Below are 55,059 nucleotides of genomic sequence, written 5' to 3'. Positions count from 1 at the left end.
GGTTGACGTCGTAAACCCTGAGACGCGTAGCCGGATGATGGCCGGCATAAAGGGAAGCAACACAAAGCCCGAAATCGTCGTGCGTAAGGCACTACATGCCTTGGGATTCCGTTTTCGTCTTCACGCAAAAGAGGTTCCGGGAAAACCGGATCTCGTTCTGCCCAAATACCGCGCAGCCATTTTCGTGAATGGCTGCTTTTGGCATGGACATGACTGCGACCTTTTCAAGATGCCATCCACCCGTCCGGATTTCTGGCGTGCAAAAATCGCACGGAATGTTGCGCGCGATCTTGAAGTGCGTCGCACCCTGATAGAAAGCGACTGGCGCGCACTAACCATCTGGGAATGTGCCCTGAAGGGCCGGACCAGGCTAGACTTTGACGACATGACCACAAGAGTTGCGCACTGGCTGCGCGGAAATGAAACTACCGGTGAAATTGCGGGGTGCGCATGAGTAGCCAGACAGAATTTTCATTTGAGCAGAACGGAGCCGATGCGGAGCTCCTGACGAAACTCTTTGAGAAATCCGATCGCATCCTAGTCAAGAAACTGTCCAACAATGATCGTCTGTGGGCACATCAGAAGGAGGATGACGAAGGGCGGATCGTGCCCGGGAAAAAGAAGAACAATCAGGCCGGAGTGTACATTCCACAAGAAGAGCGTGATGGCGGCTTCTTTCCACCGCTTGCTGCCAAAGACCGCAGGGATTTAGACGCCGATGAAATCCGGGAGGCATGGATTACAACCCGGTGGCCCCAATCCGATGAAGAGCGGACCTCCCGTCTGGTGCACTACACCAGCAAGGGGCAGGAAACTCACCTGACGCGTCTGCCAAGGACATTGTTTGCCCCTGTTCTTCCTGCTTCGTTCCTTGTCATGGGGCGTGTCAGCAAAGGCGAAGAATATGCCTATGAATGTCTGACGATTGACTCGGGTAGCGATGAAGCCGGTTTGCTAATCGACCTGTTTGCGCTTGATGCCGACTTTCTGATCGGCGTTTTTGAGCCTGCGACGCGTAAAGCGGAAGAACGCGAGAAGGTTCTGGACTTTGCAGAGCAGCTGATTGCGGCGTGGCTGGGCGGCGGCATTGCCAAGTTCGCATCCGACAATGCTGTGATGCCTGTCACTGCTGATCTCGCCCGACTGGCCAGAACCGCCTTCCTCCAGAAGCACTCGCTTGAGAGCATGAATCCGTTTGCCCTGCCAAGGCCCGGCGATGCGTTGCGTGAGATCAGCCGCAGCATCGAATGGGAACTCTTTCGTGAATTTCAACGCCGTGAACGCTCGGTCGAACTCGTGCGTCTTGTTCTCGGTGACTCACCTCGCGCATTTACTGCCTCCGAAGTCATCCGACGGCTGATCGACGAATATCAGTCGATCGATGCCCGGATGCTGTCAGCTAGTCAGCAGCGCAAGTCACGGGCCGGCTACTCATACGAACATCACATCGAGGCGATGCTCCGGGACGGCAGCATTCCGTTCGAAAAACAGGTGATCATCGAAGCGAAGAAACGTCCCGATTTCATTCTGCCTTCGCTTGCCTTCATCGACAGTGGCAGCGCGGAATCATCAACCGGACTCATACTGAGCGCCAAGACGACATTGCGAGAGAGATGGAAGCAGGTCGAGCGCGAAAAGGGTTCGCGTAGGCTGTTCCTGACAAGCGTCGATGAGAACATCGCGGGTAATGCGATCAATGATATGGCATCATTTGGTGTTCATCTGGTGATCCCGGAGAGCCTGATGGAATCGAGGGAAACGGAATATGCCGGACACGCGAATGTCCTGAGCTTTAGAGATTTCTGTGCCGACTTCGTAGAGCCACATCTGGCCAGCTGGGCCTGCTGAATCATTCTACCCCACTAAAAGCCCTTTCCATTCCATTGCTGAATCACCTGTGCGCTTTCCAAGACCGGAAAAGCGTTGGATTTATGCGCTTTTCGACCCCATTCGCACGCCGCCGACCTGATACATTCTTGAAACCTACCGCTGCCCAAGAGGCGCAACATTTCGGAAATATACACGAAATGTATTGACTATAGGGCCTATACGGCTGCATAAAATGGCCAACACGGAGAGAATTTGGTGACATGCGTGATAAAAGAAAGAAATTTGTAGAGCTCACAGAGGCGCGCGTAACTCGTGCGATCAAGGATATCCGACTGATTGGCAACCTCGCCAACCGTAATGCCTACGACTACACGGATGAGGACGTGCGCAAGATATTCAGGGTGCTCGCAAAAGAACTGGATTTGGCCAAGTCGCGCTTTGGCGGCGACAGCGGTGGCAAAGACACGGAATTCAGACTGGAGGAATGATGGCACACTGGGAATTTAACTTATCGGACCCTTCGAGCGTCCGTGTGGGCGTCACGCAGCGTGATCAGTTCAACAACGATGACGTTGGGCTGGCCGAAGCCCTCGTACGCGAAGTCATCCAGAATTCGTCTGATGCGCATCTCGACCCGGACGCGTATTCAGACATCGGTCCAGTCAAGGTCCGGTTTTCTCTCAAGGCAATTCACGGCGGTGAAGCGCAGAAACTTGCTCAGCAGATTTCGGCGCTGACACCCCACTTCACTGCATGCGGTATTGATACGGCTCCGCTGGCCGAGACGAGCTGCCGCATCCTGGTAATTGAGGATTTCAATACAAAGGGCCTGACAGGCAGCTTTGATGACATCGACAAAGGCAATTTTGACAGTTTCTGGCGAGTGGTCGGTGACTCCGAAAAATCAGGTCAGTCGGGTGGCCGGTGGGGGCTTGGAAAGCTCGTGTATTCCTCGTCTTCCCGGCTGCGGGTGTTTTATGGATTGACAGTCCGCAAGGGCGACGCCGGACCCGCCCTTATGGGTCAGGTAGTGGCGGCCAACCACAGGATCGGCGATCATTATTATCCGTCACACGGCTTCTGGTTTGACCAGCGGTCCACCGGCAACCTGAAACTTCAGCTTCCCATTACTGATGCCACCGAGATCGCGGCCTTTGGCAGCATGATGGGTATTTCCCGTTCCGGACAGACTGGTCTTTCTCTGGCCATTCCATACGTTCTGCCTGGCATTGATGAGGCGACAATTATCGAAGGCGTCGTCGCGAACTACTATTTTCCCATTCTTGCAGGCCGCCTGGTCGTCGAGGTTGGCGACACTGTCATCAATGCCTCTACGTTTTTGGAAATCGCTGAAAAATCACAAAGCGTCTCGAACGCTCAGACGCCATTCGAGTTCGTGAAGGAGATCAGTGACAAAGCCGACAAGACTGCCGGGATTTCTGCCATCAAGCCGATCGGCAGCGAGCAACTGGATGAATCGCATTTCACCGCAGACGACATCGCGACGATGAAGAAACTCTATGCCGACGGCCAGCTGGTTCACGTTCGTGTTCCGGTAATCGTCAAGCCAAAAAATGGACCCGACAAGTCGTCAACGATCGATCTGTTCCTGGAGGCACTTCCTAACGGTGAGCGTCCCTATTGCCTTATTGGTCGTGGCCCGATCATCCTACCAGGAGAGCGTCGCTACTTTTCCGGTGCAATGGCGCGTGGGGCACTCGTGGCAAATCACACTGGCATTGCAGCCCTGCTCGGCGATGCTGAAAACCCGGCGCATACCGCGTGGAATCCGCGCGCTGAAAAACTCGGACAAAACTGGCGCAACCCCCAGCAGACACTCACGGCCGTACGTCACTCCCTGCGCAATCTCTACGGCCTGATCGCCGAACATGCAGAGACTGAAGACAACGAAGCCCTGCTCGACTTTTTTTCTCTCGCAGATCAGGCGCAGGGTGCGAAGGGTAAGAGAAAAAAGACGCCCAAACCGATCATCATCGTTACACCACGAGAGAAGGCAATCAGCATCAAGGCGCGAAAAGGCGGATTTGAAATCGTCGCTGGCCCTGCTGCTGCGAAGTGGACATATCCCCGCGCCATTCGCGTCCGCATGGCGTATGACATGATCGGAGCCAATCCGTTCAACCGCCATAGCAAGTTCGATTTCGATCTTAACACGGATGACGAGATCCAGCTCGATGCAAAAAATGCAGATATCGAAATCATCAAACCAAATGTCGTGAAGCTGATCGTCCAGTCTCCAGAATTTCACTTGTCTGCCGGAGGTTTTGATCTGAAGCGGGACGTTGTTGTCGATGCGAGGGCCAACCCATGAGCTCAGCCAAACGCCGCATCAACTCAACCGGCCGCCGGCGTGTCGCCCGCGAGAGCATCGATATCAGGATGCTGGAAGGCGCGCCGGGTGAACCCCTGAAGGCCAAAGCGTCTCTGTCACTCGATGACCTTGGATTTCCGGCACACGCAGCCGTTTCAATTGAAGCATACCATCGCTCATCGGGCATGCGTTTTGAATGCGGAACGGTTGGTGCACTCGCCATTCCCTCCGTCCTTGTTCTGGATCAGGTTGATCGCAGCGGATCGGTGCTTTTCCGCGTCAAGGTCGTCGACAACGACATTGAGTGTGGCAAAATTCTTGGGTCTGCGGAACGTGTGCAGCCGAAGAGTGAAGAAGACACGCAAGGTCGAAAAAATCTTTTTCCCATCCTGTTTCGTGATCTCGTTGACGAGGTGTGGAAGGTCGAAATTAACCCGGGTGACCGGCCCAAGCTTGTCATCAACACGCGGATGCCAGGTTTTTCGCACCGGCTTCAACAGAACGCCCTTTTGCAGGGACTGCTCCTGCCTGCCGCGTTCAGGGTTGTGCTTGAAAAGCTCGTTCTTGATCCTGATGCCGGCGAAGATGACGACAATGGCGGCTGGAAGGAAGAATGGCTGCAGTACTGCGAAGCCGAGCTTGGCATGTCGCGTGACGTGGCACAGTGGGAAGAGGAAGAGCGGATCGACTGGATTGAAGAGAGTGTGAGGAAGTTCTGTAATCAGAAGGGTTTCATCAAACGCATTCGACTGATGGAGGGGAACGTCTGATGGCACAGAAACTCAGGAAGCTGAACGAAGAAGGCATTGCCCTTTTCAGGGAGTACATCACTTTGGGCGCAGGCGGTCCTGCTCCGGTCGAACTGCTCGACGGACCGGACACATCTGAACCCGTCGCCGGAAACACCATACTCGGCACGGGAAACTTCAAGGATCGATACGAATTCGGCATTTATCTACGCACCATGCTTTCATCGCTTGACCCGGCAGTCATCGCGAATGATCAGGGCATCTGGAGTGCACTCGCACTCTACTGGTTTGACGTCCTTTGTCCGGCAACGGCCGCCGGCAAGCGTGAACCAGACAAGGAGTATCGTTACGTATTAAGTGATGATTACCGGCACTATTATCGGCATCTCGTCCGCTCCCCATGGCAGCTTGTCCGGGATCATGGAGTCAACGCGCAGTTCTTGCTGATTTCACCTAAACAGCAGGCGCATCCTCTTACCGTGCATGGTGAAATTCTGGAACAGTTTGGGGGGCGTCAGCAAGTGCTGGCCAGCAAGCCCATCATAGCGGCCGCCAGCAAAATGTACTTCGATACAAAAACAGGAAGGCCACGGACCGGTGTTGCAGGGAGCGGCAGAGAAAGCGCGCGCCGGTTCGGTATGGTACTGCGGCAGCTTGATCTTACTTATGATCCGGAATGCATGGCGGATGTCGCTTTCGTCGGCATCCTCCCTGGAGAGTTTGATCGCTGGAAACGAAAGGCGAAAGCAGCAGCTAACTCTCATGAAACGCATGATGTTCAGCAGGTCGCCGCGCAATAAGTGGAAGCTTCCAAAGCTGCATCATTCTGAAAAAATGGTGGGCGGTACAGGGATTGAACCTGTGACCCCTTGCGTAATAGCGGAGTTAAAACGACAAATCTGTCGTTACCTTTCAAGGCGTTAGGTGCTCTAGATCTAAAGAGTGGACCTCGGAGAAATGGCGCACCCGACAGGATTCGAACCTGTGACCTCTGCCTTCGGAGGGCAGCGCTCTATCCAGCTGAGCTACGGGTGCCTTCAGGATCGGTGATCCCAAAAACGAACCAGCCGGTAAACCGGCCAGCCACGGCTTCTTAGCGGAAGCAGCGCCGGGCTTCAACGGCGAAATGGAATTGCGCCTGCTTCCTCAGTCAAGGGATCACAGGTTCAGCCTAGTGGTACACTAGATCTGCTATATAAGCTTCTTTTCTAAAGCGCGGGAAATTGAACTTGCGATCAGGAATCGATCTGTTGCAGAGCCAAACGCAGAAGCAAGTGTTCGAACCCGCTCCACGTCCCTGAGGCTGTATGCGACACCCGCATCCACAGCCCGCTGGATCGCTCTTAGCCCCCAATATTGGACAAAAGGTTGTTTTGTGTTTTCAACGGTCTCAATCAATGCGCTCACGTCAGCCGCCTCTGGAAATGCAAACGCATACGCAATAGCACCAAGCTGCTCGCCCGCTTCCTTGCTTCGTAGAGCTTCATTGTGGCCCGGCCAGTTCCTCCCAAGTCTGCTAGCTTCCTGCAGCATCTGACCGAACAATCTATCCATGGCAGCAGTTCGAGCCGGCCCACCCGGCATACTCCCTCGAACTGCTGCATAGTTTTTTGCCAATGCCACTAAGCTTTGGACGGATCCATCCCGGCCTGCGGTATCGAGTCCTTGTTCAGCTTCAGCCCCGGAAAAAAGGGCCAAATCTTGCGACCGAAGTGCAATTTTGGACGCTGACGCGGCCTCGTCCTTCGTCTCTTGAACCTCCTGCTTAAGGTCACGCAACTCCGCTTCTATCAAACCGGGAATCGCTATCTTGGAAATGATCGGAGCGAGCCATGGAATGACAGCTACTATGAACAGAGCAACACTAACTGAATCGATGCGCGCGAAAAGTGCTGGGAACAGTATGCGAAGCAGTACAGCAGCAAGCGCCCCGATACTGATCGCTATTCGGAGGCGCTTATGGGAGGCCATTGCGCTGTTCAATGTTGTAGTTGCGTTAGCTCCCATGGCATCCCCCTTAGCTCTGCCAAGGAACCAGCCGGTAAGGCCGGCCAGCCACGGCTTCTTAGCGGAAGCACGCGCCGGCTTCAACGGGCAATCGCGGATGGGCTTAAGTTGCCGTAGCAGCCCTGGGGGAGACAGACACCGTTCCGTCCGGCGGCCGCACCTGCTCATTCCGTCGTGGTAAGCACGGCCTTGCCGCTGATGCTGCGCTGTCGCAGCGCGTCCAGGGCCTGGGCGACGTCCCGCCACGGCACGGTCAGGACCACGCGCGTTTCGAGCCGGCCGGCTGCGATCAGCGCGAGCAACGAGGCGATGTCGGCGCCGACCTCCGGACCGGAAGCGTAGTAGGCGAAGGTCTGCAGCCGCGCGCCTTCGTGACCCGGGACGAACTGGCGGAACCCGATGGGCGTGAGTTCGCCGCTGCTCGATCCGAACATGACGACGGTCCCGCCGGGCGCCACCCGTTCGATGGCGTGGGCGAGGCTGTCGCCGCCGACCGACTCGGTAATCAGCGAGAACAGTCCTTCGGCGAGCTCGATCGTTTCGACGACGCGCTCGGCTCCGAGGCCGCGGAGATCTTCGGCATGCCGGGCAGCGGCGACCGCCGTCACCGACGCGCCCTGCTGGCGGGCGATCTGGATCTGGAAACGGCCGACTGCGCCGCTTGCGCCGGTAATCAGGACCCGCTGGCCGGCCAGGTCGCCGCCGTGGCGCAGGGTCCGCAGCGCGGTCGTGCCTGCAACCGGAACAGTGGCGGCGGAGACGAAGCTGACGCCGTCCGGCAGCAGGGCGAGGTGGTCGGTTGGAACGGCGACGCGCTCGGCCCACCCGGCCTCGTCGACCAGAGCCGCTACCCGGGCGCCGACGGCCGGCCCGGAGCCATCGGCCGCGGCGCGCTCGACAATTCCGGCGACGTCCTGGCCAGGCACCCAGCCGTCAGGGCGGATCTTGAGCAGGCGCAGTTCGCCGCGATTCAGCGAGACTGCCCGGACTGAGACCAGCGCCTGGTGCGGGGCGGGCTCGGGCTCGCCAAGCTCGGCGAGCTTCAGCCCGGTGGCGCTATCGGAAGATGTGACCAAGGCGAGCATTGGTATCGTCCTTTCTTGCTGCATGGGGGACGCCAGTCTGTTTTCGTGCGCCGGGCTTGTTGGTCCGACGTTCAGAACGCAAGCAGGGTATGACAATCTGGAAGCCCGCCCTGTCGTCTTCTGAGTTACTCAAGGCCCTAAACTATCGACTTTGCCGATGGAATAATTTAGCTATCATGTCACCTGATCGCTAAAATCAGTCAAAATGAGACAGCCTCTCCGCTACCCTTGGCCGAATTTCGATCCGGATGACGTCCTTGCGCCGGCAATCGCCGTGCGCGTTGACGTTACCGAAACCAGGGCGGAGGTGCCGGACCACCACCACCGCAAAGGCCAACTCGTCTTCGCGCTCGGCGGCGGCGTCACATGCCGCGTCCCCAGCGGCCTGTGGATGGTGCCGCCCCATTGCGCGGTGTGGATTCCGGGCAACATGGAGCACAGCAATGTCGCGACCGCCAATGCCCGGATTTTCTTCGTTTATATCGAGCCGGGAGCTGCCGAGCTGCCGGACCGGTGCTGCACGCTTTCGATCTCGCCGTTGCTGCGCGAGCTCATCATCGAGCTGGCGGATCGCGGTGAGGACGATGACGCCAGGAGCGAGCTCCTGACCAGGGTACTGCTCGCCGAACTGCCGCGCATGCCTGTCCAGCAGCTGCATTTGCCGATCTCGTCCGAGCCGCGCTTGAGGCGTATCGCCGCGGCGTTGGCGCAAGATGCTGCCGACCGCAGCACCCTGGCGGAATGGGCCAATCGCGTCGCGCTCAGCGAGAGCAGTCTCGCACGTCTCGTGGTAAAGGAGACAGGGCTGACCTTCGGGCGCTGGCGCCAGCAATTGCATTTGATCGTCGCAATGCGCGAGCTCGCCTCCGGCGCGAGCGTGCAGCAGGTTTCGGCCGATCTCGGTTACGAATCGGTCACCGCCTTCATCACCATGTTCAAGAAAGCGCTTGGCAAGCCGCCTGCGAAGTATCTCAGCAGTGTCGCTCAAAACGGCGGTTCTGCGTTTGTCGCCCGATGAGCGCCCTGATCCGCCGCCCGCCGGACGTCAGCCGTCACTGCTCCTCGGCGTACAGCAGCCGCGTCTTTGCCGCCGATGCCGTCGACAGGCTGCGCTGGATCAGCGCCTCGACATGGTCGTTGCGCTGGCGCGCGCTGTCGGCGCCCATCACCACGATGATCAGCCGGTGCCCGTCCGCATCATAGGAAGTAACGATGTTGAAGCCGGAAGCCCTGATGTAGCCGGTCTTGATGCCGTCGACGCCGCGCACCCGGCCGAGCATGTCGTTGTGGCCGCGCACCAGCCTGCCGCGGAACATGAAGTCGCTTTCGGAGAAATAGTGGAAATGCTGCGGGAAGCGGGCGTGCAGCGCCATGCCGAGCACCGCCATGTCGCGCGCGCTCGTGTGCTGGTCGCCGTCCGGCAGCCCCGAGGCATTGCGGAACACGGTGCTGCTCATGCCGATCTGGCGCGCCTTGGCGGTCATCATGCCGGCGAACGCCTCTTCGCTGCCGCCGAGATATTCGGCAACGGCGACCGCCACGTCATTGGCCGATTTGACGACGATGGCGCGGATCGCCGAATCGACGTCGATGGTCTCGCCGCGCCTGAACCGCAGCTTGGTCGGCGGCTGCCGGGCGGCGTTGTCCGACACCGGAATTTGCGTCTCCTTGCTGATGCGGCCCTGGTCCAGCGCCTCGAACAGAAGGTAGAGCGTCATCATCTTGGTCAGTGACGCCGGATAACGCGGCGCCGTCGAATTGACCTCGAACAGCGTCTTGCCGGTACCGGCATCGATGACCATCGCGGCATATTTCTGCGGCGGCGCCGGCACCGCCAGCACGCTGTCAGGGGGCGTCACCGTCGTACAGCCGGCCGCAAACAGCAGCAGCATCAGCACCGCGACGTAATTGTGGATGAGCGAAAAGAAGCGGAAGGCGGACAAGTCGGTTCCGAAGGCAGGCTGTTTCTGAGACGAGGCGAAGCTATCTTAACGCAAAGGCACAGTCCATTTGGTTAATATCGTCGCGCCCTGGAATGGTGCCCTGTCCACAGGCAGACGTGGCGGCTGTGCCAAGCCGTCCGATGCGAATTGCCGGCCGCCGCGCTTGCGCAAGGGGCGGCGAGTGGGCTTTGCTGGCGCCGGCAGAATCGGGCCGCCAGAATCGGGCTGGCAGAATCGGTAGGTGCGCACATGGATACGGTCACGATTACGGCAAAGGGGATTTCGGTATCGGTTGATCTTGCCGTCGGCCATCTCGCCGACATGGCGATCGAGATCGACGGCCGTCGGCTGAAGCCGCTGCATCGCGCACCCTGGGTCGAAGAGCCGCGCGAGACGCTGCCGAAAGATCTGCCTGAAGGGACGGTCCACCTGTCCGGCGATTTCCTCTGCGCGCCGTTCTCGACCAGCGACGTCGAAGCGGCACCTTTGCATGGCTGGCCGGCCAATAGTCGCTGGGACGTCGTCGACAGCGCAGCAACGGCCGATGGCTGGCGCGCCGTCTTCCGTCTGCAGCGTCCGGTCATGGGCGCGACCGTCGACAAGATCCTGACCTTGCGCGACGATCATCCGTTTCTCTATCAGGAGCACGTCTTTTCCGGCGGCGCCGGCGCCATTCCCGTCGCCCACCACCCGATGACGGTGATGACGACCGGCGGCAGGCTGGCCTTCTCGCCGAAGCGCTTTGCCGCGACGCCTAATGAGGCGCCGGAGCCCGATCCCGCCCGCGGCCGCTCTTTGCTCGCCTACCCGGCGCGGACAGCCGACCTGACGCGCTTTCCCGCCGCCGGCGGCGGCACGATCGACCTGACCGGCTATCGCATGGACCAGCAGCGTGAGGACTTCGTGACGCTGGTCGAGGCCGATCATGGCGGGCCGGGCTGGACCGCGCTGGCGCGCCAGGCGGAAGCCGATCTGGTGCTGGTGCTGAAGAACCCAGCCGAACTGCCGGTCACCATGCTGTGGGTCAGCAATGGCGGGCGCGATTACGCGCCATGGAGCGGCCGCCACCGCGGCGTGCTCGGCATCGAGGACGGCCGCACGGCCGTCGGCCATGCCGCATCGCTCGGCGACAACTGGCTGAAGCATGAAGGCGTGGCGACCGCGTTTGCCCTTTCTGAAGGGCGCAGCTTTTCGTTCCGCCATGTCATCGGCGCACTGCCGTGGCCATCCGGCGAGCCGCCGCGCGACGTCGCGAGCTTACCGGGCCGCATGCGCATCCTGGCCGCCGACGGCGCCGTGCGCGACATTGGCTTCGACAGCGATTTCCTGCGGATAGGCAAATCCAGGCCCAATTGAAGGCCTGGCACAATCCGGCGTTTGAAATTTCCGAAAACTGCCGCCAAAATGCGCCAGAACCACCGTAAGGGCCCAATGTCAGAGATCGCCCATATTGCTGCTGCCATCTTCAAGCGCGCCGGCAAGGCGCCGCGCTTCATCGTTGCCATTGCCGGTCCGCCCGGCGCCGGCAAATCGACATTGTCGGCAGGCTTGCACGACCTGCTGCCGGAAGGCACGGCGGAAGTCGTGCCGATGGATGGCTTCCATTACGATGATGTCGTGCTCGAGCGACGCGGCCTTCGCCAGCGAAAAGGTGCCCCGGAAACCTTTGATTTTGCCGGCTTCGAAACGCTGCTCAAGCGCATCCGCGCCCGCGAGCCGGATATCGCGATCCCGGTCTTCGACCGCAGCATGGAGCTGTCGCGCGCCGCCGCTGCGATCATCGCCGCCGACACCAAATTCATCCTGGTCGAAGGCAATTATCTGCTGCTCGACGAAGAGCCATGGACGCGGCTGGCGCCGCTGTTCGACTTCTCGATCTTTGTCGATGTGCCGCGCGCCGACCTCGAGCGCCGACTGCTGGAGCGATGGCACGAGCACGGCCGGTCCGACGAGGACGCGCGCGCCTGGATTGCTTCCAACGACATGCCGAACATCGATCGCGTGCTTGCCCGTCGGCGGCCCGCCGACCTGGTCGTTGGTGAACAGGCCTGATCTGTAAGGACTGTTCGGCCGGAACCTTAACACTTTCAGGCCGTTATCCCGGACACGGCAATCGTGCCGCATGAGGGAACAGTTCGATGGAAACCATGGCAAGAAAGCCTGCGCCCGCCAAGGGCAAGGCAACACGATCAAAAGCAACCCGAGCGAAAACCAGCGCCGGCCCGGCAGTGGCGGCCCGCTCCAAGGACGCTGCAAAGCCCAGCTTTGGCAAGGCGGCGCCGAAGAAGGTGGTGCCTGCTGCGAACAAGGCCGCAGCTCCCAAAGCCGCCAGCCCTAAAAAGCCGGCAAGCAGCAGAGGCTCGATCGCAGGCAGCGCAATGCGCACCGTCAAAACGACGGCTAACGTCGCCGCTGGTGCCGTGCTTGCGACCGCCAAAGGTGCGGCGTCGCTTGCCGCTTCCGTAGTCGGCAAGGGCGGCTCAAAACCCCGGACCAAGGCAAAATAGCCGGGCCAGTCAGGCTTTCGATCAGGCTCTGGCCGGAATGGTGAGGCCCCTCTGCACCGCCGGCCGGGCAAGGCCGCGCTCCAGCCATGCGCCGACGCGCGGGAAATCGTCGAAACCGACGAGTTCCCGCGCCTCGTAAAAGCCGATCAGATTGCGCACCCATCCAAGCATCGAAATGTCGGCGATGGTGTAATCGTCGCCCATGATCCAATTGCGGCCCTTGAGCCTCGTTTCGAGGACGCCGATCAGCCGTCGCGACTCGTCGCGATAACGTTCCAGCGGGCGCTTGTCGGCGATTTCGCGCCCGGCGAATTTGTGGAAGAAACCGACTTGGCCGAACATCGGCCCGATCGAAGCCATCTGGAAGAACACCCACTGGATCGTCTCGTAACGCAGCGTTGCGTCTGCCGGGACCAGCTTGCCGGTCTTGTCGCTGAGGTAGAGCAGGATGGCGCCGGATTCGAACAGGCCGATCGGTTTGCCGCCCGGGCCGTCCGGATCGATCATCGCCGGTATCTTGCCGTTCGGGTTCAAAGACAGGAATTCCGGGGTCCAGCTCTCGTTCTTGCCGATGTCGACGGCATGCGGCTCGTACGGCAGGCCAAGTTCCTCCAGCGCGATCGATATCTTCACCCCGTTGGGCGTCGGAAACGAATAAAGCTGAATGCGGTCGGGGTGGCTCGCCGGCCAGCGCCTGGCGATCGGAAACGCGGACAGATCGGTCATCGAAACTCCTGGTCGGGGGGCGCCCCGAACGGCGCGGTCATGGCGGGTCGCAGAGAGTTAGGCGCGACGCTTGGCGCGATCAATATGCGCATGGAAAGTTTCACCGGCCCCGAAAGGGGCGCGGTCAGACGGCCTTGACCGCCAGCACCGCATTGGTGCCGCCGAAAGCGAAGCTGTTGCTGATCGCGATGCGTACAGCGCGCTCACGCGCCACGTTCGGCGTGATGTCGAGGTCGCAGTCGGCGTCGGCTTCCCGATAGTTGGCGGTCGGCGGCACGATGCCGTCGCGGATCGCCATCACGCAGGCGATCATTTCCAGCGCGCCGGACGCGCCGAGACAGTGGGCGTGCATCGATTTGGTCGAGGAGATAGAAAGCTTGTAGGCATGGCCGCCGAAGACACGCTTGATCGCCGCCGTCTCGATCTGGTCGTTGGCCTTGGTGCCGGTGCCATGCGCGTTGAGATAGTCGACGTCCTCCGGATTGAGCCCCGCATCGACGAGGCAGAAGCGCATCGCCGCCTCCGGCCCTTCGATGGTCGGCGCAACGATGTCGGAGGCGTCGGCGGAAAGGCCGACCCCGGCGATTTCGGCAAGGATGGCGGCGCCGCGCGCCATGGCATGCTCATAGGTTTCCAGCACCACCATTCCCGCACCCTCGCCGAGCACAAGGCCTTGGCGATCGGCCGAAAACGGCCGGCAGGTGTCCGGCGACAAGACCCGCAGGGCCTCCCAGCCCTTGAGGATGCCCCAGACCAGCGGCGCATCGGTGCCGCCGGCGACCATGACGTCGGCGCGGCCGAGCCTGATCTGGTCGACCGCCGAGGCAATGGCGTGGTTGGATGACGAACAGGCAGAGGTGATGCCGAATACCGGCCCGCGCAGACCAAGATTCATGCTGACGTGGCCGGCGGCCGCGCCCGGCATTACTTTCGGCACGGTGAAGATGCCGGCGCGGTTCTTGCCTTCGAGCAGGATGGCGCGATAGCTCTCTTCGATTGCCTCCCAGCCGCAGACGCCGACGCCGACGATGGTGCCCATCCGATAGGTGTTGGCCGCGTGCAGGTTCAATCCCGCCTGCTGTGCCGCCTCCCGCGCGGCGATCGTCGCCAGAAGGCTGAAGCGGTCCATCGACACGACCTGCTTGCGGTCGATGCCGTGCTCGGGAAGCGTTTTGATTTCGCAACCGACCCTGACCTTGAGGTCATACAGCTCGGAATTGACGATCGCACCGATTGCCGAACGGCCGGTGCGCATCTCATTCCATATTGCTGGTGCATTGGTGCCGAGCCCGCATAACCCGCCGATGCCCGTGATGACGATGCGCTTGTGCATTCAGTCAGGCTTTTTTCGCGATCAGCGCGCGAACCGCCTCGACCATGTCGCCGACATTCTTCAGATTGCTCCAGGCATCGACCGTGTTCATCTCGATTTCGATGCCATACTCTTCCTCGAGATCGAAGATGATTTCCGTCAGTTCCAGCGAATGGATGCCAAGGGCGGTCAGTTCGGTACTGGTGGTGATTTCCTCGCCGCCCGGCTCGGCATGAGCCTTGATCTTGGCGATGATATCGTTTGCCAGCTGGTCAGCCATTCGGTTTCTTCCCCAACTCTGTCGTTTCCCGACGCCAACTGATCAGCGCCCCTTTTGTCCTCGATTACGTCGTCATCGTCGCCTTTTACCCCCGCCAGGCGCCGATGACCGTACCAAGGTGGCTCCCTCTATAGAAACCGAAACGCTGTCAAGCAACAAGCTATATATCGACAAAGCCGCCGCAGTGCTTAACGTTGGTGTCGTGGACACGATCGCATATAGCTTGAGCTCAGTGCCGCCGGCCCAGCGCGTTGCCGGCGTCGCGCGGCTTGGCTGCGACTGGAACGGAGGCCGCACGCGTCTTCGGCGCTTGTACCAGGACGGCTCGGCCAAGATCCGCATGCCGGCAGTCTCGGCCGATCCGCTCGAAGCTGTCCTGATCAACACTGCCGGTGGGCTGACCGGTGGCGACCGTCTCGCCTGGCAGGTCGATGTCGGTGCCGGCGCCTCCGCAACCATAACAACGCAGGCCTGCGAGAAAATCTACCGCGCCGCATCCGATCGCGCCGAAGTGCGGGTGCAACTGACCGTCGGCGAAGGCGGCCACATTGCCTGGCTGCCGCAGGAAACCATCGTCTTCGACCGCTCGGTCTTTGCCCGCACGCTTGACGTGGAGCTTGCCGCCGGAGCCGAGGCGCTGATCCTGGAGGCTACTGTCTTCGGCCGCCTGGCCATGGGCGAACGGGCAGCGCAAGGCTATTTCCACGACCGCTGGCGCGTCCGCCAGGACGGAGCGCTGGTCCATGCCGAGGAGTTCCGCATCGGGCCCGACATTGCGGCCACCTTGAACCGTACGGCTGTGGCCGGTGGCGGCATCGCCGTGGCGACGCTGCTGATGGTGTCGCCGCGGGCAGAGGCTTTGCTCGAGCCGGCCCGGGGCATGGTCGGCGGCCAGGGCGGCGTCAGTTTCTGGAGTGTGCGGAAATCTGGCAAGCTTCTTGCGAGGCTGTTCGCCGAGGACGGCTACCAGCTCCGCAAGCGGCTGGTGCCGCTTGTCGAATTGCTCAACGGGCGGGCGGGCCTGCCCAAATTATGGTCACTCTGATTTCGATTATGCCACTGCAGGAAAAAGCATGAATCTGACGCCGAGGGAGAAAGACAAGCTGCTGATCGCCATGGCCGCGATCGTGGCCCGCAAGCGGCTCGAACGCGGCGTCAAGCTCAACCACCCGGAAGCGATCGCGCTGATCACCGATTTCGTCGTCGAGGGTGCCCGCGACGGGCGCGCGGTCGCCGAGCTGATGGAGGCCGGCGCCCATGTCGTGACCCGGGCGCAGGTGATGGAAGGCATTGCCGAAATGATCCACGATGTGCAGGTCGAGGCGACGTTTCCCGACGGCACCAAGCTGGTGACCGTGCACGAACCGATCAGATAATCACCAAAGGCGAGGAGAGGAAAATGCTTGAGCTGCGTCCCAACTGCGAATGCTGCGACAAGGATCTGCCGCCCGATGCGACAGATGCGGTGATCTGCACCTTCGAATGCACCTTCTGCGCGGACTGCGCCCAAAACGTGCTCGGCGGCGCCTGTCCGAATTGTGGCGGCAACTTCTCGGCCCGCCCGATCCGTCCGGCAGCGATGCTGAAGAAATATCCGGCCTCGACCCAGCGCATTCTCAAGGCAGAGGGCTGCGGCCCGGCCCGCAAGGCCGCGTGAGAGGCATGATGATCTCGAAGATGGAAGGTACGCCGATGATCCCCGCTACGATGAAACGCACAACGCTGTCGGCGGTCCTGCTGCTGGCGGCAGCTGGGCCAGCCTATGCCCATGTCGGCGACGGCACGGTTTCGTCCTTCACCGCCGGCTTTACCCACCCGCTCTCCGGCCTCGATCACATGACGGTGATGATTGCCGTCGGCCTGTGGGCAGCGCTCAAGGGCGGCAAAGCGATCTGGGCATGGCCGCTGGCTTTCGTCGGCATCATGCTGGCCGGCGGCGCGCTCGGCATCCTGCATGTGCCGATGGCTTTCGTCGAGCCGGCCATATTGGCGTCCGTCGTGGTGCTCGGGCTGCTGGTTGCGCTCGCCGTCGACCTTCCGGTCTCGGCCGGCGTCGCCGTCATCGGCCTGTTCGCGTTGTTCCACGGCTATGCCCACGGCACCGAGGTGCCCGGAAATGCGGGTGGGCTCGGCTACATGGCGGGCTTTGCCGCCGCCACCGCGCTGCTCCACGCCGTCGGCATCACTGCCGGTTTCAACCTCGGCTGGCGCTTCCGCGGACTTGCCCGCGTCGCCGGGGCCGCCTGTGCCACGATTGGCGCCGGCCTTGCTTTCGGCGTCCTGTGAGGGCCGCAATGTTCCCAGGTGAAATCATCACGGCAAGCGGCGAGATAGAGCTGAACAAGGGTCTGGCGACCGTCACCTTGAAGGTAGCCAACAGCGGCGATCGGCCGATCCAGGTCGGCAGCCATTATCATTTCTTCGAGACCAATGAAGGGTTGAGATTCGATCGCGACCAGGCCCGCGGCATGCGCCTCGACATCGCTGCCGGCACCGCCATGCGCTTCGAGCCGGGGCAGGAGCGTGACGTTACCCTGGTGCCGTTCGGCGGCAAGCGCGAAGTCTACGGATTTCAGCAGAAGATCATGGGCAAGCTGTGAGATCGAAGGCGTCGAGCAGTTTCGGCTCAGCCGGGCGGCTTGGCCGCCGCATAGATGACGACCTTTCCCGGATCGTCGAATTCCACCGCCAGAACGTCCTCGGTTTGCACTCTCCGCGAGTCGATGGCGTTGAACAGCAATGCGTTCGCCTCGATCTCCTTGCGCAGCTCGGCAATGTCGTCCCGATGTTGCCTGACCTTGTTTTCGATCGCCGGCGGCGGGCCGCCTTCGGTGCGCGCGGCGTCGGTAAGAAACACGATATCGACCTTGTCGAGCTTGGACGTCTTGCGCACGACAGCGATGTTTTCACGCGTGCGGTCGATCGCCGAGCTGACCTTGCCGGCTTCCGCATTTGTCTTGGTCTCTTCCTGGCCGACCTCCGAGCCGACGATCCGGTTGACGGTCTCGGCGCTATCGAGGCTCTGCGCGTTCAGCGCGGCGTGCGGAATGCTGGCTGCCAGAAACGCGGTCGCAGCAATCCCATGCAGCCATCTGGTGTCGGAGAAGGTGGTGATCGCCATCGCTCGTTCTCAGGCTCCTTTTCGAGGCTTGTGTCAGGGCGACAGGACCGAAACGTAACTTCCCCTGTGAAGGTTCCCTTTGCGATGCGGCGGGCTGACCGGGCGCCGGCCCGCCGCCTCGCCTCGTCAGCTGGCTTTCTTGGTGATCAGCGTCAGCGCGCCATTGGTGCTCATGCTGGCGGCGATCACCTGCGCCGAGGTGAGTCCTTTCGCTTCGAGCGCGGACTTGACCTCCGGTGTCGCGTCGATCGAGCCGCGCAGCTTCTGCAAATCGGCATCGCTGCGCTTAGCGATCACCTCGTTGACCTTGGCTTGAGTGTCCGCCGGCAGATCCTTGATATCGACGACATTGATCGCCTGAATGGTGGGCGCCTGCGGCTGCGCCCCGGGCGCGGCAGGAGCAGGAGCGGCCGGCGCCGGACTGGGCTGCTGCGCAGGCTGTTGCTGGGCGCTGGCGGCGGTTGCGAGCACCAGCGTGGCGGCGGCTGCCAGAAGGGTCGTTTTGCGCATGGATGTTCCTTTCCATCGATTGGCAAATGGTCGTTTTGGGGTGGCCCGCCCACCTCAACCGCCAAATGGGATCGGAAAGTGTCGCTCAGCGGGTCATTGCGTGACCATAGGATGGCGGCAATGTGGGTCCCGGCTTCGACAAGCGGTATTTTCGGGCTGTATTTCGGGAGCAATTGCTGATGGCTAAAATCACCCGCGCCGCCTATGCGCAGATGTACGGCCCGACCGTTGGCGACAAGGTCCGGCTCGCCGACACCGAACTGTTCATCGAGGTCGAAAAGGATCTCACCCTTTACGGTGAGGAGGTGAAATTCGGCGGCGGCAAGGTCATCCGCGATGGCATGGGCCAGAGCCAGGTTTCGCGCGCGCAAGGCGCGGTCGACACCGTCATCACCAATGCGCTGGTCGTCGATGCCAACGCCGGTATCGTCAAGGCAGATATCGGCCTCAGGGACGGCCGTATCGCCGCGATCGGCAAGGCCGGCAATCCGGATACTCAAGGCGGCGTCACCATCATCATCGGCCCGGGCACCGAGATCATCGCCGGCGAGGGCAAGATCCTGACCGCCGGCGGCTTCGACGCGCATATCCACTTCATCTGCCCGCAGCAGATCGAGGAAGCGCTGATGTCGGGCATCACCACCATGCTCGGCGGCGGCACCGGCCCGGCGCACGGTACGCTGGCCACCACCTGCACGCCTGGGCCGTGGCATCTGGCACGCATGATCCAGTCTTTCGATGCCTTCCCGATGAATATCGGCCTGTCGGGCAAGGGCAACGCGTCGCTGCCTGCCGCGCTCGAGGAGATGGTGCTCGCCGGCGCCTGCTCGCTGAAGCTGCATGAGGACTGGGGCACGACACCGGCTGCAATCGACTGCTGCCTGTCGGTCGCCGACGATTACGACGTGCAGGCGATGATCCACACCGACACGCTGAACGAGTCCGGCTTCGTCGAAAACACGGTGGCGGCGATCAAGGGCCGCACCATCCATGCCTTCCACACCGAAGGCGCCGGCGGCGGCCACGCACCTGATACCATCAAGGTCTGCGGCCTGCCCAACGTCATTCCGTCCTCGACCAATCCGACCCGCCCCTACACGGTCAACACGCTGGCCGAACACCTCGACATGCTGATGGTCTGTCACCATCTGTCGCCGTCGATCCCCGAAGATATCGCCTTTGCCGAAAGCCGCATCCGCAAGGAAACCATCGCCGCCGAAGACATTCTGCACGACATCGGCGCCTTCTCGATCATCTCGTCGGACAGCCAGGCCATGGGCCGCGTCGGCGAAGTCGCGATCCGCACCTGGCAGACCGCCGACAAGATGAAGCGCCAGCGCGGTTCGCTGCCGCAGGAGACCGGCGACAACGACAATTTCCGCGTCCGCCGCTACATCGCCAAATACACCATCAATCCGGCCATCGCGCATGGCCTGTCGAAGGACATTGGCTCGGTGGCGGTGGGAAAACGCGCCGATCTCGTGCTGTGGAATCCGGCGTTCTTCGGCGTCAAGCCGGACATGGTGCTGATCGGCGGCATGATCGCCGCCGCCCCGATGGGCGATCCCAACGCCTCGATCCCGACGCCGCAGCCGATGCACTATCGGCCGATGTTCGGCGCCTATGGCAAGGCGATGACCAATTCGTCGGTGACATTCGTTTCGAAAGCCGCGCTCGACGCCGGCCTGCGCGGCAGGCTCGGCGTCGACAAGCAGATGGTGGCAGTCGAGAATACCCGCGGCGGCATCGGCAAGCATTCGATGGTGCTCAACGACGCCACGCCGCATGTCGAGGTCGACCCCGAAACCTACGAGGTCCGCGCCGACGGCGAGTTGCTCACCTGCGAGCCGGCCACCGTGCTGCCGATGGCGCAACGCTACTTCCTGTTCTGAACCATAGGCGTTAGAACGACCGATGTAGAACATGCCGCGCCAGGCCTATGGACCAGCAACTCCCTTACGCCCACGACATTTTCCCGCATATCCGCATTGTCCTGGGCATGGTGATCGGCCTTGGCGTCACACGGCTGCTGTCGGGGCTCGCCCGCATCGTCCAGCATCCCGGCCAGTACCGGCTCTATCCCGTGCACCTCGCCTGGGTTGCGTCGGTGCTTCTGATGCTGGTGCATTTCTGGTGGTGGGAGTTCGGCCTGTTCCAGATCGAGAATTGGACCTTCGGCAAATACCTGTTCATCATCTTCTACGCCGTCACGCTGTTCCTGCTCTGCGCGCTGCTGTTCCCGGATTCGATGCTGGACTACACCAGCTATGAGGATTTCTTCTATTCGCGCCGGGCCTGGTTCTTCGGCCTGCTGGCGGCGACCTATCTGCTCGACGTGATCGACACGCTGCTGAAAGGGCCGGAGCATTTCGCCCATTTCGGCATCGAATATCTGATCCGCACGCCGGTTTTCGTCGCGCTTTGCGTCATTGCGATCCTGCTGCGCGACCGCCGCTTTCACATCGCCTTTGTCGCCGGCGCGCTCGTCTATCAGATATCGTTCATCCTGCGGCTCTTCGACACGATCGTCTGAGCCCCATTGGGGCGGCGGACCGGATAGTCTAGGCTTTTTGCGAAAGGCAGTCTTACATGAAGCTCGATATTCGCACCGACTTCACCAAATTCCCGCGCGCCGTCTCCGTCCTGGCCGCAGGCGAAGCCGGAACCACTACGCCATATGACAGCGCAGTGCTTGCTCATGACGAGCGGCATCTGCGCCGTCGCGCCATCGAAACGGCCCGTAGCGACAAGGTGCTGGTCGACCTGCCCGAACCGGTGACGTTGAACCATGGTGACCGGCTGGTGCTGGAGGATGGCCGCCAAATCGAGATCATCGCGGCCGCGGAGCCGCTCTACGACATCAGGGCCAGCGATCCTGTCCATCTGGCCGAGCTTGCCTGGCACATCGGCAACCGCCATCTCGCCGCCGCAATCGAAGCTGGGCGCATCCTCATCCTGCGCGACCATGTCATCAAGGCGATGCTGGAGGGATTGGGCGCCATTGTGAGCGACGTCTCCGAGCCGTTCAAGCCGGTGCGCGGCGCTTATTCCGGCCATGGCGGGCACGGCCATGCTCATGCCGAGGCGCATACGCACAGCCACGCCGAAGCGCATTCTCATAGCCATAGCGAATCGCATTCCCACAGCCATTCGCACGACCATGACCATGACTGACCAGCCTTCCAACATTGCATTGTTGCGGCTGATGGCGTGGCTGTCGCCTTCCTTCCCGGTCGGCGGCTTTTCCTACAGCCATGGCTTGGAACAAGCCGTGCATGCCGGGCTGGTTGCCGACAGCAAAGACCTTGCAGCGTGGCTGGAAACGCTGGTCGAGATGGGTTCCGGCTGGAACGATGCGGTGCTGTTTGCCGAAAGCTGGCGCCGGGCGCGCGAAGCCGGCGATCTGGTCGAGGTCGCTGCGCTCGCCGAGGCCCTAGCCGGCTCGCGCGAGCGTCATGCCGAAACCATGCTGCAGGGCGCCGCCTTCCTGAAGGCGGCCTCGGCCTGGCCGTGCCAGGTGCTGGACCGCCTGCCGGCCGAATGTGCCTATTGCGTCGCCGTCGGTGCCGTCGCCGGCGGCCACGGATTTATGCTGCGGGATGCGCTGGCCGGCTTCCTGCAGGCCTTCTTTTCCAACCTCGTCCAGGCCGCGATCCGGCTTGGTGTCGTTGGCCAGACCGGAGCGTCCGCGCTGCTCGCCGGCTTCGAGCCGCTGGCCTTGGCGACCGCGGCCCGCGCTACCGGCTCGACGCTCGACGATCTCGGCGGCTGCGCTTTTATCTCCGACATCACGGCGAGTAGGCACGAGACCCAGTATTCGCGGCTGTTCCGCTCATGATCGTCCTCGCTTTCGCCCTCTCGCTGGTCCTGCTGCTGATCACCGCGCTGCATGTCTATTGGGCTATTGGCGGCATCTGGCCGAGCATGGATGCTGCCTCCTGCGCCCGCGCCGTCATCGGCTTTCATGGCGTCGACGAAATGCCGGGACCCTTCGCCAGCTTCGCCGTTGCCGCCTGCCTCGGCCTGGCGACACTGTGGCCGATGGCGCTCGAGGGCATCTTTGCCACGCCCTTTCCCAAGGCCGGGCTTGCCGCCACGTCGCTGCTCATCGCGCTGGTTTTCCTGGCGCGCGGCATTGCCGGCTTCACGCCGTGGTGGCGCCGGCTGACGCCCGAGCAACCTTTCGCGCGGCTCGATCTGCGTTATTATTCGCCGCTGTGCCTGCTGATCGGCCTCGGCTTCGCCATCCTTGCCTTCACGGAGTTCCCCGCATGATATCCCCGAACGGCCCTCTTCGCATCGGCATCGGCGGTCCGGTCGGCTCCGGCAAGACGACGCTCACCGAAAAGCTCTGCAAGGCGCTGCGCGACGAGTTCTCGATCGCCGTCGTCACCAACGACATCTACACCAAGGAGGACGCCATGATGCTGGCGCGCCTCCAGGCGCTGCCCGAAGATCGCATCATCGGCGTCGAGACCGGCGGCTGCCCGCACACCGCCATCCGCGAGGACGCCTCGATCAATCTGCAGGCGATTGCCGAAATGACCAAAAAATTCCCGGATCTCGACATCATCTTCATCGAATCGGGCGGCGACAACCTCGCCGCCACCTTCTCGCCGGACCTTGCCGACCTGACGCTCTATGTCATCTCGGTTTGCCAGGGCGAGGAGATTCCGCGCAAGGGCGGACCGGCGATCACCCGGTCCGATTTCCTGGTCATCAACAAGAGCGACCTTGCGCCCTATGTGAACGTCAATCTCGATGTCATGGAGAGCGACGCCGCCCGCATGCGCGGCAAGCGGCCGTTCGGTTTCACCGATCTGTCGCGCGGCAAGGGGCTGCAGGAGGTCATCGATTTTATCGTCGAGCATGGCGGCCTAAGGGTCGGCGCCGCCGCCAGTACGGCAGCATAGCAATCGCGTTCGCCTGCACCAAACGAAACCGGTTGCGCGTCTTCCCGCCGCGCGGCATCCTCGCCTCTTTCACGGAGGTCTACGATGAGCATCACGCGCCTGCAGAAGGAAGTGCTGACCAACCTGCCGTTCTATGAAGAACGTGTCGATCTCGCTTGCGCCTTCCGCTGGACGGCGCGGCTCAACATGCACGAGGCGGTGGCCAATCATTTCTCGCTGGCGGTCAACGACGATGGCTCGCAATTCCTGATGAATCCCAATCAGGTGCATTTCTCGCGCATCAAGGCGAGCGACCTGCTGCTGATCGACGCCAACGATCCCGACACGCTCTCCGGCCCGAATGCACCTGACCCGACGGCATGGGGCCTGCATGGCGCCATCCATCGCAATGTGCGTCATGCACGCTGCGTCATGCATGTCCACTCGATCCACGCCACCGTGCTTGCCTCGCTCGCCGACTCGACGTTGCCGCCGGTCGACCAGAACTCAGCGATCTTCTTCAACCGCCATGTCGTCGACGGGCATTACGGCGGGCTGGCCTTCGAGGAAGAAGGCGAGCGCTGCTCGCAGCTTCTTGTCGACCCGAAGGTCAAGGTCATGGTGATGGGCAACCATGGCGTGCTGGTCATCGGCGACAGCGTTGCCGACACCTTCAACCGCATGTTCTATTTCGAGCGCGCCGCCGAAACCTACATCAAGGCGCTGTGGACCGGCCGGCCGCTGCGGGTATTGTCGGACGAGATCGCCGAGAAAGCGGCAAGGGAACAGGAAGATTATCCCGGTCAGGCCGAGCGCCACCTTTCCGAACTGAAGGCGATCCTCGACGAGCAGGAGCCTGCCTACCGGAACTGAGCTGCGCCCTTCTCCCCGTCGCTATACGGGGAGAAGGTGCCGGCAGGCGGATGAGGGGCAGCGCAAGCGCCCGAAAGCCTGCGACGAACTCAAAACTCGGCCTGCCAGTGATCTCAATGCGCCCGGAAAGGGGCGTTAATTGTCAAGCTCGGTGCCGCCCCTCATCGCCCTGCCGGGCACTTCTCCCCGTACAATGACGGGGAGAAGGACGCTGTCATCGCTGGTTTCGCCAATCATCGGCGTTGCAGGAAGTCTAGCTTGCGGCGGCCTTTTCAGCCAAGCTTAAAGTCCCAGATGGGCTCGCAATTCGTCGGCGCTGTTGATGACAATCGCGCCCGGCGGCTCTTCCATCGGCGCCTCCGGCCAGAAGACCGTCTTCATTCCCGCCGCCAGCCCCGCCGTGGCGCCGGTCATGCTGTCGTCGACCGCTACGGCCTCGGCGGGATCGACGCCAGCCAGCCAGGCGGCGCGCAGGAATGGCTCGGGATGCGGCTTGCCTTCGCGCACGTCGTTGCGGCTGATGGTCTTCATGCCGGGGTAGAAAAGGCCGACCGCGCGCAGATTGGCGTCGACGATCAGCCGGTCGGAATTGGACACCACCGCCTGCTCCACGCCAAGCTTGCGCAGCTCGTTGAAAATCTCGATCGCGCCGCTGCGTGGCCTCAGCGTTTGCGCCATCGGCAGATAGTGATCGTATTTGCGCACGATCCAGTCGTCGAAAGGCAGGTCGAGGCCGAACTCGTCGCGCAGCATCTCGTAGACCGGCCATGCGGCGATGCCGAGCACGCGCTCATGCAGGTCGGTTGGCGGGGCGATGCCAACGCTGTGCAGCGCCGCAATCAGCGCCGCCTCGTGCAGCGGTTCGCTGTCGACCAGCGTGCCGTCCATATCCCAGAAAACCGCTTTCGGCGTCATGCAAGGCTCCATTCTCCAAAATCCCTTAAAGCGTTTAGCTCCGGAGATAAACCGCCGCGTCCCCGCTAATGCATGTCGCGCAAAAGTGTGCCGCGGTTTTGCGATATCGACATACATAAAAAAGAAGCGCGTCGCATGAGGCCGACCGAACACGTCGCGCTTTGGAACCGAGATTGGTGCGACCTCGACAGCCTTGCTGTTGCGACGAGACTACGTCGACCCCGTCACTTCGTTCGAACCACCAAGTCCGGACCTTAAGCAATTGCTCGTACAATAGGCAATTGCGCACAACCTCATTCCCTGCGAAACTATGGTGCTCCGCCTCTTATGCTCGGCGGGCTGGGAGGCAGGACCTTGAATTCGCGGCAGGATAGCGGCGGCAACAGGCTGGACGACGCGGCGCGCGCCGGCTGGCTCTATTACGTTGCCGGCAACACCCAGGACCAGATCGCCGCCACGCTTGGCATCTCCCGGCAGACGGCGCAGCGGCTGGTGTCGCTTGCAGTCTCCGAAGGGTTGATCAAGGTGCGCGTCGACCATCCGATCGCCAATTGCCTCGACCTTGCGGCACGGCTGAAATCGCGCTTTGCGCTTGATCTGGTGGAGGTGGTGCCGAGCGACCCTTCTTCGTCCTCCACCATCATCGGCGTCGCCGAGGCGGCGGCGGCCGAGATCGAGCGGCGGCTGCGGTCGCCGACGCCGATCGTCATGGCGATCGGCACCGGCCGCACGCTCAAGGCGGCGATCGAGCAGCTGCCGCCGATGGAATGCCCGCAGCACAAGGTGGTATCGCTGACCGGCAACATCTCGCCGGACGGCTCTGCCGCCTTCTACAACGTCATCTTCACCATGGCCGACAGGGTCAAGGCGCGCTCGTTTCCGATGCCTTTGCCGGTCATCGCTTCCTCGCCCGAGGAGCGCGAGATGCTGCTCAGCCAGCCGATGATCCAGCCCACACTGGCGCTTGCGGCCGAGGCCGACGTCACCTTTGTCGGCATCGGCGATCTCGGCCCGAAGGCGCCGCTTTACGAGGACGGCTTCATTTCGGAGGGTGAATTGAAGGCGCTGCAGAAGGCCGGCGGCGTCGCCGAGATCGTCGGCTGGGTGTTCGACCGCGACGGCCGCATGATCGAGAGCATCACCAACGACCGGGTGTCGTCGGCGCCGCTGCCGTCGCGCGAAAAGTCGCTGGTGATCGCGCTTGCCATGGGCGACCGCAAGCTGCCGGGCATCTTCGCCGCCGTCAACCGGCGGCTGGTCAACGGCCTCATCACCGATGAGCGGACCGCCGCCGCCTTGCTGGCGGGCGCATGATCTCCGAGCCGCTGGCGGTCGGAAACGATCATGTGAAATCGAAACGCATCTGAATCCCCGATAAAACGAGCGTCACTACTGGTGCCGGCCGCAAGGATCGTTGCCGTCGAGAAAGCCCATGTCGCGCTGCAGATGCGGCGGGAGCTCCCGGACGTCGAGATAGCCCCGTTTCCGCGCCGCGTGCCCTGCCAATCCCCGCGCCAACCGTGAAAACCAGCCATGGGCTGGAGCAAGAAGCAGCTTTTCCTGTATTGTGGTCATGATCGTCAGCCTTCGCTATCTCTACGCGTAATTGATCTTCAATACGGAATATCGGTAGGACCGGCCGGTGCCGCCAATCAAACGTCGATCACTGCCCATAAGGAGGGCTTATGCCGAAGCTCAATTCACGACAGCTGGTTTCGCAGCTTCCTCCGCTTCAGGCGATCCGGGTGTTCGAGGCGGTGGCGCGGCATCTCTCGTTCACCAAGGCCGCCCAGGAGCTTGGCATGACGCAGGCGGCGGCAAGCTACCAGATCAAGCTTCTGGAGGAGCGCATCGGCGCGCCCCTGTTCTTGCGCCAGCCAAAACAGATCGTGCTGACCGAACCCGGCCAGCGCTTGGCGCCCGCGGTCAGCGAGGCGTTCGCGCTGTTGAGCGGCGCCTATGCCGCCGCGCGCACCGGCGCCGACGGCGTGCTTTGCGTTTCGACGCTGCTGACCTTTGCCTCCAATTGGCTGGCGCAGCATCTCGGCTCGTTCCAGGTCGCGCATCCGTCGCTGGCGGTGCGCGTCGACACTTCGAACAGGGTTGTCGACTTTGCCAGAGAGGATATCGACATCGCCATCCGCTCCGGCGGCGGCAACTGGTCGGGCGTCGAGACCCATATGCTTTTCAGGGCCGATTTCACGCCGGTCCTTAGTCCAAAGCTCGCGGCAAGCATCGGCGGCGTCAAGGAGCCGGCCGACCTGCTGCGGCTGCCGATCCTCGACCCGGGTGACATCTGGTGGCGGGACTGGTTTGCCGTCGCCGGCCTGCCGGTCGAGGAGCTGGCCAAGCGTCCCGGCACCAGCATGGGCGCGCAGGCCTACGAGGCCAATGCCGCGATTGCCGGCCACGGCGTGGCGATCGTTACCAAGGCGCTGTTCAAGACCGAACTTGCCGACGGCCGCCTGATCCAGCCCTTTGATCTGGTCGGTGACGACGGCCACGCCTATTGGCTGGTCTATCCGACGGCACGACGCAACGTGCCGAAGATCCGCGCCTTCCGCGATTGGATCCTGAGCGAGATCGCTTGCCAGTAGGCTGAATCCCAGCAAGCCCGATAGCAAAGCGCCGGGCCCAATCCGCCCGGCCGAATCCTTCGTCAGACATGCCGCAAACGTCCCAGGCTTGCCGCTGCACCAGACCCGGCGTGCTGCGCTGCAGCAACGAATCCGTCTTGACATAATTCATCGCAAGTGAGTAATTGCTCACAGCCAAGGCAAATGCTCATCTTGGTTTATGGGAGGAATTTTGATGAAACTTCGCACGTTCACCCTAGGCCTGTTGTCGGCCAGCGCACTTGCTTTCGCCGCGCATGCCGAATCCATCACCATCGCCACCGTCAACAATGCCGATATGATCCGCATGCAGACGCTGACGGACGACTTCACCAAGGCGAACCCCGACGTCACGCTCAACTGGGTCACGCTCGAAGAGAACGTGCTGCGCGAGCGCGTCACCACCGACATCGCCACCAAGGGCGGCCAGTATGACGTGATGACCATCGGCACCTATGAAGTGCCGATCTGGGCCAAGCAGAGCTGGCTCCTGCCGCTCGATAAACTCGGCGACGACTACGACGCCAAGGACATCCTGCCGGCCATCGCTGGCGGTCTGTCAGTCGACGGCAAGCTCTATGCAGCGCCGTTCTATGGCGAGAGCTCCTTCGTCATGTACCGCAAGGACCTGATGGAAAAGGCCGGGCTCAAGATGCCCGATGCACCGACCTGGGACTTCATCAAGCAGGCCGCCGACAAGATGACCGACCGCGCCAACGGCGTGAACGGCGTCTGCCTGCGCGGCAAGGCTGGCTGGGGCGAGAACATGGCCTTCCTGACCGCCATGTCGAACTCGTTCGGCGCGCGCTGGTTCGACGAGAACTGGAAGCCGCAATTCGACCAGCCCGAATGGAAGAACACGCTGCAGTTCTATGTCGACCTGATGAAGGCCGACGGCCCCGAGGGTGCATCGTCGAATGGCTTCAACGAAAACCTGGCGCTGTTCCAGCAGGGCAAATGCGGCATGTGGATCGACGCTACGGTCGCCGCATCCATGGTCTCCGATCCGAAGAGTTCGAAGGTCGCCGACAAGGTTAGCTATGCGCTGGCGCCGGACAATGGCCTCGGCAAGCGCGGCAACTGGCTGTGGGCCTGGTCGCTGGCCATTCCCGCCGGCACCCAGAAGGCCGACGCCGCCGAAAAGTTCGTATCGTGGGCGACCAGCAAGCATTACTCCGAGCTCGTCGCCTCCAAGCTAGGCTGGGCCAGCGCTCCTCCGGGCACACGCACCTCGCTTTATGCCAATCCTGAGTACCAGAAGGCAGCACCTTTCGCCAAGATGACGCTGGACTCGATCAACTCCGCCGATCCGACGCATCCGACCGTCAAGCCGGTGCCCTATGTCGGCGTCCAGTTCGTCGCCATTCCTGAGTTCCAGGGCCTCGGCACCACTGTCGGCCAGCTCTTCTCGGCGGCACTTGCCGGCCAGTCGAGCGTCGACGATGCCCTGAAACAGGCGCAGGACGCCGCCACCGCGACGATGACCGAGGGCGGTTACATCAAGTAGGCTCCTCCCGGTGCCGGTTGCCAATGGCGACCGGCAACGGCCGCCCGAATCCCAGTTCGGGCGGCCGGCTATCACACCGCTGAAAACTTGGCTGACCTCGAAGGGTGACCGTCATGGCTACTCAGCAGACCCGTTCGCTTGCCCGCTTCATGATGGCGCCATCCGTGGTGCTGCTGCTGGTTTGGATGATTGTACCGCTGGCATTCACGCTGTGGTTCTCCTTCCAACAGTACAATCCGCTCAATCCGATGCGCGACGGCTTCGTCGGGTTTTCGAACTACGCGCTGTTCTATTCCAACCCGGCATTCCTGCAGTCGATCCTCAACACGCTCACCATCGTCGTCAGCGTGCTTTTGATCACGGTGATCGGCGGTATCTTGCTGGCCCTTCTGCTCGATCAGCCGATGTGGGGACAGGGCATCGTCCGCATCCTCGTCATCTCGCCGTTCTTCGTCATGCCGCCGGTGGCGGCACTGGTCTGGAAGAACATGATCATGCATCCGCAATACGGCGTCTTCGCCGATATTGCGCGCTTCTTCGGCGGGCAGCCGATCGACTGGTTCGGGCAGCACCCGCTTTTGGCCATCATCATCATCGTCGCCTGGCAGTGGCTGCCGTTTGCAACGCTGATCCTGTTGACCGCGCTTCAGTCGCTCGACGGCGAGCAGAAGGAAGCCGCCGAAATGGACGGCGCCGGCTTCATCAGCCGCTTCATCTATTTGACGCTGCCGCATATGTCGCGCGCCATAACCGTGGTCATCCTGATCCAGACGATCTTCCTTCTGTCGGTCTATGCCGAGATCCTCGTCACCACCAATGGCGGCCCGGGTTATGCCTCCACCAACCTGCCCTTCCTCGTCTACCAGAAGGCATTGCTGGAGTTCAAAATCGGCCAGGCGTCCGCCGGGGGTATTATCGCAGTCATTCTCGCCAACATCGTCGCCTTCTTCGCCATGCGCGCCGTCGGCAAGAATTTGGATAAATAAGGGAGGAAACGATGGCACGTGCAGTCACCACCCAGCACAAGACGATTGCGACCGCGGCCGCCTGGATCGTCGCGCTGCTGATCTTCTTCCCGATCCTCTATACGATCATCACTTCGTTCAAATCGGAGCAGGAGGCCATCCAGGGCTTCAACCTGTTCCCGTCGGGAACCACGGAGAGCTATTCCGAGGTCCAGGCGCAGAACGGTTATTTCAAATTCTTCCTGAACTCGGTGTTCCTGTCGGTCGGCTCGACCGTCCTGGCTCTGCTTGTCGCCGTACCGGCGGCATGGTCGATGGCGTTTTCGCCAAGCAAACGCACCAAGGACATCCTGATGTGGATGCTTTCCACCAAGATGATGCCGGCCGTCGCCGTGCTGTTCCCGATCTATCTGATCTTCCGCGACACCGGACTGCTCGACAGCCGCATCGGCCTGATGGTCATGCTGATGCTGATCAACCTGCCGATCGTGGTCTGGATGCTCTACACCTACTTCCGCGAGATCCCGGGCGAGATCCTGGAAGCGGCGCGCATGGACGGCGCATCGCTCTGGAACGAGATCATCTACGTGCTGACGCCGATGGCGGTGCCGGGCATCGCCTCGACCATGCTGCTCAACATCATCCTCGCCTGGAACGAGGCGTTCTGGACGATCCGGCTGACCACCACCGAGGCAGCGCCGCTCACCGCTTTCATCAGCTCCTTCTCCAGTCCGCAGGGGCTGTTCTGGGCCAAGCTTTCGGCCGCCTCGACACTGGCGATCGCGCCGATCCTGATCATGGGCTGGTTCAGCCAGAAGCAGCTGGTCCGCGGCCTGACGTTTGGGGCGGTAAAGTAACGGGCATCGCCTGACGCAAAACGAAAAACAGCCCTTCGGGGGAGGAAATCATGGGAAACATCACGCTCAAGAACGTCTCCAAATCCTTCGGGGCGACGTCCATCATCCCCGGCCTCGACCTGGTCATCGAGAACGGCGAGTTCGTCGTCTTCGTCGGCCCGTCGGGCTGCGGCAAGTCCACGCTGTTGCGTCTGATTGCCGGCCTGGAGGACACCAGCGGCGGCACCATCATCATCGATGGCCGCGACGTCACCGGCGAGGCGCCGGCCAAGCGCAAGCTGGCCATGGTGTTCCAGTCCTATGCGCTTTACCCGCATATGACGGTGGCCAAGAACATCGCTTTCCCCCTGAAGATGGCGGGCGAGGACCAGGCGACCATCGACAAGAAGGTGAAGGACGCCGCCCGCATCTTGAACCTCACCAACTACCTAGATCGCCGCCCCGGCCAGCTCTCCGGCGGCCAGCGGCAGCGCGTCGCCATCGGCCGCGCCATCGTGCGCCAGCCTTCCGCCTTCCTGTTCGACGAGCCTTTGTCCAATCTCGACGCGGCGCTGCGCGGCACCATGCGGCTGGAGATCAGCGAGCTGCATCACCAGCTCAAGACCACCATGGTCTACGTCACCCACGACCAGATCGAGGCGATGACCATGGCCGACAAGATCGTCGTGCTCAACGCCGGCAATATCGAGCAGGTCGGCTCGCCGATGGAGCTCTACAAGACGCCGAAGAATCTGTTCGTCGCCGGTTTCATCGGCTCGCCGAAGATGAACCTGATCGAAGGCGCGCAGGCCGCCAAATATAGCGCCAGCACAGTCGGCATCCGCCCGGAGCATATGAACATTTCGAAGACGTCAGGCGACTGGAAGGCGACGGTCGGCGTTGCCGAACATCTCGGCTCCGACACGTTTTTGCACGTCCAGGCGGATGGTGTCGGGCAACTGACGGTGCGTGCCGACGGCGAGTTGGCCGCCCATCACGGCGACACGATCTACCTGACGCCGGAAAAGGCCAAGCTGCATCGTTTCGGCGCCGACGGGAAGGCGATGCTGCAATGAGGCTCCGGGGTAAATCGGCGCTGATTACCGGATCGGCGCGCGGCATCGGCAGGGCGTTTGCCGAAGCCTACTTGCGCGAAGGGGCGACGGTCGCGATTGGTGACATCAATCTCGAAGCCGCCGAGAAGACGGCTTCGGAAATCGGCCGCAACGCCTACGCGGTAAAGCTCGACGTCACCGATCTCGCGTCTATCGATGAGGCCGTCAAGGCGGTCGAAGCCAGGGCCGGCGGCCTGGATATCTTGATCAACAACGCTGCTTTGTTCGACCTGGCGCCGATCGTCGAGATCACCAAGACAAGCTACGACAAATTGTTCTCGGTCAACGTCGCCGGCACGCTGTTTACGTTGCAGGCCGCCGCCCGTTCGATGATTGGCCGGGGCAAGGGCGGCAAGATCATTAACATGGCAAGCCAGGCCGGGCGCCGCGGCGAGGCGCTGGTCGCCGTCTACTGCGCCACCAAGGCGGCGGTCATCTCGCTCACCCAGTCGGCAGGGCTAGACCTGATCAAGCACGGCATCAATGTCAACGCGATAGCACCGGGGGTCGTCGACGGCGAGCATTGGGATCACGTCGATGCCCTGTTCGCCGAGTTCGAGAACCGGCCGAAAGGCGAAAAGAAGAGGCTGGTCGGCGAAGCCGTGCCTTATGGCCGCATGGGCACGGCGCAAGACCTCACCGGCATGGCGGTGTTCCTGGCCAGCGATGAGGCCGAATACATCGTTGCCCAGACCTACAATGTCGATGGCGGCCAGTGGATGAGTTGAGGGGGCGAAGGCGCTCTTCTCCCCGTCTCCTCCACGGGGGGAAGAGTCGTCCCGCTAAAGGGTAAAGCAGATGTCCGTGAAACTCTCTTCTTCCATACTCGCCAAGCTGCCGCCCAAGGTCGCCGGCCCGAAATATGATCGCGCCGCGCTCAAGGCCGGCATCGTGCATTTCGGCGTCGGCAATTTCCATCGCTCGCATCAGGCCGTCTATCTCGACGACCTCTTCAATTCGGGCGTCGGCCACGACTGGGCCATCGTTGGCGCCGGCGTCTTCGAGGGCGAGAAGGTCGGCCGCGGCAAGCTGCAGGAACAGGACTGGCTGACCACCGTGGTCGAGCAGGACAGCGGCCATATGAGCGCGCGCGTCACCGGCGTTATGATCGATTTCCTGATGCCGGGCGACGCGCCCGCAATCGTCGAGCGGCTTGCCGATCCGGCGATCAAGATCGTTTCCCTGACCATTACCGAGGGTGGCTATTTCATCGATCCGGCTTCCGGCGTCTTCAATCCGACGCATCCCGACATCGTTGCCGACGCACAACCCGGGGCGACACCGAAGACGGTTTTTGGGCTCATCCTCGCCGGGCTGCTGCGTCGCCGCGCCGACGGCATCGTGCCCTTCACAATCATGTCCTGCGACAACATCCCCCATAACGGCCACGTCACCTCGGATGGCGTCATCGGCCTGGCGCGGCTGATCGACGAGGATCTGGCAAACTGGGTGAGCGAAAACGTTGCCTTTCCCAACGGCATGGTCGACCGCATCACGCCGGCCACCACCGACCGCGAGCGCGGCATTCTCTCCAGCGAGTTCGGCCTCGACGACAATTGGCCGGTGTTTTGCGAACCGTTCAAGCAATGGGTGCTGGAGGACCGTTTCACCGACGGAAGGCCGCCGCTGGAACAGGTCGGCGTGCAGTTCGTCAGCGACGTCGCGCCCTATGAGCTGATGAAGATCCGCATCCTCAATGGCGGCCATGCGACCATCGCCTATCCGGCCGGGCTGATGGACATCCATTTCGTCCATGAGGCGATGCAGGAGCCGCTGGTACGCGGCTTCCTCGACAAGCTCGAGCATGACGAAATCATCCCGACCGTGCCGCCGGTTCCGGACACCGACCTCGAAGATTACTACCAGCTCATCGAGCACCGCTTCTCCAATCCGAAGATCGGCGACACCATACGCCGGCTTTGCCTCGACGGCTCTAACCGCCAGCCGAAATTCATCATTCCGACCATCGCCGACCGGCTGAAGGCTGGCAAAAGTGTCACCGGCCTGGCGCTGGAATCTGCGCTCTGGTGTCGCTACTGCTTCGGCACCACGGATTCCGGTGCCGTCACCGAGCCCAACGACCCGAACTGGGGCCGGTTGCAGGGGACGGCCAAGGCGGCCAGGGACATGCCTGCCGCCTGGCTTGCCATGGAGGACATCTATGGCGATGTCGGCCGCTCGCCGCCGTTCGCCGAAGCGTTCGCCCATGCGCTCAAATCGCTGTGGGCGGACGGCGCGCGCGCGACACTGACGCGCTATCTCGCCGGCGACCTCTGAAGCCGATCCAGCGCGATGACGCCTGAACTGGTCATTTTCGACTGTGACGGCGTGCTGGTGGATAGCGAGATGCTGTCCGTCTCGGCATTGCTGGAGATGATCGCGCTTGCCGGCGGCAACGTCAGCGAGGACGTTGCCTACGAGCACTTCCTCGGCAAGAGCATGAAGAGCGTCCGCGAAATCCTCGCAAGCGACTTCGGGCTCGATCTCACCGACCAGCATCTGACCGAGATGCGCTCCGAACTGATGCGCAAGTTTCGCCAGGAGCTGAAACCGATGCCAGGCATGGCACAGGTCCTGCCGAAGCTCGGCGTGCCGTGCTGCGTCGCCTCCTCCGGCACGCTGGAGCGGATCCGCTATGCGCTCAAGGTTACGGGGTTGCTTGGGCTGCTGGAGCCGCATTTGTTCAGCGCTGCCATGGTGGCGCGGGGCAAACCGGCGCCCGATCTTTTTCTCCATGCGGCTGCTAAAATGGGAGCGGACCCGCGAAACTGCCTCGTCGTCGAGGACAGCCCGGCCGGCATCGAAGCGGCGCGGGTGGCAGGCATGCGCGTCCTTGCCTTCACCGGGGGCTCGCACACCGGCAACCCGGCACTGAAAGCGCGGCTTGCGTCGAGTGAGCCGGACTTTATATTCGCTGACATGCTGCAATTGCCCGATCTGATTGCAGGCCTGGGAGCGAGAGCAAGAACACCTTGACCAACAGTTTCGTTTGCGCGGTCGATGTCGGCACCGGAAGCGCCCGTGCCGGCATTCTCGACACCGGTGGCGCCTTGCTCGGCCGCGCCGAGCACCCGATCGCCATGCAACAGCCGAAGGCCGACCACGCCGAGCACGATTCGCAGGATATATGGTCGGCGGTGTGCATGGCCGTCCGCGCTGCCCGCGAAAAGGCGCGCGTGAAGGCTGAGGATATCGTCGGCATCTCCTTTGACGCCACCTGCTCGCTGGTGGTGCGGGACCGGCATGGCGACCAGCTCAGCGTGTCCGTCACTGGCGAAAGACGCTGGGACACCATCGTCTGGCTCGACCATCGCGCCATTGCCGAGGCCGACGAATGCACCGAAAGCGGCCATGCCGTGCTCGACTATATCGGCGGCGTCATGTCGCCGGAAATGGTGACGCCGAAGCTGATGTGGCTGAAGCGCAACCTACCCGGAGCATGGAACGAAGCCGGCTACCTATTCGACCTCACCGATTTCCTCACCTGGAAGGCGACCGGCTCGCTCGCCCGTTCGCAATGCACGCTGACCGCCAAATGGACCTATCTGGCCCATGAAGAGACCGGCTGGCGGCGCGACTTCTTCGAAGCGGTCGGGCTCGGCGACGTTTTCGAGCACGGCAATCTGCCGGGAAAGGCAAGCCCGGTCGGCGCAGATATCGGTGCGCTCAACACGCAAGCCGCGGCGGAGCTTGGCCTCACCGAAAAATGCCGGGTTGGCGCCGGCGTCATCGATGCCTATGCCGGCGCGCTTGGCGTGCTCGGCGGCTTCGCCGGTGACGCGACCAACATCGGCCGCCATCTGGCTCTGATCGCCGGCACGTCGAGTTGCGTCATGGCGATGTCGCCCGATCCGCAGCCTTTCGCCGGTGTTTGGGGTCCTTACTATGGCGCCGCCCTTCCCGGCCTGTGGCTGTCGGAAGGTGGCCAGTCGGCCACCGGCGCGCTGCTCGATCACATCATCCGCTGGCATGGCGCCGGCGGCGAGCCGGATGCCGCCATGCATGCCAGGATCGCCCGCCGCGTCGCCGAGCTGCGCGCCGCTGAAGGAGACAACCTCGCCGCCAGGCTGCATGTGCTGCCCGATTTTCACGGTAACCGCTCGCCGCTCGCCGACCCGCATGCCGTAGGCGTCATCAGCGGGCTGACGCTGGATTCGTCCTTCGACAGTCTGTGCAAGCTCTATTGGCGCACCGCCGTCAGCATCGCGCTTGGCGTCCGCCATGTGCTGGAGGCGCTGAACGAGAACGGCTATCTGATCGACACGCTGCATGTCACCGGTGGCCACACCAAGAACCCCTTGCTGATGGAGCTCTATGCCGACGCCACCGGATGCACGGTGGTCGAGCCGCTGGCGGACGAGGCGGTGCTGCTCGGCACCGGCATGATTGCCGCCACCGCTGCCAGGCTTTTTCCCGATTTGAACGCCGCTTGCGTCGCTATGCAGCAAGGCGGCAGGACGCGCGAGCCCAATCCGGCTGCCGCCGGCCGGTTCGATCGCGACTACCGCGTGTTTCTCGAGATGCATCGGCAAAGGCAGGCGCTGGACGCGATCCGATAGATCGGGATCGGCGGCTATCTCTGGTTCCAGCGCCGGACGACCGGTTCGTCAAGGCCGTGCTCATAACCGATCACGCTTACGCTGGCGGTATCCAGCACGAAAAGCGCGCCGTCTTGCGGTGGCAGGCCGAGCCAGCGTGCGGCTAGCACCCTCAGGAAATGCGAACTTGAGAAGACCAGGACATTGCCGCTGGCCTCGAGCAACTGGCTGACGATCCGGTCCGCCCTCGAGCCTACATCCGTGGCGGACTCGCCGCGCGGGCAGCCGTCGCGAAAGAGCCGCCAACCGGGACGCTCGGCGAGGATTTGCTTGGTGGTCAATCCCTCATAGGCACCATAATCCCACTCCGCCAGATCGTCCTTCTTCACGCCTGACGAGCCGAAGCCGGCCAGCGCACAGGTGTTGAAGGCGCGCTGCGACGGGCTCGACCACACCGCCGAGAAGGATAGACCCTTTAGCCGCTCAGTGACCCGCCTTGCCGCGTCCTCGCCGGCCGGCGTCAGCGGTATGTCGGTCCGGCCGGTATGTTTTCCGGACGCACTCCATTCCGTCTCGCCATGCCGAACCAGATAGATTTCGGGAAACGCGCTCATCAGGCTGCCTTTCAAAGGAATCCACCGTGACCATAGCGGCTTCCATGGCCTCTCCAATAGCCTGCATTGAGCCGACTGGCTTAACCCTTCCGCAAGTTAGCCTCTTGCCTCCGGTGCCCATTTCATAGACAAACCCGTCGTAATGCGGAATCCGGCCGATCTTGGCCATTTTCCGCGCTGAGACGCGGCTTCCGGCTCTTGCCGACGTGCCGCAATCGGATAGGCGGAAAAAATGTCTGCGATCGAAGCCGACGCTCGCGCGCCGGAAAACCTTTGGCGTCGGGAAATCAGGGCGATGCTGGCGCTCGCCTGGCCGATGGTGCTGACCAATCTCGGTCAGACCGCGATGACCGCTACCGACGTCATGATGATGGGGCGGCTGGGGCCGGACACGCTGGCCAGCGGTGCGCTTGGTGCCAACCTTTACTTCATGCCGCTGATCTTTGGACTTGGCCTGATGCTGGCGACCTCGCCGATGATGGCGACCGAGCTCGGCCGTCGCCGCCACTCGGTGCGCGACCTGCGCCGCACCGTGCGCCAGGGTCTGTGGCTGGCGATCCTCATTTGCATTCCGATCTGGGTCTTTCTCTGGCACGGCGAGGCCGTGTTGCTGGCCATGGGTCAGGAACCGGCACTGGCGCATCAGGCCGGCATCTATCTGCGCTGGCTCGAATGGGCGGTGCTGCCCTTTTTCGGCTACATCGTCCTGCGCTCGTTTATTTCGGCGCTGGAGCGGCCGGGCTGGGCACTGATCATCGTTTTCGTTGCCGTCGCCTGCAACGCCTTTTTCAACTGGCTGTTCATGTTCGGCAATCTCGGCATCCAATCGATGGGCATCGCCGGCTCCGGCCTCGCCACCACGCTGTCCAGCACGTTAATGTTCGCCGGCATGGCGGCGGTGGTGATGCTTGAGAAGAAATTCCGGCGCTATCGTCTGTTCGGACGCTTCTGGCGGGCCGATTGGCCGCGCTTCAAGGGCCTGCTGCGGCTCGGCCTGCCGATCGCCGGCCTGCTGGCGTTTGAGGTGACGATTTTCAACGCGGCGGCCTTTCTCATGGGCCTGATCGATGCGGCTTCGCTTGCCGCCCATGCGATCGCCATCCAGATCGCCTCGATCACCTTCATGGTGCCGCTCGGCCTCAACCAGGCGGTGACGGTGCGCGTCGGACTTGCCCACGGCGCCGGCAATCCGGAAGGTGTCAGCCGGGCTGGCTGGACCGCCTATGTCGTCGGTGTCTCCTTCATGGCGCTGATGGGGCTAGTGATGATCCTGTGGCCGCACCTCTTGATCGGGGCCTTCATCGATCTGGGCAATCCGGCTAATGCCGAGGTGGTCGCGCTGGCCGTGTCGTTCCTCGCTTTTGCCGCGCTGTTCCAGGTTTTTGACGGTGCGCAGGCGGTAGCCAGCGGCATGCTGCGCGGCCTGCACGACACCAAGGTGCCGATGATCTATGCCGCGATCGGCTATTGGGGCATCGGCCTGCCGCTCGGCGTGCTGCTCGCCTTCCATTTCGGTTTCAACGGCGTCGGCATCTGGATCGGCCTATCGTCGGGACTGGCGGTGGTTGCTGCACTCCTGCTGGGACGCTGGCTGCGGCGGGACAGGATCGCGCCGCCGCTGGTGTTCGGGCGTTGAATTGCTGGTCGCCCGCTCAGCGGGCCGCCGCCCGCTGTTCCAGCGAGCGCGCATATTGCGTCAGCGGAAAGCACATGACGAAGAAGATCAGCGCTACCAGCCCGTAGACTTTGAACGGTTCGAAGGTCGCATTGTTGATTGCGTTGGATGTCCTCACCAGCTCCTCGAAACCGATGATCGAGGTCAGCGCGGTCGACTTGATCAGCTGCACCAGGAAGCCGACGGTCGGCGCGCGGGTGATCGAAAACGCCTGCGGCAGGATGATCAGCCGGAGTTCCTGCAGATAGTGCAGGCCGAGGCTGGCGCCGGCGTCCCACTGGCCGCGTGGCAATGCATCGACGCCGCCGCGCCAGATCTCGGCGAGATAGGCGCTGGCAAAGAAGGTCAGGCCAAGCACCGCCGCGGTCCACGGCTCGATGCGCAGGCCCAGCATCGGCAAGCCGAAGAACATCAGGAAGAGCTGCATCAGCAGCGGCGTGCCCTGGAAAAGCGCGATGTAGCCGGAGGCAAACCGGCGCGCCCATTTATTCTTGGCGATCCGGAAGAACAGCACGATCATGCCGACCACGGCGCCGCCGACAAAGGCAGCCAACGACAACAGCACCGTCCAGCGCGCCGCCAGCAGCAGGTTGCGCAGAATGTCCCAGAAGGTGAATTCGATCATGACACGCCGGCTCCAAGAAGCCGGCGACCGCCGCCGACCAGCAGCCGGCGCAGCCCAATCGACAGGATGAGATAGACCATCGTCACCACGAAATAGGTCTCGAAAGCCCGGAACGTGCGCGCCTGCAGCATGTCGGCTTCATAGGTCAGCTCGCGCACCGCGATCTGCGACACCACGGCGGATTCCAGCATCATGATGACGATCTGGCTGGTCAGCGCCGGATAGATCACCTTGAGCGCCTGCGGCAGCACGATTTTGATGAAGACCTGGCGCGGCCTGAGCCCAAGCGCCATTGCCGCTTCCGTCTGCCCGGGCGGCACCGCGTCGAGTCCGGCGCCAACGATCTCGATCGTGTAGGCCGCCATGTTGAGCGTCATCGCCAGCATGGCTGCCAGCACGGGATCGAGCCTCACGCCGATGCTTGGCAGCCCGAAGAAGATGAAGAACAGCTGCACCAGGAACGGCGTGTTGCGGATCACCTCGACATAGACGCCGATCGCCCGCTTGAGCAGCAGCGGGCCATTTCGCCGCCCTGCCGCGCCGAGGATGCTGAGCAACGTTCCCGCCAGCGTGGTCACGGCGATCAACAGGATCGTCGTGGCCGCGCCGCGCGCGATCGCCCCTGTCGCCCCGGCAAGCCAGCCGAAGTCGAGGCTATAGGTCACCGGCCGTCAATCCTTGAGATTGGCGGGATCGAGCGGTGTCTTCAGCCAGGCCTTCGAGCTTTCGTCCAGTCTCCCGTCGGCCAGCATCTTGGCAACTGCATCGTTGACCGCTTGCTTGAGGCGGTCTTCCTTCTTGTTGAGGCCGATATGCGAGGGCGAGGTGAGAAGCTGGAACTTTTGCTCCGGCTTCAGCGCCTCCTGACGGGCGAGCACCTGGGCGCCGACATCGTTGCCGACCACCATCAGCTGGGTCTGACCCGAGATGAAGGCCTGGATGACGGAATTATAGTTGTCGAAGCGGCGGATGTCGGCCGAGGCGGGTGCTGCCTCGGTCAGCGAGGTGTCCTCCAGCGTGCCGCGATTGACGGCGATCGACTTGTCGGCAAGGTCTTCCTTGCCTTTGACCGAAAGTGCTGCCGGGCCGATGACGGCGATGTAGTAAGGCGCGTAGGCGGCGGCGAAATCGATCACCTGCTCACGCTCCTTGGAATAGCCGACGCTCATCAGCAGGTCGACGCGCTTGTCGGTAAGATATGGGATGCGGTTCTGGCCGGTCACGCTGACCAGATTGAGCTTGACCTTGAGCTGCTCGGCGATGGATTGCGCCACGTCGATGTCGTAGCCCTTGATGCTCATGTCGGCGCTGGCCGAGGAGAAGGGTGGGAAATCGGAAAAGATACCGACATTGATGGCGCCGGCCTTGGTGATGTCGTCGATAGCGTCGGCATTGGCGGCCTGGGTCGTGAAACCAAAGCCGGTTGCGCCGAGCATCAGCACGGCGGCGATGGATGATTTGAGTTTCATGTGAAATGTCATTGTCGTTCCCCTGCTGGAAGCTTGTTTATGTGAGTGCAACCGCCGGCTCCAGCGCGGCGGTCGCCTTTGGGATTTTCTAGTGGACCATGATCGTCTCCGAAAACCGGTTCCCACTTTTCGGGATCATGGTCGAGCGTGTCAGCCCGCCTTGCTGGTGATTGCCGGGCTGAAGACCATCAGGCTGAGGATCTCGAACAGCACCTGCGCGCCGGCATGCGCCGTGTTGGTGGTCGCGTCATATTGCGGCGCCACCTCGACGACGTCGCCGCCGACGATATTGAGGCCCTTCAGGCCGCGCAGCAGCTCGAGCACTTCGCGCGTCGTCAGCCCGCCGACCTCCGGCGTGCCGGTGCCCGGCGCGAAGGCGGGATCGATGCTGTCGATATCGAAGGAGACATAGGTCGGGCCGTCGCCGACTATCCTGCGCGCCTTCTCGATAATGGCGGGGATGCCGAGGCCGGTCACCTCTTCGACATGCACCACGGTCATACCGGACTCGTAGGTGAACTCCCAAAGGTACTCGGCCGAGCCGCGAATGCCGATCTGGATGGTGCGGCTCGGGTCGAGCACGCCGTCCAGCACCGCGTTGCGGAACGGACCGCCATGGTGGAACTTGGTCATGTCGAACAGGCCGCTGGTGTCGCAATGGGCATCGATATGGATCATGCCCACCGGCGCCTTCTTGCCGACAGCCTTCAGGATCGGGTGGCTGATCGAATGGTCGCCGCCGACAGACAAGGGCAGGACGCCGGCGTCGACGATCTGGTTGGTGCGGCGTTCGATGTCGTCATGGCTGGTCTCCAGCCGGTAGCGGCTCTGGAACGGCATGTCGCCAATGTCGGCGACTTTCAGCTCATGCGTCGGTGCGCATTCCAGCACATGATTGTAGGGGCCGATGCGCTCGATGGCGCGCAGCGCCCTTGGCCCGAAACGGGCGCCCGGCCGGTTGGTGACGCCCAGATCCATCGGCACACCGATCATCGCCACCTGAAGATCGCCGAAATCCGGATTGTCGGCGGCGATTTCACGATAGGGCGCCGCGAGGAAGGTCGGGATGCCGGAATAGGGCGCCAGCCGCGTGCCGGTCTTGGAGAAGATCTTGTCGGCGACACGCTGGAATTTCGGGTCGAACATTTCGCCGCCATGGCTCTCGCCGTATTTGCGGCGCAGCGCTTCGAGCTTGCCGCGGTCATAACCCATGTCGGTCCTCCATGGCTGGTGCAGCGCGGACGGCGGCCTCGATAGCCGCAGCCGTTGGCTGCCTGCAGATTTCACGTCTTGATGCAATGCTTGGGCAAAGTGTCCTGTAGCTGCATTGAAAAATCAATTGATATTGTTAGGGTGTTCGCTGTGAGAAAATCTCACAGAGCTCAGGTTCCAAATGGCCAAGCGTTTGCCACCGCTCAACCCGCTGCGCGCCTTCGAGGCGACGGCGCGCCATGCCTCGCTGACCAAGGCGGCGGCCGAGCTGAACGTCACCCACGGTGCCATCAGCCATCAGATCAAGGCGCTCGAGCAATCGTTGGGCGTCAAGCTGTTCGAGCGTGCCGGCCAGCGGGTGAAGCTGACGCCGCACGGCGCCGAATTGCTGCCGGCGGTGTCGACAGCCTTCGACGGCATTGCCGCCGCCACGCAGCGCATGACACGGCCGGCCAGCACCGGCGCGCTATCGGTATCCTGCGTGCCGGCGCTGCTATTGCTGTGGATGATCCCGCGGCTGGGCAGCTTCACTTCGCAATATCCGGATATCCGGCTGACGCTGATCCCATCCAATGATGCCAAGGACGTCCGCGCACCGCATATCGATGTCTGCGTGCACTATGGTGACGGCAGCTGGACCGATTGCTGGATGCGCAAATGGTCGGGTCTCGAACTGTTCCCGGTGGTCAGCCCGACGCTGATCAACAACCGCCCGATCCGCACCGTCCGCGACCTCGCCGATCACGTCTTCCTGCATGGCGACGACGGCCGCGAATGGCACACCTGGCTGGCCGCCGCCGATGCGCTGGACCTGGAGCGCGGCCGCCGCCACCATCTCGGCGACGCGCGCATGGCGACCGAGGCCGCAGTCCACGGCCATGGCGTGGCGCTCGGCGACACGGTGACGGCAAGCGGACTGCTCGCCAGGGGTCTGCTTGTCGCGCCATTCAGCCTTTCCGTGCCGGCCGTCGACGATTTCTACGTCGTCTGCCGCAACGAGATGCGGTCGGCGCCGATCGTGCAATTGTTCATCGACTGGCTGTTTGCCGAGAAAGAGCAGGCCGATCGCCGCGCCGACGCGCCGGTGGCAGGCCGCATCGGCTTTCGCCGCAAGCGTCCAGCGCTCAAGGTGGTCGGCGCCAAGACCGCATCCTGAGGCCGAAACTGCCGTGGGCGCCGCTTGCCGCAGGGGCTTCTTTTTGTCGGGCCAGCCCGCAAAGCGGGAGGCGCGTTCAAAAATTCGATGCTAAGAGGCATTTGGAGCAATTCCAGGAAAAGTGCGCAGCGGTTTTCCGTCCGGAATTGCGCTAGACAAAAGCTAGAACGAGCAGCGAAGGCGCATTGAGCGATGGCAAAGACCGATATAGCGCGGCGCGTCTACAACCACACCTGGAAGCTCGACCCGATCGTGCGTAGCTTGCTCGACACCGATTTCTACAAGCTTCTGATGCTGCAGATGATCTGGGGCATGTATCCCAAGGTCGACGCCACCTTCTCGCTGATCAACCGTACCACCTCGGTCCGCCTTGCCGAGGAGATCGACGAGACGGAGCTGCGCGAGCAGCTCGACCATGCCCGCACCTTGCGCTTCTCGAAGAAAGAGATGATCTGGCTCGGCGGCAACACCTTCTATGGCCGCAAGCAGATCTTCGAACCGGAATTCCTCGCCTGGCTGGAAAATTTCCGGCTGCCCGAATACGAGCTCTCCAGGCGCGACGGCCAATACGAACTCGCCTTCAGCGGCCCGTGGATGTACACGACGCTGTGGGAGATCCCGGCGCTGGCAATTATCAATGAACTTCGATCTCGCGCGGCCATGCGGGCGTTCGGGCCGTTCGCGCTCGACGTGCTCTATGCCCGCGCCAAGGCCAAGATGTGGGCCAAGACCGAGCGGCTGAAGGCGCTGCCCGGCATCCGCATCTCGGATTTCGGCACCCGCCGCCGTCATTCGTTCCTGTGGCAGCGCTGGTGCGTCGAAGCGTTGAAGGAGGGCATCGGCGAGGCCTTTACCGGCACCTCCAACGTCCTGCTCGCCATGGACAACGACCTCGAAGCGCTCGGCACCAACGCGCATGAGCTGCCGATGGTGTTCGCCGCGCTCACCAATTCGGAAAAGGAATTGAAGCAGTCGCCCTATAAGGTGTTGCAGGACTGGCAGCGCTACTACGGCGGCAATTTGCTGATCGTGCTGCCGGACACCTTCGGCACCGCGGCGTTCCTGCGCGATGCGCCGGACTGGGTCGCCGACTGGACCGGCTTCCGCCCCGACAGCGCGCCGCCGATCGAGGGCGGCGAGAAGATCATTTCCTGGTGGCGCGAAAAGGGCAAGGACCCCAAGCAGAAGCTGCTCATCTTCTCCGACGGGCTTGAGGTCGAGACCATCGAGGAGACCTACCGCCACTTCCGCGGCAAGGTGCGCATGTCCTTCGGCTGGGGCACCAACCTGACCAATGATTTCGAAGGCTGCGCACCGACCGAGACCAACCGGCTCGACGCCATCTCGCTGGTCTGCAAGGTCACCGAGGCCAATGGCAGGCCGGCGGTCAAGCTTTCCGACAATCCGGCCAAGTCGACAGGCGACGAGAAAGAGATCGAGCGCTATCTGCGCATTTTCGGCCAGAAGGACCGCGTGGAGCAGTTGGTGAAGGTGTGAGGTAGGGAACTCTTGCGTAGTATGAGTTCCTTCTCGCCCGCCTCTGTCCTACCGGACATCTCCCCCACGAGGGGGGAGATTGCGCCCTCATTGCTGCTTTCGCCAATCGCTAAAGTTGCAGAAGGAGAGCCGACGGCGGAACCGCCGATCTCCCCCCAAGTGGGGGAGATGTCCGGCAGGACAGAGGGGGGCGCCGCAGAGCGCTGCATTTCTGCAATCAGGCCCTTTCCCGGCCTCGTTGCTTCGGTGGCTCTCCTGTCACCCGCGCCCGCCTTCGCCCATGCCTCCGACCGCGGCTACGTGCTACTGCTTCCCACCGGCTACTACCTCGCCGGTGGCGCGCTCGCCGTCGCCGCCAGTTTCCTTGTCCTGGCGCTACTGCGGCCGGACTCCCTCGACCGCTTCTGGCACAAACGCCTGCCGCTTTTCACCTTCGGCGACGGCGCGCGGACTGCCGTCAGCCTGATATCCTTTGCCGGCTTTGCAATTCTCATTGCCGCCGGCCTGTTCGGTAGCCGCGATCCGCTCTCCAATCCGCTGCCGCTGACCGTATGGACATTGCTCTGGGTTGGGCTGGCTTTGCTGCAAGGGCTCGGCGGCGATCTCTGGTCGTGGCTCAATCCGTGGTACGGGCCTTGCCGCGTCGTCTCGCGCCTGTCCGACAGAACCGAGCCACGGCGGCCGCCCCAGTGGCTCGGCTATTGGCCGGCTTTCGTGCTGTTCTTCGCCTTCGCCTGGTTCGAGCTGATCGACCCGGCGCCCGATGACCCGGCGCGGCTGGCCTGGGCCGCCGGCGTCTACTGGCTGCTAAGCTTCGCGGCCATGCAGGTCTTCGGCTACCGCGGCTGGACCCGCAGCGGTGAGTTCCTGACAGTGTTCTTTTCGATGGTGGCGCGCTTCGCCATTGTCGAACGCAACGAGGACGGCCGGCTCAAACTCTGCTGGCCGGGCGCTAAGCTGCTCGAGGTTGCGCCGCTGTCGCTCAGCGGCGTCGCTTTCCTGCTGCTTGCGCTGTCGTCGGTATCCTTCGACGGCCTGTCGAAAACCTTCTTCTGGCTAGGCCGGTTCGGCATCAATCCGCTGGAGTTTCCGGGACGCACCGCCTTGATCGGCATCGGCAGTTTCGGCCTTGTGCTGACCTTTGTTGTGCTTGCGGCCGTGTTCGCGCTTGCCGTCTTTCTTGGCCAGCACCTTGCCGGCAGCAAGCATTCCCTCGCTCACGCCGCAGGGCTGCTGGTCCGGTCGATCGTGCCGATCGCGCTCGCCTACCACTTCGCGCACTATCTGACGGCGCTGCTGGTCGACGGCCAATATGCGATTGCCGCGCTCTCCGACCCGTTTGCGCTGGGCTGGAACCTGTTCGGTACCGCCGACATGCCAATTGAAGCCGGCGTCGTCGCCGGCGCCGGCTCGGCCTGGTGGCTGTGGAACCTCCAGGCCGGCGTCATCATAGCCGGTCACATGTTTGCAGTGCTTGTCGCCCACGGTTTGGCCGGGCGGCTGCATCCCGTTCCCGCTCGCGCCGCGCTCAGCCAGTTCCCGCTCACCGCGCTGATGATCGCCTACACCGTCTTCGGCTTGTGGCTGCTTGCGACGCCAACCGCCGGGTGAACGAGATGCGCGATGCCCGTCAATCGAACCTTGGGGAAAGCTCGCTTGCCACGTCAGAGCTTTGGTGATTTAGTTTGTACACATGCAATTTTCGGCCCTCTTAGCAAGAGTGGCCCGCCTCGCTACAGCCATTGGTCAAAGCTCAAAAACAAGGGGAACTGCCGTGACTGACAAGAATGGGTTTTTCGATCTCTCCAGATCCGCTCTCACCCGCCGCACGGCGCTGAAGGTCCTTGCCGCCGGCGCCGGTCTTGCCGTCGCGCCGGGCTTCGTGCGCTACAGCCAGGCGCAGAGCTCGGCGCCGATCAAGATCGGCTTCCAGTCGCACCGCACCGGCATCGGCGCCGCCTATGGCCGCTGGTACGAGAAGACCACGGCCGCGGCGGTCAAGGCGATCAACGATGCCGGCGGCATCAACGGCCGGCCGGTCGAGGTGATCATCGAGGATGACGGCACCGATCCCGGCCGGGGCGCCGAAGTGGTCGGCAAATTCGCCTCCCAGCACAAGACCGACATCGTCTACGGCACGCTGTTTTCGCATGTCGTCATCGGCTCGGCGCCGGCCGCCGGCGAGGCCAAGATGCCCTATTTCGTCGTCAGTGAAGGTCACCACGTCGCGTCGACCAAATTGAACCGCTACGTCTTCCAGCCCGGCATCACCGACGTGAAGAGCCAGATCCAGTCGATGGCGCCGTGGATTGCCGCCAATGCCGGCAAGAAGGTGACGCAGATATTCCCCGATTTCGCTTTCGGCTACGATCATCGCGACTACCTGCCGCCGGCGCTGAAGGCGCAAGGCGCCGAGGTCATCGCGCAGATCGCCATCCCGCCGACGGAATCCTCCTTCACCAAATATTTTCCGCAGATCCCGGCCGAGACCGAGGTGATTTACCACGTCATGGTCGGCCCGGCGGTGCTCACCTTCGTCAAGGAACTCGGCGAGTTCTACGGCTCCAACCGGCCGCAATTGTTCGGCTTCATCGATTCGCTCGAAGCCACCGACATCAACAGCCCCGGCCTCGAATTCCTCGACGGCAGCCATTTCTGGGAAGGCTCGCCACGTTATGCGCAGCCCGATGACTCCCCTGCACAGAAGGCCTATCGTGCCGCCGTCGGCATCGACGACAATGGTGCATCTGTCGGCGATCCCAAGGACGTCTCCACCGCCGCGCACATGTTCGGCTGCTGGGAAACGCTCTACGTCGTCAAGAAGGCGATGGAGGATGCCGGCTATAAGGGCCCGGAAGACCGCGTCAAGCTGGTCGAGGCGACCGAGGCGTTGACCGAGTTCGCCGAGGGGCCCGAGCATCCGCAGGGACCGAAAACCTTCAACGGCAAGATCCACCAGTGTTTTGGTATCCAGAACATCTCCAAGGTCGAAGGCGGCCGGCTGAATGTCGTCCACAAGACCAAGATCGAGGACGGCCTCTACGAGCCGGAAGGGGATTACACGACGCAGGCGCTGTGAGCTTGGCTGCTGCAGCAAGCGTGAGCGCCAAGACACCCCCCTCTGGCCAGAGGGGGGTGCTTCGCGCATCCGCCGGTGCTTAGCCGATGCACTTCGGACCCCACCTGCTCCTCGCCGCCCTCGAAGGCCTCGTCACCTCCGCCGTCCTGGCGCTGACGGCGCTTGGCCTGTCGCTGGTGTTCGGCGTCATGCGCGTCGTCAATGTCGCGCATGGCGAGTTCTTCATGCTGGGCGCGGTGCTTGCCTGGGCGATTTCTACGGCGATATCCGGCCATCCGGCGCTCGGCTTCCTGGCCGCCCTGGTGCTGGCGCCGCTGATCGTCGGCTTGATCGCACTGCTCGCCGAACGGCTGGTCCTGCGCCGGCTCAACTACAATCCGGAAGCCACCATCGTCGCCACCATCGGCATGCTCTACATCATCCAGCAATTGGCGCTGACCTTCTACGGCCCGGAGGCGCGGCCTGTGGAGCCGCCGTTCAGCTACCGCATCCTCCTGCCGTGGTTCGGCTATTCCGGCTACAAGCTGTCGATCATCGCCGCATCCGCGCTGCTTCTGGTCGCGACCTGGCTGGTGCTGACGCGCACGAAAATCGGCCTCATCATGCGCGCCACGCAATATGACAGCGAGACGGCGCAGGCCTTTGGCATTCCGGTGACCAGAGTCTATGCCGGCGTCTTCGCGCTCGGCGCCATGTTGGCGGCTGTGGCCGCGGTGCTGATCGTGCCGATCAGCCAGGCCCACTATCTGATGGGACAAGACCCGCTGTTGCTGTCGTTCATCGTCGTCATCATCGGCGGCCTCGGCTCGCTGCGCGGCACGGTCGTCGCCGCGGTGCTGATCGGCCTTTCCGACGGCATCATCTCGGTGTTCTTCTCACCGACGCTGGCCAAGATCATCGCCACCTTGCTCGTCGCCATGGTGCTGGTGTTCCGGCCGCAGGGCCTGTTCGGGACGGCATCGCGATGAAGGATGCTTCGCCGGCAAAGCCATATGCGCTGCACCTCGGCGTCATCGCCCTGCTTTTCGCCCTGAGCTTCGTCTTGCCGGAATACCATCACGGCCTGCTCGCTCGCATCATGGTGCTGGCGGTCTTCGCCATGGGCTACAATCTGCTGTTCGGCTATGTCGGGCTGCTCAGCCTCGGCCATGCCATGTTTTTTTCAGCCGGGCTCTATGGCGCCGGCCTCGCCGTCATTCATCTCGGCTGGAGCGTATCGGCCGCCTTTGCAGCCGGGCTTGCCTGCGGCGCACTTCTCGCGCTGGTGATCGCGCTGCTGGCGCTGCGCACCTCCGGCGTCGCCTTCATGATCGTAACAATGATGTTCGCTCAGGTATTCTATCTCGTCATCCTCTATCTCGCCGCCTGGACCGGCGGCGACCAGGGCATGGTCGTACCGCAGTCGATGCGTGTCCTTGTCCTGGGCAGCACGTCGCTCGACCTCACCAACCCGACCGTGCGCTATATGAGCGCGCTGGCGCTGTTCTCGATCGTGCTGCTTATAAGCCTGGCCATAGTCCGCTCCGGCTATGGCCGCGTGCTGGTCGCCATCCGCGAGAACGAGGAGCGGACAAAAATGCTCGGCTACGATACGTTTTCCAACAAGCTCGCCGCCGTCATCGTCTCCGGCACCATCTGCGCGGGTTCCGGCGCCGCCTATGCGCTGCTGTTCGGCTATGTCGGCTCGAGCTTCGCTTCGGTGCAGTATTCCATCCTGCCGCTGCTCTGGGTGCTGCTGGGCGGTGCTGCCACCACGCTCGGGCCGCTGATCGGCACGCTGTTCATGTACTATGTCATCGACGTCGCTAGCGGCTACACCTCCGCCTATCTGCTGATCGTCGGCATCGCGCTGATCCTGCTGGTTTTGTTTTTCCCAAAAGGCATTCTCGGCAGCATTCGCCAGCGCTGGCTCGGATGGCTGCCATGATGCCGCTTTTGACCACCAAAGACCTGTCGCGCAGTTTCGGCGGCTTGCGCGCCGTCGACGGCGTCGACTTCGCGCTGATGCCGGGCGAGATCCGCGCTGTCATCGGCCCCAACGGTGCCGGCAAGACCACCTTCGTCAGCCTGGTCAGCGGCCGCATCCAGCCCTCGTCGGGCACGATCATCTTCGACGGCGCCGATATCACCAGCCTGCCTGCCTACGCCAGGGTTCGCCTTGGCATCGCCTATACATTCCAGATCACCAGCGTCTTTGCCAATCTCAGCGCCTACGACAATGTTGCCCTGCCGGTGCAGCGCACGCTGACCGACAGCCGCTCGAAGGGCGCGGTTCACACCGGCGTCATGGCGGCGCTCGAGCGCACCGGACTTGCCGACTGGGCGCAAATGCCGGCCGGGCAGTTGTCCTACGGTCACCAGCGCCTGTTGGAAGTGGCGATGGGGCTGGCACTGAAGCCGCGGCTGCTGATCCTCGACGAACCGACGCAAGGGCTGGCCGACAGCGAGATCGACAATTTCATCGAACTGGTGCGCGAGATCGCCGATAGCGCCACCGTGCTTTTGATCGAGCACAACATGCCGGTGGTCATGCAGCTCGCCGACCGCATCACCGTCTTCAACGCCGGCAGGATTTTAGCTGAAGGCACGCCCGAGCAGATCCGCGCCAATGCCGCGGTGCAGGACGCCTATCTGGGGACGACCCATGGCTGAGGCCCAGTCCAGGGCACTGACGATCTCCGGGCTTGATTGCTTCTATGGCGAGGTCCAGGTGCTCTATGGCCTCGATCTCGTCTTGAGCGAGGGCGAGGTGCTCTGCCTGTTCGGCCGCAACGGCGCCGGCAAGACGACGACGCTGAAGGCGATCATGGGCCTGGTGCCGGCAAGCGCCGGCTCGATCCGGCTCGAAGGGCGGGAATTGACCGGCCTGCCGGCGCACGAGGTGCCCAAGGCCGGCGTCGCCTATGTGCCGCAGGGCCGGCGGCTGTTCGCCGAGATGACGGTGGCTGAAAACATCGAGATCGGCCTGATGGCCCGCAACAAGGGCAAGGCGACGCGCGAAAACGTGCTCGATCTCTTCCCGCTGCTGCGCCAGCGCCTTAGGCAGCGTTCTGGCACGCTATCGGGCGGCGAGCAGCAGATGCTGGCCATGGCCCGCGCCCTGTGTCTGGAACCACAGGTGCTCCTACTCGACGAGCCGACCGAAGGGCTGATGCCGTCGATGATCGCCAAGATCCGCGAAACCGTTTCGAAGCTGCGTGCGCTTGGCGTGTCGACAATCCTTGTCGAGCAGCGCGTCGATGCCGTGCTCTCGGTCGCAGACCGCGTTTGCTTCATCGAAAACGGCCGCAACCGCGAGACGGTCGACGTTGAGGAACTGCGTGCTGATCCCTCGGCGGTCCGCCGCTATGTCGGCGTCGGCTGATCAGGCAAAAAACAGCAAGCCGGCGAGCAGGAAAGTCGGGATCAGCACGGCGCCCGACCACGCCATGTAGCCAAAGAAGCTCGGCATCTTGATGCCGCGATGCCTGGCAATGGCATAGACCATGAAATTCGGCGCATTGCCGACATAGGTGTTGGCACCCATGAACACCGCGCCGGCCGAGATGGCCGCCAGCGTCGAGGCGAGCTCGGTCATCAGATGCTGCGCATCGCCGCCGGCCAGCTCGAAGAACACCAGATAGGTCGGCGCATTGTCGAGGAAGGACGACAGCGCCCCGGTCAGCCAGAAATAAGCGAGATTGTCGGGCGCGCCGGTCGGCGAGCTGACCAGCAGCACCAACGGCGCCAGCGCGCCGTCGAGGCCGGCCCGCAATATGGCGACGACCGGCACGATGCAGATGAAGATGCTGGCGAACAGCTTCGCCACCTCGGCAATCGGCCCCCAGCTGAAGGCGTTTGCGCCGCGAAACTCCTTTGGCGAGACGACAAGCGACGTGAAGGCCAGTATCAGGATGGCGGCGTCGCGCACCAGATTCTGCAGCTCGAGGCTGACGCCCTGAAAAGAGAAACTCACTCCCGGCTTCCAGGCAGCGGAAATCAGGATCGCGGCGATCACCCCTGCCAGCAGCGGGATGTTGGCCAGGCCGCGAATGCGCACCTTGCTGTCGGGCGTCGGATCCTTGATCTTCGGCGCGCCTTCCTCCCGGTGATGCATGATGATGTCGATCGCCAGGAAAACCGCCAGCACCACGCCGGCGACGAACAGTGTCTCGGGCAACAGGTGAACTGTCGTCCAGAAGAAATCGACGCCGCGCAGGAAGCCGACGAACAGCGGCGGATCGCCGAGCGGCGTCAGCGACCCGCCGATGTTGGACACCAGGAAGATGAAGAAGATGACGACATGGGCGTTGAAGCGCCGGTTGTCGTTGGCGCGGATGAGCGGCCGGATCAGGATCATCGAGGCGCCGGTTGTGCCGATGATCGAAGCAAGCACAGCGCCGCCCAGCAACAGCCCGGCATTGACCAGCGGCGTGCCGTGGATGTTGCCGGCAACGAAGATGCCGCCCGAAATGGTGAACAGTGCGAACAACAGGATGATGAACGACATGTATTCGGTGAGCAGCGCGTGCAGCACCGCCTGCGTTGCCGACGGGATGCCGAAGGCGAGCGCCAGCGGCCCGATCACCAACGCTGCCCAGAAAGCGGCAATCTTGCCGTAATGGTGCTCCCAGGCATGACGGAAGAGCAACGGCCCGGTCGCGATGCAAAGCAATAGCCCGGCAAACGGCAGCACCCACCACAGCGACATGGCGGCGCCCGGCAATTCGTGCGCTTCGGCCGCGAGAACCGCTCCCGGAGAAAAGATTGCGGCAATCAGTGCAGCACTTGCCGTCAACGCCGCAAACCGCATGGAGCCCCTCAAAAGTCTGTCAGGTTCGGCTGGATGACGTTCAAATCAGTGCCACGCCGGCATCGCGCATCCGGCCCAGCATCCTCTCCACGGAGCCGTTGAGATCGATGCCGCGGCAGGCGTCGAGCCGCACGGACGTCTCAAAACCGAGCTTGACCGCGTCGAGCGCCGAAAAGGCGACGCAGAAATCCGTCGCTAGGCCGACCAGGGTCAGCGTCTCGATGTTCCGATCCCGAAGATAGCCGGCAAGGCCGGTCGGCGTCGTCCGGTCGTTCTCGAAGAATGCCGAATAGCTGTCGATCGCAGGACGGAACCCTTTGCGGATCACCAGCTCGGCCTTGCTCCAGGCGAGGCCCGAATGGAAATCCGATCCCAGGCTGCCCTGGATGCAGTGATCCGGCCACAGCGTCTGGTGGCCATAAGGCACATCGATCGTTTCGAACGGTTGCTTGCCGGGGTGGCTGGAGGCAAAGCTGGAATGGCCGGCAGGGTGCCAGTCCTGCGTCAGCAGGACGTGCTCGGTCCGCCGGATCAGGTCGTTGACCAACGGCACGATTTCGTCGCCGCCAGCCACTTCCAGGGCGCCACCCGGGCAGAAATCGTTCTGCAGGTCGATGACGACAAGCGCTTCGTCGGCCATGGAGCCTCCTTATTTTCTTGGTCTTGAGCTTAGGCTCCAATGAAAACGCGACCGGACGCAGAAACTTGACCAGATGGCCGGCTGCGTCAACCTCTCACGGCATAACAAATGCGTTCCGGGCGCACCGGTGCCCATAGCCGTGCAAACTCTGGCTTTGACAATTCCTGCCGGCTTGATATCATTTGCATACGAATGAATTTCCTGCCTTGCATGCTCGGGAAAATCTTTCGGCAGGATCCCCTCTCGGGAAGTCCATTCTGGGAAGGCAAAGCGTGATCCGTTACGCAAAACCCACCACGGTCGACGACGCCCTCGCTTTGCTGGGCGAAGGACAATGGCGCATCCTCGCCGGCGGCACCGACTTCTATCCGGCACAGGGCAGCAAGCCTTTCCGCGACAATGTCCTCGACATCAATGGCTTGGCGGCATTGCGCGGCATTGCCGAAGCCGAGAACCATTGGCTCGTTGGCGCGCGCACCACCTGGACCGATCTCGTCCGCCATCCGCTGCCGGCGGCTTTCGACGCGCTGAAGCAGGCGGCGCGGGAAGTCGGCTCGGTGCAGATCCAGAACGTTGCCTCGATTGCCGGCAATCTTTGCAATGCCTCGCCGGCCGCCGACGGCGTGCCGGCGCTGCTGGTGCTCGACGCCGAGGTCGAACTGCGTTCCTCGGTGGCGACCCGGCATCTGCCCCTTGCAGAATTCATCCTCGGCAACCGTCGCACCGCTCTGCAGCCCGGCGAAATGGTCACGGCAATCCGCATTCCCAAACCCGCGACCGCCGGCAGCTCCGCCTTCGTGAAGCTTGGCGCACGGCGTTATCTCGTCATCTCCATCGCCATGGCCGCCGCACGCCTGGCCATCGAAGATGGCATCGTCAGGAACGCGGTCGTCGCCGTCGGGTCCTGCTCGGTCGTCGCCAGGCGCTTGGCGGGCGTCGAGGCGGCGCTGCGCGGCCGTCCGGTCGGCCCCGCGCTGGCCACTGCCATCCAATCCGCGCCAATGGACGATCTGTCGCCGATCGGCGACGTGCGCGGCAGCGCCGAATACCGGCTGGATGCGGCGCGCGAGATCGTCGTCCGCGCCGTGCTTGGTGCGATGGGCGCTATTCCCGGCGAAAGGGCGGCGGCCTGATGGGCATGGAGCGAGCCAACATCGCCTTCGAGGTCAACGGCGCCGCCGTCAGCGTTTGCGTACCGCCGGTGCGACGGCTGTCCGCGGTGCTGCGCGACGAGCTGCGGCTGACCGGCACCAAGATCGGCTGCGATGCCGGCGATTGCGGCGCCTGCACGGTGCTGGTCGACGGCGAGCCGGTCTGCGCCTGCCTGACGCCGGCGGCTTCCGCCTCCGGCACCGTGGTAACGACCGTCGAAGGTCTCGCCAACGGCAGGCTGTCGGCGCTGCAGGCCTCGTTCCTCAGCCATGGCGCAGCACAGTGCGGCGCCTGCACGCCCGGCCTGCTGGTCGCCGCAACGGCACTCCTGGACAGGACGCCTTACCCGAGCGAGGCCGAAACGCAGGATGCGCTGGGCGGCGTGCTCTGCCGCTGTACCGGCTACCGCAAGATCGTCGCCGCGGTGATGGATGCTTGGCGCCACGCCGATGGTCTCGATCCGCGCATGCCATTGTCCGGCCATGCCGTC

At 62.7% G+C, this 55,059-nt stretch carries 61 protein-coding genes and 1 tRNA gene (3 of these 62 running past the window's edge); 43 read left to right on the top strand and 19 right to left on the bottom strand.

Annotated features, from left to right (window positions below; genetic code table 11):
• A protein-coding gene (gene dcm, locus NKH91_RS14780; protein ID WP_352884821.1) for a DNA (cytosine-5-)-methyltransferase crosses the window boundary here: on the top strand, window positions 1–6 show its end. 1,203 nt of this gene lie to the left of the window's left edge; 6 of the gene's 1,209 nt are visible here — the last part of the coding sequence; its start codon lies off the left edge, out of view; the stop codon is at window positions 4–6.
• Window positions 1–454, top strand: partial view of a very short patch repair endonuclease gene (locus NKH91_RS14775; protein WP_352884822.1) — the 3' portion only. Its footprint begins 2 nt before the window's first position; 454 of the gene's 456 nt are visible here — the last part of the coding sequence; its start codon straddles the left edge of the window (only 1 of its three bases is visible, at window position 1); it ends in the stop codon at window positions 452–454. Before dcm ends, NKH91_RS14775 begins: the two co-directional genes overlap by 8 nt.
• A complete protein-coding gene (locus NKH91_RS14770) occupies window positions 451–1,848 on the top strand; it encodes a type II restriction endonuclease (RefSeq protein WP_352884823.1) in 1,398 nt (465 codons plus the stop codon). Before NKH91_RS14775 ends, NKH91_RS14770 begins: the two co-directional genes overlap by 4 nt.
• Window positions 1,849–2,090: 242 nt before the next feature.
• Window positions 2,091–2,318 carry a hypothetical protein gene (locus NKH91_RS14765; RefSeq protein WP_352884824.1) on the top strand — a complete coding sequence of 76 codons (228 nt, stop codon included), beginning with the start codon at window positions 2,091–2,093 and terminating at the stop codon, window positions 2,316–2,318.
• Entirely contained in the window at window positions 2,318–4,162 is a 1,845-nt protein-coding gene (locus tag NKH91_RS14760; RefSeq protein ID WP_352884826.1) for a hypothetical protein, read from the top strand. Before NKH91_RS14765 ends, NKH91_RS14760 begins: the two co-directional genes overlap by 1 nt.
• On the top strand, window positions 4,159–4,932 hold the full coding sequence (locus NKH91_RS14755) for a hypothetical protein (RefSeq protein WP_352884827.1): 774 nt from the start codon (window positions 4,159–4,161) through the stop codon (window positions 4,930–4,932). The genes NKH91_RS14760 and NKH91_RS14755 overlap by 4 nt, the downstream gene beginning before the upstream one ends.
• Entirely contained in the window at window positions 4,932–5,711 is a 780-nt protein-coding gene (locus NKH91_RS14750; RefSeq protein WP_352884829.1) for a hypothetical protein, read from the top strand. Before NKH91_RS14755 ends, NKH91_RS14750 begins: the two co-directional genes overlap by 1 nt.
• A gap of 158 nt (window positions 5,712–5,869) precedes the next feature.
• On the opposite strand, the gene NKH91_RS14745 is transcribed toward NKH91_RS14750, so the two are convergent.
• The 3 genes from NKH91_RS14745 to NKH91_RS14735 all read right to left on the bottom strand — a co-directional run bounded on the left by NKH91_RS14745 (window position 5,870) and on the right by NKH91_RS14735 (window position 8,003).
• Window positions 5,870–5,946, bottom strand: a tRNA-Arg gene (locus NKH91_RS14745).
• 156 nt (window positions 5,947–6,102) lie between these two features.
• Complete coding sequence (locus tag NKH91_RS14740; protein ID WP_352846840.1) at window positions 6,103–7,002, bottom strand: hypothetical protein; 900 nt, start codon at window positions 7,000–7,002, stop codon at window positions 6,103–6,105.
• An 80-nt stretch (window positions 7,003–7,082) separates the two neighbouring features.
• Window positions 7,083–8,003, bottom strand: coding sequence for a zinc-binding dehydrogenase (locus NKH91_RS14735; RefSeq protein WP_352846843.1), 921 nt, complete (start codon window positions 8,001–8,003; stop codon window positions 7,083–7,085).
• A 205-nt stretch (window positions 8,004–8,208) separates the two neighbouring features.
• Here NKH91_RS14735 and NKH91_RS14730 point away from each other — a divergent pair, with 205 nt between their 5' ends.
• Entirely contained in the window at window positions 8,209–9,021 is an 813-nt protein-coding gene (locus NKH91_RS14730; protein WP_352846845.1) for an AraC family transcriptional regulator, read from the top strand.
• 34 nt (window positions 9,022–9,055) lie between these two features.
• On the opposite strand, the gene NKH91_RS14725 is transcribed toward NKH91_RS14730, so the two are convergent.
• Entirely contained in the window at window positions 9,056–9,946 is an 891-nt protein-coding gene (locus NKH91_RS14725; protein ID WP_502898992.1) for a D-alanyl-D-alanine carboxypeptidase family protein, read from the bottom strand.
• A 249-nt stretch (window positions 9,947–10,195) separates the two neighbouring features.
• On the opposite strand from NKH91_RS14725, the gene NKH91_RS14720 reads away from it, so the two are divergent.
• Together NKH91_RS14720 and NKH91_RS14715 are read left to right on the top strand one after the other, a co-directional pair.
• Complete coding sequence (locus tag NKH91_RS14720) at window positions 10,196–11,302, top strand: hypothetical protein (RefSeq protein WP_352846848.1); 1,107 nt, start codon at window positions 10,196–10,198, stop codon at window positions 11,300–11,302.
• A 75-nt stretch (window positions 11,303–11,377) separates the two neighbouring features.
• Entirely contained in the window at window positions 11,378–11,998 is a 621-nt protein-coding gene (locus NKH91_RS14715) for a nucleoside triphosphate hydrolase (protein ID WP_023722552.1), read from the top strand.
• A gap of 43 nt (window positions 11,999–12,041) precedes the next feature.
• On the opposite strand, the gene NKH91_RS14710 is transcribed toward NKH91_RS14715, so the two are convergent.
• The 4 genes from NKH91_RS14710 to NKH91_RS14695 form a co-directional block, all read right to left on the bottom strand.
• Window positions 12,042–12,338 (bottom strand): hypothetical protein, encoded by a 297-nt coding sequence (locus NKH91_RS14710; protein WP_198030571.1) that lies wholly within the window; start codon window positions 12,336–12,338, stop codon window positions 12,042–12,044.
• A 136-nt stretch (window positions 12,339–12,474) separates the two neighbouring features.
• On the bottom strand, window positions 12,475–13,179 hold the full coding sequence (locus NKH91_RS14705) for a glutathione S-transferase family protein (protein ID WP_352846850.1): 705 nt from the start codon (window positions 13,177–13,179) through the stop codon (window positions 12,475–12,477).
• A 124-nt stretch (window positions 13,180–13,303) separates the two neighbouring features.
• The gene (locus NKH91_RS14700) at window positions 13,304–14,512 is read right to left on the bottom strand and encodes a beta-ketoacyl-[acyl-carrier-protein] synthase family protein (RefSeq protein ID WP_352846852.1); all 1,209 of its coding nucleotides are present in this window, start codon (window positions 14,510–14,512) and stop codon (window positions 13,304–13,306) included.
• A gap of 4 nt (window positions 14,513–14,516) precedes the next feature.
• A complete protein-coding gene (locus tag NKH91_RS14695) occupies window positions 14,517–14,771 on the bottom strand; it encodes an acyl carrier protein (protein ID WP_023677013.1) in 255 nt (84 codons plus the stop codon).
• A 223-nt stretch (window positions 14,772–14,994) separates the two neighbouring features.
• On the opposite strand from NKH91_RS14695, the gene NKH91_RS14690 reads away from it, so the two are divergent.
• Genes NKH91_RS14690 through NKH91_RS14670 form a run of 5 tightly spaced genes read left to right on the top strand, consistent with a single transcriptional unit; the run spans window position 14,995 to window position 17,371 of the window.
• On the top strand, window positions 14,995–15,816 hold the full coding sequence (locus NKH91_RS14690; RefSeq protein WP_502896922.1) for an urease accessory protein UreD: 822 nt from the start codon (window positions 14,995–14,997) through the stop codon (window positions 15,814–15,816).
• A 28-nt stretch (window positions 15,817–15,844) separates the two neighbouring features.
• Window positions 15,845–16,147, top strand: a complete 303-nt coding sequence (locus NKH91_RS14685; RefSeq protein ID WP_023677011.1) for an urease subunit gamma — start codon at window positions 15,845–15,847, stop codon at window positions 16,145–16,147.
• 23 nt (window positions 16,148–16,170) lie between these two features.
• Window positions 16,171–16,428 carry a DUF1272 domain-containing protein gene (locus NKH91_RS14680; protein ID WP_023722547.1) on the top strand — a complete coding sequence of 86 codons (258 nt, stop codon included), beginning with the start codon at window positions 16,171–16,173 and terminating at the stop codon, window positions 16,426–16,428.
• Between the two features lie 35 nt (window positions 16,429–16,463).
• The gene (locus NKH91_RS14675; protein ID WP_352846947.1) at window positions 16,464–17,057 is read left to right on the top strand and encodes a HupE/UreJ family protein; all 594 of its coding nucleotides are present in this window, start codon (window positions 16,464–16,466) and stop codon (window positions 17,055–17,057) included.
• 8 nt (window positions 17,058–17,065) lie between these two features.
• Window positions 17,066–17,371 carry an urease subunit beta gene (locus NKH91_RS14670; protein ID WP_352846854.1) on the top strand — a complete coding sequence of 102 codons (306 nt, stop codon included), beginning with the start codon at window positions 17,066–17,068 and terminating at the stop codon, window positions 17,369–17,371.
• Between the two features lie 26 nt (window positions 17,372–17,397).
• Here the strand turns inward: NKH91_RS14670 and NKH91_RS14665 are convergent, their stop codons facing one another.
• Window positions 17,398–17,892 (bottom strand): hypothetical protein, encoded by a 495-nt coding sequence (locus NKH91_RS14665; RefSeq protein WP_023722544.1) that lies wholly within the window; start codon window positions 17,890–17,892, stop codon window positions 17,398–17,400.
• Between the two features lie 126 nt (window positions 17,893–18,018).
• The gene (locus NKH91_RS14660; protein WP_023722543.1) at window positions 18,019–18,402 is read right to left on the bottom strand and encodes a hypothetical protein; all 384 of its coding nucleotides are present in this window, start codon (window positions 18,400–18,402) and stop codon (window positions 18,019–18,021) included.
• A gap of 179 nt (window positions 18,403–18,581) precedes the next feature.
• On the opposite strand from NKH91_RS14660, the gene ureC reads away from it, so the two are divergent.
• The 7 genes from ureC (at window position 18,582) to NKH91_RS14625 (ending at window position 24,167) form a co-directional block, all read left to right on the top strand.
• Window positions 18,582–20,294, top strand: coding sequence for an urease subunit alpha (gene ureC / locus NKH91_RS14655; protein ID WP_502898991.1), 1,713 nt, complete (start codon window positions 18,582–18,584; stop codon window positions 20,292–20,294).
• A gap of 47 nt (window positions 20,295–20,341) precedes the next feature.
• Entirely contained in the window at window positions 20,342–20,935 is a 594-nt protein-coding gene (locus NKH91_RS14650; protein WP_352481502.1) for a hypothetical protein, read from the top strand.
• 56 nt (window positions 20,936–20,991) lie between these two features.
• Window positions 20,992–21,576, top strand: a complete 585-nt coding sequence (ureE, locus tag NKH91_RS14645; RefSeq protein ID WP_352481503.1) for an urease accessory protein UreE — start codon at window positions 20,992–20,994, stop codon at window positions 21,574–21,576.
• Window positions 21,569–22,240: an urease accessory protein UreF gene (locus NKH91_RS14640; protein WP_352846858.1), complete on the top strand. Its 672-nt coding sequence runs from the start codon at window positions 21,569–21,571 to the stop codon at window positions 22,238–22,240. The genes ureE and NKH91_RS14640 overlap by 8 nt, the downstream gene beginning before the upstream one ends.
• Entirely contained in the window at window positions 22,237–22,677 is a 441-nt protein-coding gene (locus NKH91_RS14635; protein ID WP_352846860.1) for a DUF3995 domain-containing protein, read from the top strand. Before NKH91_RS14640 ends, NKH91_RS14635 begins: the two co-directional genes overlap by 4 nt.
• A complete protein-coding gene (ureG, locus tag NKH91_RS14630; RefSeq protein ID WP_352791970.1) occupies window positions 22,674–23,315 on the top strand; it encodes an urease accessory protein UreG in 642 nt (213 codons plus the stop codon). Before NKH91_RS14635 ends, ureG begins: the two co-directional genes overlap by 4 nt.
• A gap of 84 nt (window positions 23,316–23,399) precedes the next feature.
• Entirely contained in the window at window positions 23,400–24,167 is a 768-nt protein-coding gene (locus tag NKH91_RS14625; RefSeq protein ID WP_352481507.1) for a class II aldolase and adducin N-terminal domain-containing protein, read from the top strand.
• A 282-nt stretch (window positions 24,168–24,449) separates the two neighbouring features.
• Here NKH91_RS14625 and NKH91_RS14620 read toward each other — a convergent pair whose 3' ends face one another.
• Complete coding sequence (locus tag NKH91_RS14620; protein WP_352846862.1) at window positions 24,450–25,082, bottom strand: HAD family hydrolase; 633 nt, start codon at window positions 25,080–25,082, stop codon at window positions 24,450–24,452.
• A gap of 354 nt (window positions 25,083–25,436) precedes the next feature.
• On the opposite strand from NKH91_RS14620, the gene NKH91_RS14615 reads away from it, so the two are divergent.
• Window positions 25,437–26,396, top strand: coding sequence for a sugar-binding transcriptional regulator (locus NKH91_RS14615; protein ID WP_352846865.1), 960 nt, complete (start codon window positions 25,437–25,439; stop codon window positions 26,394–26,396).
• A 75-nt stretch (window positions 26,397–26,471) separates the two neighbouring features.
• Here NKH91_RS14615 and NKH91_RS14610 read toward each other — a convergent pair whose 3' ends face one another.
• Window positions 26,472–26,657 (bottom strand): hypothetical protein, encoded by a 186-nt coding sequence (locus tag NKH91_RS14610; protein ID WP_352846868.1) that lies wholly within the window; start codon window positions 26,655–26,657, stop codon window positions 26,472–26,474.
• Window positions 26,658–26,767: 110 nt separating this feature from the next.
• On the opposite strand from NKH91_RS14610, the gene NKH91_RS14605 reads away from it, so the two are divergent.
• From NKH91_RS14605 to NKH91_RS14565, 9 genes are all read left to right on the top strand, one after another.
• Window positions 26,768–27,679 (top strand): LysR substrate-binding domain-containing protein, encoded by a 912-nt coding sequence (locus NKH91_RS14605; protein ID WP_352846871.1) that lies wholly within the window; start codon window positions 26,768–26,770, stop codon window positions 27,677–27,679.
• A gap of 214 nt (window positions 27,680–27,893) precedes the next feature.
• Entirely contained in the window at window positions 27,894–29,204 is a 1,311-nt protein-coding gene (locus NKH91_RS14600; RefSeq protein WP_352846872.1) for an ABC transporter substrate-binding protein, read from the top strand.
• A 113-nt stretch (window positions 29,205–29,317) separates the two neighbouring features.
• Complete coding sequence (locus NKH91_RS14595) at window positions 29,318–30,190, top strand: carbohydrate ABC transporter permease (RefSeq protein ID WP_031195183.1); 873 nt, start codon at window positions 29,318–29,320, stop codon at window positions 30,188–30,190.
• Between the two features lie 11 nt (window positions 30,191–30,201).
• The gene (locus NKH91_RS14590; protein ID WP_352484354.1) at window positions 30,202–31,026 is read left to right on the top strand and encodes a carbohydrate ABC transporter permease; all 825 of its coding nucleotides are present in this window, start codon (window positions 30,202–30,204) and stop codon (window positions 31,024–31,026) included.
• Window positions 31,027–31,076: 50 nt separating this feature from the next.
• Window positions 31,077–32,081 carry an ABC transporter ATP-binding protein gene (locus NKH91_RS14585; RefSeq protein WP_352846873.1) on the top strand — a complete coding sequence of 335 codons (1,005 nt, stop codon included), beginning with the start codon at window positions 31,077–31,079 and terminating at the stop codon, window positions 32,079–32,081.
• Window positions 32,078–32,848 (top strand): L-iditol 2-dehydrogenase, encoded by a 771-nt coding sequence (locus NKH91_RS14580; RefSeq protein WP_352846874.1) that lies wholly within the window; start codon window positions 32,078–32,080, stop codon window positions 32,846–32,848. Before NKH91_RS14585 ends, NKH91_RS14580 begins: the two co-directional genes overlap by 4 nt.
• Before the next feature lie 70 nt (window positions 32,849–32,918).
• Window positions 32,919–34,397, top strand: coding sequence for a mannitol dehydrogenase family protein (locus NKH91_RS14575; protein ID WP_352846876.1), 1,479 nt, complete (start codon window positions 32,919–32,921; stop codon window positions 34,395–34,397).
• 15 nt (window positions 34,398–34,412) lie between these two features.
• On the top strand, window positions 34,413–35,096 hold the full coding sequence (locus NKH91_RS14570; protein ID WP_023722524.1) for an HAD family hydrolase: 684 nt from the start codon (window positions 34,413–34,415) through the stop codon (window positions 35,094–35,096).
• Window positions 35,093–36,679 carry an FGGY-family carbohydrate kinase gene (locus tag NKH91_RS14565; protein ID WP_352846879.1) on the top strand — a complete coding sequence of 529 codons (1,587 nt, stop codon included), beginning with the start codon at window positions 35,093–35,095 and terminating at the stop codon, window positions 36,677–36,679. Before NKH91_RS14570 ends, NKH91_RS14565 begins: the two co-directional genes overlap by 4 nt.
• Window positions 36,680–36,693: 14 nt before the next feature.
• Here the strand turns inward: NKH91_RS14565 and NKH91_RS14560 are convergent, their stop codons facing one another.
• Window positions 36,694–37,275: a histidine phosphatase family protein gene (locus NKH91_RS14560; RefSeq protein WP_031195179.1), complete on the bottom strand. Its 582-nt coding sequence runs from the start codon at window positions 37,273–37,275 to the stop codon at window positions 36,694–36,696.
• 229 nt (window positions 37,276–37,504) lie between these two features.
• On the opposite strand from NKH91_RS14560, the gene NKH91_RS14555 reads away from it, so the two are divergent.
• Window positions 37,505–38,908 carry an MATE family efflux transporter gene (locus NKH91_RS14555; RefSeq protein WP_352484348.1) on the top strand — a complete coding sequence of 468 codons (1,404 nt, stop codon included), beginning with the start codon at window positions 37,505–37,507 and terminating at the stop codon, window positions 38,906–38,908.
• Window positions 38,909–38,924: 16 nt separating this feature from the next.
• Here the strand turns inward: NKH91_RS14555 and NKH91_RS14550 are convergent, their stop codons facing one another.
• From NKH91_RS14550 to speB, 4 genes are all read right to left on the bottom strand, one after another.
• Entirely contained in the window at window positions 38,925–39,572 is a 648-nt protein-coding gene (locus NKH91_RS14550) for an amino acid ABC transporter permease (RefSeq protein ID WP_023722520.1), read from the bottom strand.
• Window positions 39,569–40,237 (bottom strand): amino acid ABC transporter permease, encoded by a 669-nt coding sequence (locus NKH91_RS14545; RefSeq protein WP_352548064.1) that lies wholly within the window; start codon window positions 40,235–40,237, stop codon window positions 39,569–39,571. The genes NKH91_RS14550 and NKH91_RS14545 overlap by 4 nt, the downstream gene beginning before the upstream one ends.
• A gap of 6 nt (window positions 40,238–40,243) precedes the next feature.
• Window positions 40,244–41,053, bottom strand: a complete 810-nt coding sequence (locus NKH91_RS14540; protein WP_352548066.1) for a transporter substrate-binding domain-containing protein — start codon at window positions 41,051–41,053, stop codon at window positions 40,244–40,246.
• A gap of 138 nt (window positions 41,054–41,191) precedes the next feature.
• Entirely contained in the window at window positions 41,192–42,253 is a 1,062-nt protein-coding gene (gene speB, locus NKH91_RS14535; protein WP_352846882.1) for an agmatinase, read from the bottom strand.
• A gap of 181 nt (window positions 42,254–42,434) precedes the next feature.
• Here speB and gcvA point away from each other — a divergent pair, with 181 nt between their 5' ends.
• From gcvA to NKH91_RS14495, 8 genes are all read left to right on the top strand, one after another.
• A complete protein-coding gene (gene gcvA, locus NKH91_RS14530) occupies window positions 42,435–43,409 on the top strand; it encodes a transcriptional regulator GcvA (protein ID WP_023722516.1) in 975 nt (324 codons plus the stop codon).
• A gap of 192 nt (window positions 43,410–43,601) precedes the next feature.
• Complete coding sequence (pncB, locus tag NKH91_RS14525; RefSeq protein WP_352484344.1) at window positions 43,602–44,906, top strand: nicotinate phosphoribosyltransferase; 1,305 nt, start codon at window positions 43,602–43,604, stop codon at window positions 44,904–44,906.
• 168 nt (window positions 44,907–45,074) lie between these two features.
• Complete coding sequence (locus NKH91_RS14520; RefSeq protein ID WP_352484343.1) at window positions 45,075–46,517, top strand: hypothetical protein; 1,443 nt, start codon at window positions 45,075–45,077, stop codon at window positions 46,515–46,517.
• A gap of 163 nt (window positions 46,518–46,680) precedes the next feature.
• Complete coding sequence (locus NKH91_RS14515) at window positions 46,681–47,985, top strand: ABC transporter substrate-binding protein (protein ID WP_352846884.1); 1,305 nt, start codon at window positions 46,681–46,683, stop codon at window positions 47,983–47,985.
• Between the two features lie 86 nt (window positions 47,986–48,071).
• A complete protein-coding gene (locus NKH91_RS14510) occupies window positions 48,072–48,953 on the top strand; it encodes a branched-chain amino acid ABC transporter permease (protein ID WP_023718163.1) in 882 nt (293 codons plus the stop codon).
• The gene (locus NKH91_RS14505) at window positions 48,950–49,912 is read left to right on the top strand and encodes a branched-chain amino acid ABC transporter permease (RefSeq protein ID WP_023718164.1); all 963 of its coding nucleotides are present in this window, start codon (window positions 48,950–48,952) and stop codon (window positions 49,910–49,912) included. Before NKH91_RS14510 ends, NKH91_RS14505 begins: the two co-directional genes overlap by 4 nt.
• Window positions 49,909–50,637, top strand: coding sequence for an ABC transporter ATP-binding protein (locus tag NKH91_RS14500; protein ID WP_023718165.1), 729 nt, complete (start codon window positions 49,909–49,911; stop codon window positions 50,635–50,637). The genes NKH91_RS14505 and NKH91_RS14500 overlap by 4 nt, the downstream gene beginning before the upstream one ends.
• Window positions 50,630–51,349, top strand: a complete 720-nt coding sequence (locus NKH91_RS14495; RefSeq protein ID WP_352484342.1) for an ABC transporter ATP-binding protein — start codon at window positions 50,630–50,632, stop codon at window positions 51,347–51,349. Before NKH91_RS14500 ends, NKH91_RS14495 begins: the two co-directional genes overlap by 8 nt.
• On the opposite strand, the gene NKH91_RS14490 is transcribed toward NKH91_RS14495, so the two are convergent.
• On the bottom strand, window positions 51,350–52,777 hold the full coding sequence (locus NKH91_RS14490) for a sodium:proton antiporter (protein WP_023718167.1): 1,428 nt from the start codon (window positions 52,775–52,777) through the stop codon (window positions 51,350–51,352). It abuts the gene before it with no gap.
• A 40-nt stretch (window positions 52,778–52,817) separates the two neighbouring features.
• The gene (gene pncA, locus NKH91_RS14485) at window positions 52,818–53,417 is read right to left on the bottom strand and encodes a bifunctional nicotinamidase/pyrazinamidase (protein WP_023718168.1); all 600 of its coding nucleotides are present in this window, start codon (window positions 53,415–53,417) and stop codon (window positions 52,818–52,820) included.
• Window positions 53,418–53,689: 272 nt separating this feature from the next.
• Between pncA and NKH91_RS14480 the strand changes: the two genes are divergently transcribed.
• Both NKH91_RS14480 and NKH91_RS14475 read left to right on the top strand, forming a co-directional pair.
• The gene (locus tag NKH91_RS14480) at window positions 53,690–54,550 is read left to right on the top strand and encodes an FAD binding domain-containing protein (RefSeq protein ID WP_352484341.1); all 861 of its coding nucleotides are present in this window, start codon (window positions 53,690–53,692) and stop codon (window positions 54,548–54,550) included.
• Window positions 54,550–55,059, top strand: partial view of a molybdopterin-dependent oxidoreductase gene (locus NKH91_RS14475; protein WP_352846887.1) — the 5' portion only. The gene runs 2,244 nt beyond the window's last position; the window shows 510 of its 2,754 coding nt (coding positions 1–510); its start codon is at window positions 54,550–54,552; the stop codon falls past the right edge of the window. The genes NKH91_RS14480 and NKH91_RS14475 overlap by 1 nt, the downstream gene beginning before the upstream one ends.

Origin of the sequence: Mesorhizobium sp. M0894 (assembly GCF_040319725.1) — a bacterium.
Lineage (GTDB): Bacteria > Pseudomonadota > Alphaproteobacteria > Rhizobiales > Rhizobiaceae > Mesorhizobium.
The sequence above is the reverse complement of the archived record's forward strand: the minus strand, read 5'-3'. Positions and strand labels throughout refer to the sequence as shown.

Bases quoted from the DNA above. Each gene is read 5' to 3' on its own strand.
- NKH91_RS14770 (WP_352884823.1), top strand. From the start codon at position 451: ATGAGTAGCCAGACAGAATTTTCATTTGAGCAGAACGGAGCCGATGCG.
- NKH91_RS14765 (WP_352884824.1), top strand. From the start codon at position 2,091: ATGCGTGATAAAAGAAAGAAATTTGTAGAGCTCACAGAGGCGCGCGTA.
- NKH91_RS14760 (WP_352884826.1), top strand. From the start codon at position 2,318: ATGGCACACTGGGAATTTAACTTATCGGACCCTTCGAGCGTCCGTGTG.
- NKH91_RS14755 (WP_352884827.1), top strand. From the start codon at position 4,159: ATGAGCTCAGCCAAACGCCGCATCAACTCAACCGGCCGCCGGCGTGTC.
- NKH91_RS14750 (WP_352884829.1), top strand. From the start codon at position 4,932: ATGGCACAGAAACTCAGGAAGCTGAACGAAGAAGGCATTGCCCTTTTC.
- NKH91_RS14735 (WP_352846843.1), bottom strand. From the start codon at position 8,003: ATGCTCGCCTTGGTCACATCTTCCGATAGCGCCACCGGGCTGAAGCTC.
- NKH91_RS14730 (WP_352846845.1), top strand. From the start codon at position 8,209: ATGAGACAGCCTCTCCGCTACCCTTGGCCGAATTTCGATCCGGATGAC.
- NKH91_RS14720 (WP_352846848.1), top strand. From the start codon at position 10,196: ATGGATACGGTCACGATTACGGCAAAGGGGATTTCGGTATCGGTTGAT.
- NKH91_RS14715 (WP_023722552.1), top strand. From the start codon at position 11,378: ATGTCAGAGATCGCCCATATTGCTGCTGCCATCTTCAAGCGCGCCGGC.
- NKH91_RS14705 (WP_352846850.1), bottom strand. From the start codon at position 13,179: ATGACCGATCTGTCCGCGTTTCCGATCGCCAGGCGCTGGCCGGCGAGC.
- NKH91_RS14700 (WP_352846852.1), bottom strand. From the start codon at position 14,512: ATGCACAAGCGCATCGTCATCACGGGCATCGGCGGGTTATGCGGGCTC.
- NKH91_RS14695 (WP_023677013.1), bottom strand. From the start codon at position 14,771: ATGGCTGACCAGCTGGCAAACGATATCATCGCCAAGATCAAGGCTCAT.
- NKH91_RS14685 (WP_023677011.1), top strand. From the start codon at position 15,845: ATGAATCTGACGCCGAGGGAGAAAGACAAGCTGCTGATCGCCATGGCC.
- NKH91_RS14680 (WP_023722547.1), top strand. From the start codon at position 16,171: ATGCTTGAGCTGCGTCCCAACTGCGAATGCTGCGACAAGGATCTGCCG.
- NKH91_RS14675 (WP_352846947.1), top strand. From the start codon at position 16,464: ATGATCCCCGCTACGATGAAACGCACAACGCTGTCGGCGGTCCTGCTG.
- NKH91_RS14670 (WP_352846854.1), top strand. From the start codon at position 17,066: ATGTTCCCAGGTGAAATCATCACGGCAAGCGGCGAGATAGAGCTGAAC.
- NKH91_RS14665 (WP_023722544.1), bottom strand. From the start codon at position 17,892: ATGGCGATCACCACCTTCTCCGACACCAGATGGCTGCATGGGATTGCT.
- NKH91_RS14660 (WP_023722543.1), bottom strand. From the start codon at position 18,402: ATGCGCAAAACGACCCTTCTGGCAGCCGCCGCCACGCTGGTGCTCGCA.
- ureC (WP_502898991.1), top strand. From the start codon at position 18,582: ATGGCTAAAATCACCCGCGCCGCCTATGCGCAGATGTACGGCCCGACC.
- NKH91_RS14650 (WP_352481502.1), top strand. From the start codon at position 20,342: ATGGACCAGCAACTCCCTTACGCCCACGACATTTTCCCGCATATCCGC.
- ureE (WP_352481503.1), top strand. From the start codon at position 20,992: ATGAAGCTCGATATTCGCACCGACTTCACCAAATTCCCGCGCGCCGTC.
- NKH91_RS14640 (WP_352846858.1), top strand. From the start codon at position 21,569: ATGACTGACCAGCCTTCCAACATTGCATTGTTGCGGCTGATGGCGTGG.
- NKH91_RS14635 (WP_352846860.1), top strand. From the start codon at position 22,237: ATGATCGTCCTCGCTTTCGCCCTCTCGCTGGTCCTGCTGCTGATCACC.
- ureG (WP_352791970.1), top strand. From the start codon at position 22,674: ATGATATCCCCGAACGGCCCTCTTCGCATCGGCATCGGCGGTCCGGTC.
- NKH91_RS14625 (WP_352481507.1), top strand. From the start codon at position 23,400: ATGAGCATCACGCGCCTGCAGAAGGAAGTGCTGACCAACCTGCCGTTC.
- NKH91_RS14620 (WP_352846862.1), bottom strand. From the start codon at position 25,082: ATGACGCCGAAAGCGGTTTTCTGGGATATGGACGGCACGCTGGTCGAC.
- NKH91_RS14610 (WP_352846868.1), bottom strand. From the start codon at position 26,657: ATGACCACAATACAGGAAAAGCTGCTTCTTGCTCCAGCCCATGGCTGG.
- NKH91_RS14605 (WP_352846871.1), top strand. From the start codon at position 26,768: ATGCCGAAGCTCAATTCACGACAGCTGGTTTCGCAGCTTCCTCCGCTT.
- NKH91_RS14600 (WP_352846872.1), top strand. From the start codon at position 27,894: ATGAAACTTCGCACGTTCACCCTAGGCCTGTTGTCGGCCAGCGCACTT.
- NKH91_RS14595 (WP_031195183.1), top strand. From the start codon at position 29,318: ATGGCTACTCAGCAGACCCGTTCGCTTGCCCGCTTCATGATGGCGCCA.
- NKH91_RS14590 (WP_352484354.1), top strand. From the start codon at position 30,202: ATGGCACGTGCAGTCACCACCCAGCACAAGACGATTGCGACCGCGGCC.
- NKH91_RS14585 (WP_352846873.1), top strand. From the start codon at position 31,077: ATGGGAAACATCACGCTCAAGAACGTCTCCAAATCCTTCGGGGCGACG.
- NKH91_RS14580 (WP_352846874.1), top strand. From the start codon at position 32,078: ATGAGGCTCCGGGGTAAATCGGCGCTGATTACCGGATCGGCGCGCGGC.
- NKH91_RS14575 (WP_352846876.1), top strand. From the start codon at position 32,919: ATGTCCGTGAAACTCTCTTCTTCCATACTCGCCAAGCTGCCGCCCAAG.
- NKH91_RS14570 (WP_023722524.1), top strand. From the start codon at position 34,413: ATGACGCCTGAACTGGTCATTTTCGACTGTGACGGCGTGCTGGTGGAT.
- NKH91_RS14555 (WP_352484348.1), top strand. From the start codon at position 37,505: ATGTCTGCGATCGAAGCCGACGCTCGCGCGCCGGAAAACCTTTGGCGT.
- NKH91_RS14550 (WP_023722520.1), bottom strand. From the start codon at position 39,572: ATGATCGAATTCACCTTCTGGGACATTCTGCGCAACCTGCTGCTGGCG.
- NKH91_RS14540 (WP_352548066.1), bottom strand. From the start codon at position 41,053: ATGACATTTCACATGAAACTCAAATCATCCATCGCCGCCGTGCTGATG.
- speB (WP_352846882.1), bottom strand. From the start codon at position 42,253: ATGGGTTATGACCGCGGCAAGCTCGAAGCGCTGCGCCGCAAATACGGC.
- gcvA (WP_023722516.1), top strand. From the start codon at position 42,435: ATGGCCAAGCGTTTGCCACCGCTCAACCCGCTGCGCGCCTTCGAGGCG.
- pncB (WP_352484344.1), top strand. From the start codon at position 43,602: ATGGCAAAGACCGATATAGCGCGGCGCGTCTACAACCACACCTGGAAG.
- NKH91_RS14520 (WP_352484343.1), top strand. From the start codon at position 45,075: ATGTCCGGCAGGACAGAGGGGGGCGCCGCAGAGCGCTGCATTTCTGCA.
- NKH91_RS14510 (WP_023718163.1), top strand. From the start codon at position 48,072: ATGCACTTCGGACCCCACCTGCTCCTCGCCGCCCTCGAAGGCCTCGTC.
- NKH91_RS14505 (WP_023718164.1), top strand. From the start codon at position 48,950: ATGAAGGATGCTTCGCCGGCAAAGCCATATGCGCTGCACCTCGGCGTC.
- NKH91_RS14500 (WP_023718165.1), top strand. From the start codon at position 49,909: ATGATGCCGCTTTTGACCACCAAAGACCTGTCGCGCAGTTTCGGCGGC.
- NKH91_RS14495 (WP_352484342.1), top strand. From the start codon at position 50,630: ATGGCTGAGGCCCAGTCCAGGGCACTGACGATCTCCGGGCTTGATTGC.
- NKH91_RS14490 (WP_023718167.1), bottom strand. From the start codon at position 52,777: ATGCGGTTTGCGGCGTTGACGGCAAGTGCTGCACTGATTGCCGCAATC.
- pncA (WP_023718168.1), bottom strand. From the start codon at position 53,417: ATGGCCGACGAAGCGCTTGTCGTCATCGACCTGCAGAACGATTTCTGC.